This is a genomic window from Geodermatophilus marinus (assembly GCF_003428645.1).
Lineage (GTDB): Bacteria > Actinomycetota > Actinomycetes > Mycobacteriales > Geodermatophilaceae > Geodermatophilus.
On the sequence record NZ_QVQH01000033.1, the window covers coordinates 1 to 43,163 of the forward strand.

A 43,163-nucleotide genomic window follows, 5' to 3' on the forward strand; every position below is an offset into this window, starting at 1 on the left:
GCGACAGCTACCGACTCAAGGACCGCGACCTCGGCCGCCCACACGCGGCCGCCACCGAAGACGCATGACCACGAGGGGGTCAACTTTCAGCCGTCGCTAGGGGGTCAACTTTGGGCCGTCGTTGACAGGGAGATCGTCCCCGACCTCCCGACGGTGGAGATGTGGCTGGAACGGCAGCTCACTGATCGCGGCGCGAGGCGTGTGCGGAAGTAGCGAGTCGCTCCTCGGACACCAGCGAACGCACACCGGACGGGATGTCCCGCGCTAGGCGATTCCTCGCGGGAGGACCCACCGGTGCTCGAAGTCGAGCACCTCGGCAGCGAGCTCGAAGTCGCTGTCGTAGTGCACGATCACCAGGCGGTGCTCGGCCGCGAGTACGGCAGTCAACAGATCCGCGATGCCCACCGCTCGGTGCCGCCCGGTAGCGGCCAACGAGCGTTGCGCGCCGAACGCCCGCTGCCAGTGGTCATCATCGGTCGGTAGGTACTCGTAGGCCTCCCGGCGGTCGGCCCGCACCTGCTCGTACTCCGCCGGGCTGCGAGCGCTGTACAGGGCCTCGGCATCGAGGGTGGCGCAGGTGGCCACCAAGCCGCCGGTGATGAGTGGCTCCAACCGGTCAGCGACGGGAGCCAGCCTCATCCGGGCTGCCGCGCTGGTGTCGATGAGAAACCGGGCGATCACCGCCACACGTCGGCCCGCTGACCCGGTTCTGCCAGCGTCTCCACGCCACCCTCGCGCAGCCAAGCCACCTGCCGTGCGCGCGCGGCGGCGCTCGCCGCCTGCTGCAGGGCGGTGCGCACCGTGTCCGACACCCCGCTCGTGTTCAGCTCCTTCTGCGCTCGGGCCAGCAGATCATCGTCGAGATCGATCAGGCGCTTGGTCACCGGTCACTCCAGCACATGAGATATACGGATGCGGCACTGAGTATATAGAGCCGCGTCTCCAGCGGCGCCGGTGCGGCAACTTCTCCCTCCGCGTGGGTGGTACCGCTGCGCCGGCCGCCGGTGGGCGCGGAGGTCGCAACCCTTCGGAGTCGTGCGACCTCCCCCACGTCTGCGGATCAGGGCGTTCTGCCGTTCATCGACCTGGGCCACGAGCTGTCGGCCCTGCGTGACGAGGTCGCCCGGCTGCGGGCGGGGAACGCCCGGCTCCCCCGACCGCTGGAACTGACGCCGCGACAGGCGCGCCCGCCCGGCCCCGTCCAGACCGGCGCCTTCGACGGCGGGCCGGGACCGGTCCACGCCGGCTCCCCGCCCGCGGCGTCCTCGCCTCATCGCTCACGAAACGTGCACCGGGCTCCATCAGCCTGGGCTTCCCCGACCCCCGGCGGCTCGGTCGAGGGCGACGTCGGGCATGGGTGCGGGCCGACTCCGCGCGGCGCAGTGATCCCGTGCGGCGTCACGGCTCCTCCCGCTGTCGCGCGTCCGGCCCGTTCAGGAGCGGCGCTGCCGGGGGATCACCGGTGCCGGCTCGGCCGGGCCGGCCGGCTCGGTCGGGAGCGGCCGAGCCCTCCGCTGCCGGCGGAGCCGGAGGAGCTTGTCCGCGGCGACGACCGCGGGGGCGACGAGGGAGAGGGCGAGCACGACCACCCACTGCCGGCCGCTGAGCGAGGTCGTGTCGAGCAGCCGCTGGAGCATGCCGAGCTCCACGGCGGCCCAGGTCATGAACCAGCCCAGGAGGATCCACCCGAGGTAGGGGAACACCGGGGAGGACCAGGGCGCCTGCCGCTCGCGGCGCATCACCAGGCCGATGGTGACCGCGGACAGCGAGACGATGGCGAAGGCCATGGTCATGCTGGCCGAGGGCTGCGTGGTGCTCGGCTCGTCGGGTCCCCAGGCGAGGACCGACAGGGCGGTGGCGGCCACGGCGAACCCGAAGACGAACCAGCGGGCCACCCACGGCCGGGTGACGATCCTCGTGCCGGGCTCGCGCGGCGGCCGCTGCATCACCCCGGGGTCGGGGACGTCCACGATGAACCCGATCACCACGGTGATGACCACGAAGAACTTGCAGAACAGCAGCTGGAGCGGGAACAGCGCGACGCCGCTGTTGATGTCCAGGACGGTGGCGTACACCATCAGCTGCAGGACCGACGCCAGGACGGTCAGCTGCATCCGGATGTAGGTGGAGATCCGCCGGTAGATGTCGCGGCCCAGCTCCACGGCACGGACCAGCGTGGCGAAGTTGTCGTCGGTCAGCACGATCTTCGCCGCCTGCTTGGACACCTCCGAGCCGCTGCCCATGGCGACGCCGATGTCGGCCTGCTTGAGCGCGGCCGCGTCGTTGACGGCGTCCCCGGTCATCGCGACCACCTGGCCGTCCCGCTGCATGAGCCTGGCCAGGCGCAGCTTGTCCTCGGGCGCCACTCGTCCGAACACGTGCAGCCGAGGCAGTTGCCGCAGCACCTCGTCATCGGCGAGGTGCTGCAGTTCCGTGCCGGTGACCACACCCGGCCCGAGACCGAGTTCGTCGGCGATCGCGCGGGCGGTGACGGTGTGGTCCCCGGTGATCATCCGCACGTCGATCCCGGCCCCCAGGGCGACGTGCACCGCGTCCTTCGCCTCGCTGCGCAGCGGATCCATGATCCCGACCAGCGCGACGAAGACCAGATCGGTGACCGCGGCCATGGGGTCGCCCACCGCCGCGGCCATCGCGGCGTCGTCCAGGTCGCGGGCGGCGAAGGCGAGCACGCGCAGCCCGCGTTCCGACAGCTGCCGGTTGGCGGCGAGGATCTCCTCGCGCACGGTGGCGACCGGGACGACCTCCCCGTGCCACAGGGCGGAGGCGCAGCGCTGCAGCACCACGTCGGGCGCGCCCTTCACGCTGGCGATGTGCGGGTGCACGAGGATCCCGCCGGCCAGGTCGTCCGGGCGGTCGTGGAACGTGGCCATGAACTTGTACTCGGAGTCGAACGGCACCTCCGCCCGGCGGGGCAGGGCCTCGCGGGTCCGTTCGGCGTCGACACCCATCTTCGCGGCGAGCACCACGAACGCCGCCTCGGTCGGGTCTCCGATGACCGAGCCGTCGTCGCCCACCGTGGCGTCTGTGCACAGGACCAGACCGAGAGCCAGGCGGTGGAAGTCGGGGGGCTTGCCGCCGGCCACGCCCAGGATGGCGCCGGACTTCTGGTAGCCGGGGCCGTCGATCTTGTACCAGTCGCCGCCGGCCAGCATCGTGGTCGCGGTCATCGCGTTCATCGTCAGCGTGCCGGTCTTGTCGGAGTTGATGGCCGTGGTGCCGCCCAGGGTCTCCACGTCCGACAGCGACGTGACCACGGCCTTCTCCTCGGCCAGCCGGCGCGCTCCGGACGACAGCATGGCCTGGACGAACGTGGGCAGGCCGGTCGGGATGGACGCGAGCGCGGTCGAGATGCACAGGAGCACCAGCGTCGTGCTGTCCATCCCCCGCACCAGGCCGAAGACGGCGATGACGGCCACCGCCAGGAAGGCGAGGGCGCCGAACACCTTCGTCATGCCGTCCAGTTCGCGCTGGAGAGGTGACTTGGAGCGTGTCGTGGCGTTGACCATGCCGGCGATCTGCCCCATCTGGGTCGCCACGCCGGTGGCGGTCACCACGAACACCGTCGTCCCGCGGGTGACCTGGGTGTTCTGGAACACCAGGTTGGTCCGGTCGCCCAGCGCCACCTCGCCCTCGGGCAGGGTCGTGGCGTCCTTGGCCACCGGCGCGCTCTCCCCCGTCAGCGCCGCCTCCTGCACCTCGAGCGTCGCCGAGGAGATGATCCGCCCGTCGGCCGGGACCACGTCCCCGGCCTCCAGCAGGACGATGTCGCCCGGTACCAGCCTGGTCGACTCGATCTGCTCGACCTGGCCGGCGCGGCGCACCCGGGCGCGGGGCACCTGGAGCTGGGCCAGCGCCGCCACGCTGGCGCGGGCCTTCAGCTCCTGGTTCGTGCCCATCACCACGTTGAACAGCACCAGCCCGAGCACCACCAGCGCGGTGGCGATCTGCAGGATCACGAAGCTGGCCGCCACCACCAGCAGGAGCATGATGTTCATCGGGTTGGCCAGCTGGCCCCGGGCCACCGCCCACGTGCTCGGCGGGGGCTCGCTGGGCAGCTCGTTGGGTCCGTACCGGGCCAGCCGTCGGTCCGCTTCCTCGGTGGTCAGCCCCTGGTCCGCGGCGACGTGCATCCGCGCCGTCACATCCAGCGCCGGCAGCGCGTACGGGGCGAAATCCTCGACGGGATGGTGCGCGACGGTCATCTCGACTCCCAGGTCTTCGCCGGTCCCCCGCGACGCGGGCGGCTCGTGGGCGGGCTGTGCGTGCTTCGGCGCCTGCGGGTCCGGCGCGGTTCAGAACGGCGTGGGGATGTACCGCAGCCGGAGATCCGGCTCCACGTAGCCCTCGGCCCGCTGCCGTCGGGGCAGTGCGACCTCGCGGTGTTCGAGCGGCTTGTACGGCACCAGGCTCAGCAGGTGGCTGATGACGTTGAGCCGACCGCGTCGCTTGACGTCGGTCCCAGCGACGTACCACGGCGCCCAGGCGGTGTCGGTGGCGTCGAACATGGCGTCACGAGCCCGGGAGTAGTCGTACCAGCGGCTGTAGGACTTCAGGTCCACGTCCGAGAGCTTCCAGACCTTGCGAGGGTCGTCGATGCGGTTCTCCAACCGTCGCGTCTGCTCCTCGGGGCTGACCTCCAGCCAGTACTTCACCAGCAGGATGCCCGAGTCCACGATCGCCTTCTCGAACGACGGGACCAGTTCGAGGAACCGCTCGGTCTCCTCCGGGGTGCAGAAGCCCATCACCCGCTCGACGCCGGCACGGTTGTACCAGCTGCGGTCGAAGATCACGATCTCCCCGGCGGCCGGGAGGTGCGGGACGTAGCGCTGCATGTACATCTGGGACTTCTCGCGTTCGGTGGGGGCGGGCAGGGCGACCACCCGGAACACCCGCGGGCTCACCCGCTCGGTGATCCTCTTGATCGTGCCGCCCTTGCCTGCGGTGTCCCGCCCTTCGAAGACGATGCAGATCTTGGTGCCTGTCGCCCTGACCCATTCCTGCATGGCGACGAGCTCGCCGTGCAGCCGCCGCATCTCCGCCTCGTAGTCCTTGCGTGTGATCTTCCGAGGGGTGCCGGCCGCCACCTCGCGGGACGGAGCCGACGAGGCCGGCGCGTCCGTCGGCCGTTGCGAGTTCTTCTTCTCGGGCACGTCTGTGACCCCCACTGGCCGGGTCGGGTCCGGCGGCGAGCCGGTGGACACCGGACGGTCGGCTCCGGGCGGGTCCACGGCGGTACCCGTCCTCGTCGATCATGGAGCGCCTGCACGCGCCGGCATCATCTGAGGAGGATGATCTGCTCCGCAGCGCCGCTGCTCCGACGGCCCACGGCCGGGAGTCGCGGCTCGTCCCGGGTGCCGGAGCGGTACGGCCGGCGTGCCGGCACGGCGGGCCCGGGTGACCGGGGCGGGTCATCCTCGACGGATGGTGCGTCCTGCCGGCGGGTGACCGACGATCCGAAGCCCCGCGGGTTCGTCGCGGGGCCGTCGGGACGAGATCGGGGTCACACCCATGGGCTTGTCGCGGTCCTCGCGCACCCCACTCCCGTGCGGTCGGTCCCGGACGACCGCCGGTCGTCGCTCCAGCGTGTCCACGCCGGCCCGGGGGCGGATCGGCACCATCTCGGCAGATCGGGTGCGGGACGGCGTCATCGCCGATGATGACGACTCCGGTGTCGGAGACGAGGAATGCCATGGTTCGGATCCGGGAGTACTACCGCGAGGAGAACACGCCCAGGGCGCAGGACGTCCTGCCGGCCGCATTCGGCGCGGTCCGTGACGGTGCCGGGCGGCTCCTGCTCGTCCGTCGGATCGACGACGGGAACTGGGAGTTGCCCGGAGGCCGCATCGAGGTCGGCGAATCCGCCGTGGAGGCACTCGCCCGTGAAGTCGCCGAGGAGTCCGGTATCACCCTCGAGGTCACCGGGATCGCCGGCGTCTACAGCGATCCGACCCACGTCCTGGAGGACCCGGGCGGCATCGTCCACCAGCAACTCGCCCTCTGCTTCCACGCCGCACCCACGGCGTCCGCCGACGGCGGGCAGCCGCGGCCGGACGGGATCGAGACCGACGCCGCAGCCTGGTTCGCCCCCGACGAGCTGGCCGATCTGAGGATCCACCCGGCGATGCGGCTGCGCATCGACCACGCCCTTCGCGTGCCGCGGCGTCCCTTCGTCGAGGGAGCGGCGCCGGAGACGGGCGGGGAACCACCGCCCCTGGCCGTGGAGCCCGGCGGCGTCCTCGAGCAGCGGCAGTCCGCGACGACGTGAGCCCCGCCGCCCTCGAGGAGGGGCACGGGTCGACCGCAGGCCTTCGAGCCGAGGTCACGTCCACCGTCCCGGACCGCGTCCGCGACGCGATGCACGACGTCGACTCCGACGGCTTCGACCCGCTGCATCCCCGCTGTGCCGGTGGTCGACCACCGCGGTTCGACCGCAGGCAGCGGAAGGCGGTCGGTGACCCGATCCCGCCGCCGCACGGCGCAGGTCGTCGGCGTCCGCGTCGCCCAGCGCGTGCGCCCGGTCGAGCGGGTGGTCGACGAACGGCCCCCTTGATCCGGCTCAGCAGCACGGGTGTCGAGCGAGGACTGCACGCGCCCGTGCGGTCTCACGGCCTGTCGTCACGTCCGCCCGGGCCTCTGCTCTGCCCGCTGGGCCCCTTGCCGAACTGCGTCAACGCCCACGCCCCGCCCGAGAGCAGGATGAACACCACGCCGAGGGTCGACTGCCCGAGGACGAACAGGACGACGGCCACGACACCGAGCACGGTGGCCGCGATGCTCAGCTGTCGCACGGTCATCGGGGCACCTCGTCAGCTGCTCCGGACCCGTCCCACCCCGACCCGGCGTCCGTGCTCACGCACCCGCCAAGCCGAGCACGAGGCCCACCAGGGCGGCGACCAGCAGGAGCGCGGCCAGGACCGCGACGGCTGCCAGGGCCCACACCCTGGTCGGGACCGCCCCGGGGGACGGGGCAGCGCCGCCTCCGGCCCCCGGCGCGGTGGACGTCGGCGCGGGGACGAAGGGGATGCCGGCGACGATGTCCTGGTACTCCTCCGCGCCGCTCTTGACGGAGAGCCCGCCGTACTCGAGACGGGTCCGGAGCCCTTCCAGCATCACGCCCGCCGCCTCCGCGGCACCGATCCGGGCGCTGAGGTCGTTGGCCCTGTTGAGCTGCGCGGACACCGCCGCGGTGATCGACACCACGACCGCGCCCAGGCACAGGACCTGCCACACCCGCGACGGCTGCGGGAGCGAGAGCCCCTGCTGGACCGTGTCGGCGAACCGCGTGCCACCGAAGGCCGGTCCCGCCGTCAGGGCGGCAGCGATCGCGCTGCTGACGATGCTGACGGTCGACAGGCGGTTGCTGGCCGGCCGCTGCTCCCGCACGTAGGCGTCGATGGCGCCGCGCCGGGCGCGGATCGTCTCGACGAGTCCGGCCCGCGAGTCGCGCGACCCGGCCTGGCTCTCCACGGCCGGCACCTCATCGGACGGCATGTCCCCCCCATCCCCGTGACGTCACCCCGGCGGGCGGCCAACCGGGCGCCCGCACCGCCGCGGCGGTGCGGGCGGTCCCGGCCGGTGGCGGCTCACGGACGACGGCGAGGACTCCGCTGCCCCCCGCGACGTCCGGCACGACGAGTGTGGTGCGCGGGGCGTCACCGGGGTGTCACACCGGTCCGGCCCTCAGCCGCCGGCGGCCAGGAGCCGGCCCATCTGCTCGTGCACGGCCTGGATGCCCTGCAGGGGCCGCACCATGACGCGGAACTCGACGATCCGGCCCGCCCCGTCGCACCGGATGATGTCGACACCGTTCACGTACCTGCCCGCCACGCTGGTCTCGAACTCGAGCACCGCCGTGTCCTCGGAGAGGACCTGCTTGGTGTACCGGAAGCCCCCTCCGGCCAGCGTCCGGGCGGCCGCCTCGAGGTACTGCGTCGTGACGGCCCTCCCGCGCTGCGGCGTGTGGACCACCGGCGAGTAGAAGACGACGTCGTCGGCGAGCAGCTCGTCGAGCCCGCCGGGGAGCTCCCCTGCCAGGTACCGGTGCCAGCGGGCTGTCGCGTCGTCGATCACGGGGCCTCCTCGTCGTCCCTGCGGTGCGCGGTCGCGCCCCGGCACGGATCCTGCCCCGGGCCCGCCCGGTCTCCCGCGCGTGGCCCCGGGCCGACCGTCGCGGAGGCCCGTGGGGACCGCGGGCGCGTCACCCGGTTCTCACCAGCCCTCGCCGCAGCTCGTCCAGCGCCTGCACGAGACCCACCCGTGGCTCCCAGCCCCAGCCGCGCGCCCGGCCGGTGCGCAGCTGCCCGGTCCAGACCGGCTCGTCGGTCCACTCGGGCGCGACCCCCAGCGCGTCGGTCACCGTGCCCAGGTAGTCCCGCCACGTCGCGGGCTCGCCCGCGACGATGACCGGGGTCGTGCCGCCGCCCACCGGACCCCGCTCCGGGTCGTCGGCGGTCGCGACGGCGCCCGTGGCGACGTCCGCGATGAAGGCCGCCAGGTCGTCGACGTGCACCCAGGCCCAGGTCTTGGCGGGGTTCACCGGGGGCGCGCCGTCCCGGAACTCGCGGGGTCGCAGCGTGTTCCAGATCGACGTCTCGCCGGCGCCCAGGATCGCCGGCGGGCGGACCAGCACGGTGGTGAGCCCGCCGACCTGCGCGAGCGCGGCATCGGTGGCGTTCTTGGTGTCCGGGTAGTCCCCGCTGCCCTCGGGCAGGAGGGCGCCGTCCTCGGCGACGTCCCCGATGCCGGCCGACCGGTCGTAGACCCCGGCGGTGGACACGTGCACGAGCCGGGCGACGCCTGCCTCCCGCGCGGCCCGGGCGAGGGCCGGTGTGCCCTCGACGCCCACCCGGTGCTGCACCTCCCGCGGCGCGCCCATCGGGTGGACCGTCGTGACCACCGCGTCGGCGCCCCAGGTCACCTCGTGGGCGAGGCCCGCGTCGGCGAAGTCGCCCACGTGCTCGGTGAGCCCGTCGAGGGCAGGCGCGCTGCCGGCGCGCCGGACGACGGCGCGCACCCGCGCCGACCGCTCGACCAGCGCCCGGCACACCGCGGCGCCCACCAGCCCGTTCGCACCGGTGACCACGACGACGGGAGCGGAGGACGCCATGCCGACCACCCTGCCAGGGGCAGCACGACGCCGCCCGCGGCGACGTGCGAGGTCGACCGGGTGCCCGCCTCCCCGCGCCCCGACCCGCCCGTCGAGCCCCCCGGTGACGGCTGCGGCGACGCGGGCGAAGCTGCGGTCGTCGTCGTCGGCCAGCCGGCGCAGGACCTCCGCTGCGGCCTCCCCCGGCAGCTCGACGAGCGCCTGGGTCAGCCGGATCCGCGCCGCAGGGGCCGCGGTGGGCGCGGCGAGCTCGTCGACCAGCGCGGCCAGGATCCGGTCCGCGCAGCCGCGGTCCCGGGACAGCTCCCCCAGCACCTCCGCCGCCTCGATGTCGGAGGTGCCCTCGACGACCATGGCGACGAGCGCGGGTACGGCCGCGGTCGCGCCGAGCCGGCCCGCCGCCGGCGCGGCGTGCCTGCGCACCGTCGCATCCGGGTCCGCGAGCGCGCCCTCGAGCAGCGCGGCCGCGCCGGGCGCCTCGGGCATGCCGGCGAGCGCCCGCACCGCGCGCCGGCGGACGTCGACGTCCTCCGCCCGCGCGCCGGCGGCCAGCGTCGGCACGCCCTCGCCGCCGGACCGGGCCAGCGCCCAGCACAGGGCACCGGCGACGTGGGGGTCGGTCTCGGCCAGCAGCGCCTCGGCGAGCAGCGCGGCCGGGAGCGACCCGCCCCCCGGCCGGGCCAGGGCGGCCTGCTGCCGGCGCGCGGCGCTGGTCGAGCCGAGGCCCTGCATGAGCTCGACCAGACGCAGCACGTCCGGCCAACCGGTGGGCGCCGACGCGTCGACCGCGCGCAGCCGCCCGAGCAGCTCCCGCTCCCGCTCCAGGCGCTCCTCGGTCCACCGGACGAGCTCGCCGACCAGCCCGGACGGCGTGAAGGCCGGGTCGGCCAGCGCCCGGCCGATCTGCCGGAGCGAGAGCCCGAGGGACCGCAGGCTCTCCACGTGGAAGAGCCTGCGGACGTCCTCCGTGGAGTACTCGCGGTAGCCGCCGACCGTGCGGCCGGTCGGTCGAACCAGCCCGAGCGCGTCGTAGTGCCGGAGCATCCGGGCACTCACGCCGGAGCGGCGCGCCACCTCGCCGATCAGCACCGCGCGCCCGCCCCGTCAGCCGCGGCCGCGGCCCGTTCCGGGCCGAGCGCGACGAGCCGCTTCGCCTCGTCGACGGCCGCGTCGAAGGCGATCTCCGGGTTCCGCAGCAGCAACGCCGTGGCCCGCGCGTGCGCGGCCACCGCCGGGTCGGGGGCGACGGCGGCCTCCTCCAGAGCGGGCCGGACCGGCTCGCCGAGGTCGACGAGGGCCCGGCTCAGGCCGAGCTGCACCCCGGGACCTCCGCGGCCGAGCTGCCCGACCAGTTCGTCGGCCAGCCGCGCCCTCGTCGCCTCGTCCTCGGGCACGAGGGCGACCGCGACGCGCCACGCCGTCCGCGCGACCTCGTCGTCGGGGTCGCGGAGCAGGTCCGCGGTGATCCAGGCCCACGCGCGCCCGTTCCCGATCTTGGAGAGCGTGTGCAGGGCCTGGCCGCGGGCCCGAGCACGCAGGGAGCCGAGCTCCCGGCGGACGCGGGGCAGCGTGACCCCCGGGGGGAGGCGGGTCAGCGCCCAGGAGAGCATGTCCCGCACGAAGAAGTCCGGTTCGACCGCGCACCGCTGGACGAGCGGCTCCAGGAGCGCGGGGTCGGGGCTCGAGCCGGCCGCCAGGGCCGCGCGGAGCCGGACCGACGGGCTCGCGGCGCTCAGCGCATCGACCAGCCGGGTGCCGGGCCGGGTCTCGTCCGTCGTGTCCATCGACGTCACCTCCGGCCACCCAGTGAGCACCCTGCCACCGTGTCACGGTCAAGTCGTGGGGTCGCCCGCGTGCCGGCGGTCGCCGGGTCCGGGGGTGAGCACCCAGGGGGTGCTCAGGCGCCGGTCGATGCGAGGAAGCGGACCACCGGCTGCAGCCAGCCGCCGAGCCCCTGGTCGGTCTCCACCGCGCTCGGGCCCACCCGGATCCAGCCCTCCCCCATGGAGCGTCCCGCCCCCATCTCGGCCCGGTGGGCGTGCGGGCGCTCGAGCAGTGCGGCGTCCTCGGCCGGGTCGACCCGGACGAGCAGGCTGCCGTCGCGGTGCACGGCGACGACCATCACGTCGTCCGCCATCACCGCGGTGACGCCGAACATGCGTACCTCGCGCAGCCGCTCGTGCGGGAAGGCCCGTCCGACCCGGTCGAGCAGCCGACGCGCGGGGTCCGCGGGCGGCTCGGCCCGTGGGCGGGTGACGGCCCCGGTGGTCGCGGGCGGCTGGTCGGACGGGGGACCTGCGGTGTCGGCCGGCATGGCGCCCAAGCTCCCAGCGCTCCCGCGCCCGGGCAAGCAGGTGCGGCGTCGGCCGTGCCGGCGGGACGTCGCCCGGCGTCGGGTGGACGCGCCGGAGACCCTGGCGCGGCCGGGCCGGGAGCGGTAAGGAGGGAGCTCTTCCGGCCCTCGACGAGGGAGGCCTCCCGTGGCCGACAAGTCCCCCCACGACAACCACTCCACGAAGAAGTCGGGCAAGGCCGTCAAGGCCAAGCGCAGCGAGCGCAAGGAGAAGCAGCGGGCCGCCACGGAGATGGAGAAGCTGATGCACCCCCGGCGGGCCAAGAGCTGACCGCCTGCGCCGGCCCGACACCGACCGGGAGGACGTCGCGGAGCGAGCGCCGCCGTGGAGTCCGCTGTCCCTCGACCGGCCCCCTCAGCCTGCGCACGTCCCGGGCGGTCCAGCAGGGACCAGGGTCGTGGGCCTGCAGGCACCAAAGGGGGTGGGCGGTCCCGACGGCCGCGTCCCGGCTACCCGGCCTCGGGGAACCGGTCGGCCGGCGGCTTCCCGCGCGCCGCGGCGAGGGCCGCGCGCCGCACCTTGCCGGCGTCGTCCCTGAGCGGCTCGCTGACGCGTTCGAACGAGCGGGGGATCTTGTACGGCGCGAGGCGCTCGGCGAGGTGCGCGTGCAGCTCCTCGTCGCTCACCTCGCCCTCCAGCTCCAGCAGCGCATGGGGCACGTGGCCGAGGTCGTCGTGGGGCAGCGCGACGACCACCGCGGTCCGGACGGCCGGGTGCTCCATCAGGGCGCCCTCGACCTCGGCCGGGTAGACGTTGGCCCCGCCCACGATCAGCATGTCGCTCATGCGGTCGGCGAGGTGGACGTACCCGTCGACGTCGATGGAGCCCAGGTCCCCGACCGACTCCCACCCGTCGCCCGTGGTCCGGGCGTCGGCGCCGATGTAGCGGTACGGGGGCGGTTCGCCCGGGCCCCGGCGCATCCAGATCTCGCCGACCTCCCCCGGGGGGAGCGGCGCCCCCGCCGGGTCACGCACCTGCATCTCCCCCACGACGGGCCGCCCCACCGAGCCGGGGTGGGACAGCCACTCGGACCCGGTGAGGATCGTCACCGCCTGCACCTCGGTCGCCGCGTACAGCTCCCACACCCGCTCCGGGCCGAGCCAGTCGATCCAGGCCCGCTTCAGCCAGGGCGGGCACGGCGCCGCCATGTGCATGACGACCCGCAACGACAACACGTCGTACCCCAGGCGCTGCTCCTCGGGCAGCCGCCAGATCCGACCCATCATCGTCGGGACGGCGTACATCCAGTCGACGGCGTGCTCCTGCACGAGCCGCAGCGCGGACCCCGCGTCGAAGCGCGGCATCAGCACCACGTGGCCGCCGAGCACCAGGGTGCAGGCCGACAGCAGGAACGGTGCGTTGTGGTACAGCGGACCGGTGATCAGGACGGTGTCGCCGTCGGTCATCCCCATCAGGCGGGCGAACGGCTCGACCGACCCGACGACGGCGGGCTGGGTGGAGACGATCAGCTTCGGCCGCCCGGTGCTGCCGCCCGAGGTCGGGGCCTTCCAGGAGGCGGCGGCGACCTCGCCCAGCGGCGCGTCCGACAACCCCGGCTCGGGTGCGTACCCGGCCGGGATCGCCGCGTGCCCGGCGGCTTCCTCGGGCGCCACACCGACGACGAGACCCGGTGCTGCCAGCTCGATGATCGCCCGCCGCTCACGGGCGGGCAGGCGGGAGGACACCGGCTGCGGGGTCGCCCCGCACTTCCAGGCGGCGATGGCGGCCTCGAGGAACTCGATGGTGTTCGGCAGCCCGATCGTCACGAACGAGTCGGGCGTCACGCCGAGCTGCCGGTAGGCCCGGGCCAGCCGGTTGGTCCGTTGCTCGAGCTGCCGCCGCGTCACGCTCGCACCGGCGCAGCTGATCGCGGGCGACCCCGGGTCCGCCTCGGCCAGGGCGGCGAGGTGCGCGGCCAGGGTCGTGCTCTCGGCCATCCGGTCTCCTCGTGGCACGGCGGTGGTGGGGGGAGCACCGGAGGCTATCGGCCGTCGGCCAGGGGCGGCAGGTGGTGCGGGCCGCGGTCGCCCGCACGGCCTCGCCCCCCACGCGCCGCACGCGGGTCGCTGTCCACCGCGGCCGGTCCGGTGCAGGATCGCTGCCGTGGACGGGACGGACGCGGACCCCGCCCCGGCCGAGGCACGGGCGGCGGAGGAGCTCCTCGACGTCGCACGGCGCTGGGCCGAGGCGATCGTGGCCGACGACGCGGCGCGCATCGCCGGCTTCGTCGCCGACGACTGGGTGATGGTCGACGCCTCGGGCGTCTCGCCCAGGAGGCGGTTCCTCGAGCTGGTCGGTGCCGGGGAGCTGACCCACTCGGCCATGGACCCGGTCGGCCCGCTCCGGGTCCGCGTCTACGGCGACACCGCGGTGGTGACCGGGCGGGTGACGAACACCGCTCACCACCGCGGCCACCGGTACGACGCCGACGAGTGGACCACGGACGTCTTCGTCCGGCAGGGCGGCCGCTGGGCGTGCGTGCTCACCCACGTGACCGACGCCGCGCCCTGACGCCGGCGGGCGCCCCCGGCGAGCCCGGCCGGACCGGTGGCGCGGAGCGGGGGCGGTCACGGGTCCCCGTCCGCCGGCGGGGCACCGGGCTGTGCCTCGTACTCCTCGCGGGTGGCCCAGCGCTGGACCCGGGCCAGCCCCCGCCGTTCCAGGTCCGCGAGCACGCCCTCGGGGGCCGCCACGACGAGGGCGTCGGGATGGCGCTCCCACACGTCCAGGCCCAGTGGCAGGTCGAGCAGCGCCGTCACGGTCCCGTCCGCGGGCGGGGTCAGGCGGGCGATCCAGGTGCGTCCGGCTCCGGCCATCTGCGCTCCTCCGGCTGCGACGGCGTCCCCGGTGATCCTCGCCGACGCCCCGGCCCGTCGGCGCCGGTCAGCTCTCCCCCGGCTCCAGGACGCGCCGGACGAACTCGAACGCCGCGGGCCGGTTCTCCTCCCAGCAGGGCTCGATCTGCTCGGCGGGCAGGATGAACCCCCCGTCCAGGGCGGACGCGGGCCGCAGCTCGACCGTGATCGACGGGACGGCGTACTCGCCGTAGGTCCAGTCGGTGGTGTCCCCCGCGGTGGGGTACAGCTGTGACGACTGCTGCGGGGTGTACGAGTTGCCGTGCACGCCCTTGACCAGCCGCGCCATCTCCTCGGCCAGATCGCGCACGGCGTGCAGGTCGGCCTCGTCCCGGACGGGTCTCGAGATGTAGCCCCACGGGTACAGGACGAGCTGCGAGTAGCTGTGGTAGGTGAGGACGCCGCCGAAGAGCCGGCGCGCCACCAGGTCGCGCACCGCACGCGTCTCGGGCTCGGAGAAGGCCCGCGGGCCCACGTAGGTCTGGTCGGAGGGGACGTGGCTGGAGGTGCTGATGTCCAGCGTCCCCCACATGTAGCCGTAGTTCCGGTTGGGGTCCACGCCGACGCTGCCGTCCCGGTTGCGCCGCCGGTTCTTGCGCCAGAGCCGGTTGCCGGGGGTCCGGGTGTGCTCGTGCCCGTCCGGGTTGACCATCGGGACCACCCAGATCTCGCCCTGCTGCAGCCACCGCTGCACCGGGTCGGCCGAGGAGTGCTCGAGCAGGTGCTCGGCCAACCGGTAGGGCACCTCGACGGAGATCCACTCCCGGGCGTGGTGGCAGCCCAGGAACGCGACCGTGCGGTCGCTGCCCCGGCGCTCCCCGATCCGCAACGCCCACAGCGGTCGTCCCTCGACGCTGCGCCCGATCCCGTGCAGCTCGGCGATGTCCGGGTGCGCCTCGGCGAGGCGTCGCAGGTCCTGCTCGAGCGTCGCCGCCGTGTGGTACCCGGACTCCGCGGTACCGGTGGCGAAGGTCGACAGGTAGGCCTCGGTCATCCGCAGCTGCTCGACGCCGTACCCCATCGCCTCCAGGCGGCCGGCCTGCGCCTCCTCGACCTGCAGCACCACGTGGTCGGGCGTCACCTCCCAGACGTCGAGGCCGAGCGGCGCGGTGAGCAGCCGGGCGAGCGGCGCCTCGGGGGTCGTGGACGTGACTCTCGCGATCAGAGCGGCCACCGGGTCCTCCGTCCGTTCGGGGTGGGGCGACGGTCCGGGCCGCGGCGGGGCCGGGCCAGCGACGGGGTCCCGGTCACGGGATCGGCGCGACGGTGCCCGCAGTGCGCCGGCCCCCGGGGACGCCGCCGGCCGGCCGGTCGGTCACCGGGCGCGCCCGCCCGCCGGTTCTCCCGGGCGGCCAGGTGAGGGGCACCTCGGTGATCCGCGGCGCCCCGCGGAGGTAGCCGACCAGCTCCCGCGGCGCGTACCGCTGCCCGGGGTCCTCGCGCCGCACGACCGCGCTGCGCGCCGCCGCCTCGGTCGCGGCGTCCGTCGCGCCGATCGGCCGGTGGTACGGCCGCAGCACGCGGAAGACCCACCGCCGGGAGTCGTGCAGCCGGCCGCGCGGATCGGGGTCCACCGGGAAGGTGCGGCCGTCGAACCGCGTCGGTGCTCCGCCGCCCGGCCGCCGGAAGGCGTCCTCCCGGAAGGCGAGGCCGCAGGACTCCGCGCGCTGGACCATCCACAGCAGCGCGATGTCGGCCAGGGCGGAGTCGCGGTGCCCTCCGCCGACGTCGCAGTGGTCCCCGCTGAACCAGACCTGCTCGACGCGCTGGTCCTCGGCACCGGGGTCGCGCTGCCACAGGGTGGGTGCGAACGGGCGTCGCAGCTCGTCGACCGCCAGCGCCTGGCAGGCGGCCTCGACCGTCGTGCTCAGCCGGGTGTCGTGGAACCCCCAGCGGCGGTTCACCAGCGCGGCCAGCCCCAGGCCGACCGACGGGATGCCGACGGAGCCCACCGTGTCCCACACCCCGACGAAGCCCACCCGCGGACCGTGGGCGTAGGAGCGCCGGAACAGCCGCGCCTCGAGGTGGGAGGGGCGGACGGCGCGTGACCGGTACAGCGCGTAGGCCTGGTCGAGCCGGCCGGCGTGCCGCCGTTGCAGGACCCCGCACTTGTGGATCAGGCCGACCGTGCTGCGCGCGGTGTACGCGCCCCGGCTGAACCCGAAGAAGAACAGCTCGTCCCCCGGGTCGTAGTTCTCCACGACGAACCGGTAGGCGTCCTTGACGTTGCGGGACAGCCCCACGCCCACCGCTCCCCCGCGCAGGCGCTCACCCGGCCTCGTGCCCAGACCGGGCTGGTAGCAGACGCGCTGCTCGACGCCCTCGCCGTCCTCGTCGGCGATGCCGAGGGCGACCTTCGTGACGTTGGTGGGGCACGGCCGGCCGTCGCGCTCCTGGTCGGCGGTGTTCCACGTGCCGTCGCAGCACAGCACCAGGCGCTTGGGCATGACCCCTCCTCGGGGACGGTTCCTCCGGCGGAGGTGCGCGACGCTACGACCGAGCCCGTCACGGGTCCGTCACCGCCGCGTCGTCCCCCGGCGGGTGGCCGACGTCAGGGCAGGTCGCGGATCTGGGCGGCGGTCCCGACGGTGAGCTCCGGGGCGCCGCGGAACTCGTGCAGGCGCCCGCTGACGTAGGCGTAGCTGCGTCGCGGGTGGGTGTCGTCGGCCGTCAGGTAGCGGTCGTCGAGCAGGGACAGGACCGCGCGCCCGTGCTCGGACTCGATGTCGGGGACGAGCAGCGCGAACGGCTGGGCGCGGGACCCGATGCCCACGACGGCCCGGTGCCGGCCCACCCGGGTGTAGCCGGCCAGTTCGGTGAAGACCGTGACCTCCGCTCGCTCCGCGGCCAGCCGCTGCAGCTCCTCGTAGTCCAGCCGCGTGTCCAGCAGCCGCGGGTCGACCGCCCGCCGCCTGCGGTAGTCGTCGACCAGCGCGGCGCGCAGCGCCCACCACGTGCCGAGCAGCGCGTAGTTGCGCATCTCCGAGCCGTTGACGGTGACCTGGTCCCAGACGCCGGTGTGCGCGGCCTGCGCCGCCCGCTCGGCCGTGACGTACCGGTCCCGGTGGTCGTCGAACTCCGCGTGGCCGTACTTGGCGAAGTACGGGCTGAAGCCGGTTCGGATCATGTGCTCCTGGAAGTCCGTGTCGCCGCGGTGGGCGAACACCAGGAGCCGGCCGAAGTTGTCGCGGTAGCGCCGCAGGCAGACGTCGAGGTCCTCGGTGCCGGGGAACTCCAGGGTCACCGGCTCCCCGGCGGGGAAGAACCGCTCGGCCTCCTCCTTGGCCCTCCGGCCCCACGGGGTGATCGGCTTGTCGCTGCCCGGGTTGGACTCCTCGGTGTCGAGGCACAGCAGCCGCAGGCGCTCCTCCCGGTCACCCAGCGGGACGACGAGCGTGTCCCCGTCCACGACCCGGGTGACCCGCGTGTCCACGGTCGTGCCCTTGGGCTGGCTCATGTCGCCCTCCGCTCCGGGGTCGGTCGGCGGCCCGGGGCTGCCGGCCCCCCGGCGGCCGGTCCGCCACCCCGGCGCGGGACGGCCGGGCGTCCGGTTCGACGGCGAGCACCTCGCGGTGCCGCCACCGCGCCCCCTCCTCCACTGCGCCGCAGACCCTAGGGAGCAGCCGTCACGGGAGCGTCACCGGAGCCGTTCGGCTCCACCCACCCGTCGGTCACCGGTCGGCGGCCCGGCGGGGAGGCGTCACCCGGCACCCGCGGGACGCGCACGCCGGCCCGCGAGAGGGGCGGCCGGCCCGGTGTTCGGGGACGCCGCGGACCTCTCGCTCGGCAGCCGCACCGACGTGCGTTCCCGGCGTCCCGCCCGGTCACGGCTCGGTGACGCCTCCGTGACGGCCGGCTCGGACGATGGCCGGCACCCGCTGCCGGTGGACCCTCGGCCCCGACCGGAGAGGGGGCACGGCTCGTCGGACCACGTCCACGACAGCGCCCTCCTGCGCCCGCCGCGCCGAGGCACGCGCGGCGCGGGGCGCCGCAGTCGGTCGAGAGGAGCAGATGGTGGCCACCCGCGCACCAGCACCGCCGCCGGAGTACGTGCCGCCCGCTGTCGACATCCCTCCGGTCGGCGGTCCCGTGTGGGTGGCGTGGCGGGAAGGCACGCTCACCCGAGCCGCGGAACTCGAGGCCCTCTGCTCGTGGGTGCTGGCGCAGGCCCCCTGCCAGGACGGTCGGGTCCTGGCGACGGCGATCCGGCGCCACCTCGAGGCGGCCAGGGAGGCGGCTCGCGTCGTCAAGCTCAACCCCCGCCGGCGGTTCCGCATGTTCCGCAACGGTCCGCTCATCGAACGGGCGGTGAGCAACATCGATGCTGCCGAGGCCCACCTCCTGAACCTCGCCCCGCCGGCCTACCTCGTCGGCCAGATGCCGTGCCTGCTCAGGCACGTGCAGTGCCACCTCTCACCGACCGACCCGCGACGCCAGGAGTTCGATGCGATCGCCGGCAGGCTCGGGATCAGGGACCCGGACCACCCCGGGCTCGGCGAACCGCACGCCCCCGATCGGGCCGAGCGGGAGGAGGTCGTCCACGAGGAGCGCCGCACGATCGTGAACATCGTGCGAGGGGCGAGCTCGGCAGCGCTGCGGGAACACGTCCGGTTGCGCAGCTTCCGGAACGTCGTGGTGGCCACCACCGCGTTCATGAGCCTCTTGGCGATCGGCGTGGCCCTCACGGGCATCCTCGGTCCGACCTGATCCCGTTGTGCTTCGCGCCGCAGGAGGCCGGCGTGGCGATGGTCGTGTGCCCCACCGCGCAGTCCGGCCCCTTCGTCCCTCTCGGCGCGGGAGCCACCGCCCCGTCGGGCGGGACACCGCAGTCCGCCGTCCCCGAACGCGACATCGACGACGTCCTCCGTGAGACCGCCACCCGGCTGGACCTGATCGTGGTCGAGCTCGTGGGGCTGACCGCCGCTGCCATATCGAGCGCCGCGGCCATCCGTCGCCTGAAGGGGTCGGCCGAGCGGTACGGCCTGCCCGTGGCCCTCGCTGCCCTGAAGCTGCCGACGGGAGCGATCACCGCGTTCCTCGGCCTGCTCCTCGTCCGGGGCCAGTTCGTGCCCGGCCTGAGCGCGCTGGACACGTCCGCGCAGATCCTGGCCTGGGCGCTGGTGTTCGGGTACGCCCAGCAGCTGTTCACCCGCCTCGTCGACCAGCAGGGGCAGACCGTGCTGGACAGCGTGCGCACCTCCGAGAAACCCGCCGCCGGCCTCACGCCGGCGTGACGTCCGGGGCCCGCGTCCCGTCGTGTTGACAACTTTTCCTGTCAGGATGATGCTGGAGGGGTGCAGGACCTCGACGTCATCGCCGACCCGGCGGCCGCGGCCGCGGCCCTCGACCCCGTGCGCGCGCGGCTGCTGGCCGAGCTGCGCACGCCGGCCTCCGCGGCCGGCCTGGCCGAGCGCGTCGGCCTGAGCCGGCAGAAGGTCAACTACCACCTCCGCAAGCTGGAGGAGCACGGGCTCGTCGAGCCCTCCGGCACCCGGCGCTGGGGCGGTCTCACCGAGCGGCTCCTGTCGGCCACGGCGGCCGGCTACCTCGTCTCCCCGGAGGCGTTGGGCACCGCGGCCGCCGACCGGCCGGCCACCCGGGACCGCCTCTCCGCGGCCTACCTGCTCGCGCTCGCCGGGCGGGTCGTGCGCGAGGTCGGCGGCATGGCCGCGCGGGCCCGCCGCACCGGCACGGCGCTCCCGGTCCTCGCCCTGGATGCCGACGTCCGCTTCGCCACGCCGGCCGACCGCGCGGCGTTCGCCGAGCAGCTGGCGGAGTCGGTGACCCGGCTCGTCGCCCGCTACCACGACGAGGACGCCGCCGAGGGCCGGTGGCAGCGCGTCGTCCTCGCCGTCCACCCCGTCCCCGCCGACGCCGCCGTCGGCCCGCCCCGCGAGGAGGAGCCGTGACCCGCTACGACCCCGACGACCCGAGCGCCCGCGTCTCCGCCCACGTCACGGAGGTCCCGGGCGAGCCCGAGGAGGTGTGGCGCGCGATCGCCACCGGGCCCGGCATCTCGACCTGGTTCGTCCCGGCCGAGGTCGAGGAGCGCGAGGGCGGGCGGATCGTGACCCACCACGGCCCCTTCGGCACCTCCGCGGGGGTGGTCACCGCCTGGGAGCCCCCGCACCGCTTCGCCTACGAGGAGCGCGACTGGGACCCCGACGCACCCGACGCCCCGCCGTGGGCGACCGAGCTGCTCGTCGAGTCGCGCGGTGGCGGCACGTGCGTCGTCCGGCTGGTGAGCGGCTTCTTCACCGGCGGGGAGGGCTGGGAGGAGCAGCTGGAGGGCACCGACGAGGGGTGGCGCGGCGCCCTGCGCACGCTGCGGCTGGCGCTGACCCACTTCCCGGGGCTGCCGGTGGCGTCGATGGAGGTCTTCGGGTCGCTGACCGGCCGGTCGGCCGACGACGCCGCCGGCGAGCTGCTGCCCGCCCTGGGGCTCGCCGGCGCCTCCCCCGGCGACCGGGTCGACCTCGACGGCGGCGCGCCACCGACGACGGGGACGGTGGTCGATGCCGGGCCCCGCGGCGTCACCCTCCACGTCGAGCGGCCGCACCCGGGCGTCCTCGAGGTGGCCGCGTTCTCCCACGGCGGCACCACCGTCGCCGTGCGGGCACACCTGTTCGGTGCGGGCGGGACGGAAGCCGCGGCCCGGGAGGCACCGCGCTGGACGGCGTGGCTCGGCGAGCACCTGCCCGGCTTCTCCCCGCTGACCTGACGCGCCGGCACGGCGGGCGGCTCGGGGCACCCGACGCCGGAGCGGCGGTCGGTCACGGGGGTCCGGGTCGGACGGTGTCGGCGAATTGCCGGTTGCGGACGGCGGCGGCACGATCTCCTCGGGGCAGCAGAGCCCGGCCCCCGAGCGGAGTCGGGTGGTGACGCGTGGCTCGCGACGAGGATCCCGGCCCCGGTGGGGGGGTCGGCGACTGGGCGGACGCCGAGCGGCTGCTGCGCGCCCTGGGTCACGCGGTCATCGCCACCGACCTCGAGGGCCGCATCGTCCGGTGGAACGACGCCGCCGAGCGGCTGTACGGCTGGACCGCCGAGGAGATCCTGGGCCGCGACATCGCGGAGGTGACGGTCCCCGAGGCGGGGCAGGAGCACGGCGACGAGATCATGCGGGCGCTGCGCGGGGGCCGGCCCTGGTCCGGCGGCTTCACCGTCGTCCGCAAGGACGGGTCGACGTTCTCCGCGCTCGTGACCGACGTCGGCGTGCGCGACGACGACGGTCGCCTGGTCGGCATCGTCGGGGTGTCCACCGACCTCGGCCACGCGCTGCGGCCGCTGCTGGCGCGCTCGTCGGACGCCGTCCTGGTGACGTCCCGGGACGGGGCCGTCTCCTACGCCAGCCCGGCCTTCACCCGGCTGTTCGGGTGGTCGCCGGAGAGCGTCCACGGGGTGCGCGTGCAGGACCTCGTGCACCCCGACGACCGGGCGGTCGCACTGGGGCCGCCCGCCCCGGACCGGCACGGCGGACCCTCCGCGCCCGAGTGCCGGCTGCGCTGCCCCGACGGCTCCTGGCGCCGGGTCGAGATGGTCGTCACCGACCTGCTCGACGACCCCGCGGTCGCGGGCCGGATCTGCAACGTCCGGGACGTCACCGAGCGGCAGGAGGCGCAGGACCGGCTGGCCGAGCTCAACGAGCAGCTGGAGACCGCACTGGCGTCCCGGGTCGTCATCGAGCAGGCCAAGGGCGTGCTGGCCGAGCGCCGCGGGATCTCCGTCGACGAGGCGTTCCGGGTCCTGCGCAAGCACGCGCGGGACCGCAACGCGTCGCTGAAGGACGTCGCGACCGCGGTCGTCACCCTCGGGCTGGCGCCCTGAGCCGCGCCCGGCGGCGCGGCGGTCCCGTGGCCCCGCGGGGTCGGGGCGACTAACGTGGAACCCGGCCGCCCCGCGGCCCTCCGCCCCGGTCCCCGGCGGAACCCGGTCGTTCCGGTCCACGGCGACGCCCCCCGGCAGGTGCGAAGTGGAACGCCGATGACCGATCCCGCCTTCTTCCCGACCGTCCTCGTCGACCCGCGGGCACCCGCGGCGGCCCGCCCCCGTCCCACACCGCTCCCGGTCGCCCGGGTGAACGCCGAGGGGGCTGCGGGCCGCCTCCACCTCGTCGACGGGGACGGCGCCTCGTTGTGCGAGCTGATCCCGGCACGGCAGCTCGAGCGGCTGCCCCTGCCCTGGTGCGACGTCGTCACCACCGCCCGGTGCCGGGTCTGCGCGGCGCTCGCCTCCTGACCGGCACGGCCGGGGCCGCGCCCGACGGGCGGGCGACCGGGCCGGCGGCGAGCAGCACCGTCCCCGCGGCGAGAAGGAGGGCGGCCGGGAGCCCGGCGAGGTCGGCCAGCCCGCCCAGGGCCACGGCACCGAGGGCCTGGCCGGCGGTGAGCCCCACGAAGAGGAAGGCCGCGGCGCCGGCCGCGCCGTCCGGCCTCGCCCGGGCCCCCCAGGCGATCAGCACACCGCTGAGCGCGACGAAGGAGCCGCCGAAGGCCCCCAGGGCGACCCCGGCGAGCCACGGGACGCCGGGCCGCAGGGCGAGCAGCGTGGTCGCCGCGGCCGCCACCAGCAGGCTGCCGCACCAGGCGCGGCGCACCCCGTGCCGCTCGACCAGGGCGCCGCTGACCCCGCCGGCCAGCCCCGCCGCGCCGAGCACGCACCACAGCGCACCGCTGACCGCAGGGGCCAGGCCGCCGTCCGCGGTCAGCAGGTCGCGCCCGAAGGTCCAGGTGCCGGCGCACCCCGCGCCGGCGAGGACGGCGGCGGCCGTCGCCCGGCCCAGCCCGTCCCACGGCCGACCGGCGGGGTGGGGGCCGCCGGTCGCGGCGGGCCACCGGGCGGACCGGTCGGCCACCCGGGTGACCACCAGCGCCAGGACGGCGAACCCCAGCCAGGCCGGCCGCCAGGCCCCGGGGACGGCGAGCACCAGCAGGCCGCCGGCCACCACGCCCGCGCCGGTGCCGCTGTTGACCACCCCCTGCGCGCGGGCCACGCCCGCCGGGCGGACCGTGGCGGCGACCGCGGCCACGAGCGCGGGCGTGGCCGCCCCGGCCCCGCTGCCGGCGACGAGCACACCGACCGCGAGCACCGCGGTCCCGGGCGCGGTCGCCACCACCACCGACCCGAGCGCGGCGCTGCCCCCGGCGACCCACAGCGCGGCCCGCGCCCGCCCCCGCGCCACCAGGAGCGGGGCCAGGAGGGCCGCGGCGCAGTAGGCCAGGTACCCCCCGGCCGCGAGCCCGCCGGCCGTGCCGGCGGAGATGCCGAACTCGGCCCGGAACTGCGGCAGGTAGAGGCCGAACCCGTACCGGGCCAGCCCGTAGGTGACCGCGATGACGGAGAGCCCGGCACCCACGAGCACCGCCGGCCGACCGGCGACCGGCCCGGCGACCTGCTGTAACGATCGTTCTGCCATAACGGGCGTTACAGTAAGCCGTGCCGCCCACCGCCGCGACCCGGCCCGCGCGCGAGCGCCTGCTCGCGGCGGCCGCCGAGCTGTTCTACGAGTCGGGCATCGCCGCGACCGGGGTGGACGCCGTCCTCCGGCGGGCGGGCGTCTCCCCCGCCACCATGTACGCGCACTTCGCCGGCAAGGATGCGCTCGTGGCCGCCTACCTGGAGCGGCGGCACGACCAGTGGCGCGCGGTGTGGGACGAGATCCTGGCCGAGCGCAGCGACCCCCGCGACCGCCTCCTGTCGGTCTTCGACGCGGTGGCGCGGTTCCGGGCGCGGTCGGACAGCCGCCGGGGGTGCGGCTTCCTGGCCGCCGCCGCGGAGCTGCCGCCCGCCCACCCCGGCCGGCACTGGCTGGCGGCCGACACGGCGCTGCTCACCGGGCGGCTCGCCGACCTCGCCCGGGACGCCGGCGCCCCCCGCCCGGCCGACCTGGCCGCGGAGCTGCTGCTGCTCTACGACGGGGCGCTCGCCGGCCAGGCGCGCAACGCGACCGTCCCGGGGTCGGCCGGCCCCGACCCCCTCGGCCGGGCCCGCGCCGCCGCGCGCGCACTGCTCACCTCCCGCCTCGGCGGCCGGTGAGCGCGGAGCACCCGGCCGGGCCCGGTCCCGGCGCGCGCAGCGGCCCGCGGCTGCCTACCCTCGGTCGGACCTGCGCCCGACCGGATGCGAGCCCCATGCCTGCCGTCTCCCGCCTCTCCGTGACCCCCGTCAAGGGCACCGCCCTCCACTCCCCGACCGGCCTGACGCTCACCCGCAACGGCGTTGAGGAGGAACGGCGCTTCCACCTCGTCGACGCCCGGCACCGGCTGGTCAACGGCAAGCAGCACGGGCCGCTGGTCACGATCACCGCGCGGTGGGACGTCGGGCGGCACCGGCTGTCCCTGGACATCCCCGGCCGCGGCCCCGTGGAGGGGACGACGGCCGAGCTGGGCGAGCCGGTCACCACCGACTTCTACGGGCGCCCGGTGGCCGGGCACCTGGTGGAGGGCCCCTGGTCGGCCGCCCTCACCGAGTTCGTCGGCGAGCCCGTCCACCTGGTCGCCGTCGACACCCCCGGCGACGCGGTCGACGTGCACCCGGTGACGCTCGTCTCCTCGGCCACCGTGGAGCACCTGCGCGGCGTCACGCCGGGCGGCGAACGGCTGGACCACCGGCGCTTCCGCATGCTCGTCGAGGTGGACGGGTGCGCGCCGCACGAGGAGGACACCTGGGTGGGCCGGCGGGTCCGGCTGGGCGGGGCCACGGTGCGGGTGGTCGGCCCGGTCCCCCGCTGCGTGGTCACCAACGAGAGCCCCGACACCGGCCTCGTGGACTTCAGCACCCTGAAGGCCGTCGCCCGCTCCCGCGGTGAGCGGACCGGGGACCTCACCACCCCGGTCGCCCACCTCCCGGACAACGGAGCGGTCGTCCTCGGCGTGTACGCCACCGTCGAGGAGCCGGGTCCGATCGGGATCGGTGACCGCGTCGAACCGCTCGCCACCGAGGCGGCCGTCGACCCCTGACCGGCCGGCGGCCGGGCGTCGGCCCCGCCCGGCACGCGCCCGGTCCTCAGCTGCGGTCCGCGTCGCCGTCCGCAGCGGGACGGCGGAGGGCCGCCAGCCGCTCGAGGGCGTAGCGGGCCGCGGGGTAGGTCACCCACTCGACGGCGGACGGCGCGCGGTCGCCCCCGGCCGAGGGTGCCCGGTCGTCGTCGTCGGCCGGTCGGCGCGGAGCGGGGACCGCCGGGCGGCGGTCCCCGTCGGTGCGCGCGGGGGTGGCCGCGGGATCCGTGCTGGTCGTCATGGTCGACTCCTGTTCACCGGTGTGCTGCCCGAGGGACCTCGGACGTGCCGTCGCGCCGGCGGCCCCGCTCGGCGCGGGCGCTCGCCAGGGCCTCGCGGAAGCCGTGCGCGTACCAGAGGGGGGCGTTGAGCCGGACCCCGGCGGGGGCGGCCCCCGCTCCCCCGCCCCAGACCAGCCGGGCCAGGTCGTCAGGGCTCAGCCCGTGGCACCACGAACCCACCCCGGCCGGACCCCCGGCCGGTTCCCCGACCGGCTCGACCTCGACCGCGAGCCGCCCGTCGGACCGGCCCAGCTCGCGCGCCGCGTCGAGGGCGCGCCGCAGCGGCGACGGCGGTGCCTGCTCTGTCGCGTCCACTGCCCGCCTCCGGGACCTCTCGTCGGGATCGCGGTACCCCCTCCCCGGGCCGCCCGGCGGGGGACGGGGTGGTGCACGACAGAGGGGACCGCGGGCCCCGGTGATACGTCGCGGGGCCGCACCGGCTCCCCGGTGGCGGCGACCGCGGCCGCCCGCCCGGGACCGCCGGGGTGGGCCGCCCGGCCGTGCCGCCCCGCCCGGGAGGTGCGCCGACGGGGCGGGCGTGGTCACCTGGGACCTGGTCGCCGTCCGCGTTCGCCGGTCCGGCGGCCGGGGGGAGGCGCCGTGCGACGGGTCCACCTGCTGGCGACGGGCGGCACGATCGCCAGCCGGCGCACCGCGGACGGCCTGTCGGCGGCCGTGCCCGCCGCCGGGCTGCTCGCCGCGGCGGGCGCGCCCGAGGGCGTCGACGTCACCGCCGGCGACCTCACGACCATCGCCAGCTTCGCCCTGACTCTGCCGGACGTGCGGCGCCTCGTCGCCGACGTGCGCGCCCGCCTCACGGCGGGCGTCGACGGGGTCGTCGTCACGCACGGCACCGACACGATGGAGGAGTCGGCGTTCCTCGCCGACCTGGTGCACGACGACGACCGCCCGGTGGTGTTCACCGGGGCCCAGCGCCCCTTCGACGCGCCGTCCCCGGACGGCCCGGGCAACCTCGCCGCCGCGCTCCGGGTGGCGGCCTCCCCGCTGGCCCGCGGGCTCGGGGTGCTGCTCTGCTTCGACGGCCTCGCCTTCGCCGCCCGCGGGGTGCGCAAGGTGGACACCCTCCGCAGCGCCGCCTTCGCCGCGCCGGGCCGGGGCCCGCTGCTGCGGCTGGCCGAGGGGTCGGTCCTCCCGCTGGCCCGGCCGGTTCGGCCGGCCGCCCTCCCCCTGGACCTCGACGCGGAGCTGCCGCGGGTCGACGTCGTCCCCTGCTACCTGGGGGCGGACGACGCCCTGCTGCACGCCGCGGTGGCCGCCGGGGCGGCGGGCGTCGTGCTCGAGGCGCTCGGCGCCGGCAACGTCCCCCCGGCGATCGCCGCGGCGACCGGCGACCTGGTGGCCCGGGGCATCCCCGTCCTCGTGTGCTCGCGGGTGCCGGCCGGCCCCGTCGCGCCCCTCTACGCCGGCGGTGGGGCGGCCCTGGCCAGGGCCGGGGCCCGCTTCGCCGGGGACCTGGGCCCCTGGCAGGCCCGGCTCCTGCTGGCCGCCGCCCTGGCCGTGGACCCCGGGGACCCGCAGCGGGTCCTCACCGACCGGCTCGGCCCCTGAGCAGGTCGCCCGCACCGGACCGGCCGCGCGCGGCCCTCCCGGAAGGAGCAGGCACGGATGAGCAAGGAGATCTTCGTGGCCTTCGGCGTCGACGTCGACGCCGTGGCCGGGTGGCTGGGTTCCTACGGTGGGGAGGACTCCCCCGCCGACATCTCCCGCGGCCTGTTCGCCGGGGAGGTCGGGGTGCCCCGCATCGTGGAGCTGTTCCGGCGCACCGGGCTGACCCAGACCTTCTTCTGGCCGGGGCACTCCGTCGAGACCTTCCCCGAGCAGTTCGACGCCTGCGTCGGCGCCGGGCACGAGATCGGCGTGCACGGCTACAGCCACGAGAACCCGATCGCGATGACCCGGCAGCAGGAGGCGGCCGTGCTCGACCGCTGCATCGAGCTGATCGAGCGGCGGGCCGGGCGCCGGCCCACCGGCTACGTGGCGCCCTGGTGGGAGTTCAGCCCGGTGACCAACGAGCTGCTGCTCGAGCGCGGCATCACCTACGACCACTCGCTGATGCACCGGGACTTCGAGCCCTACTACGTCCGGGTCGGCGACAGCTGGACGAAGATCGACTACTCGGCGCCGGCCGACACCTGGATGAAGCCCCTCGTGCGCGGCCGGGAGACCGACCTCGTGGAGATCCCGGCGAACTGGTACCTCGACGACCTGCCGCCGATGATGTTCGTCAAGAGCAGCCCCAACAGCCACGGCTTCGTCAACCCGCGCGACCTCGAGCAGATGTGGCGGGACCAGTTCGACTGGGTGTACCGCGAGCAGGACTACGCGGTCTGCACGATGACCATCCACCCCGACGTCGCCGGCCGGCCCCAGGTCCTGCTGGCCCTCGAGCGGCTCATCGAGCACGTCAACGGCCACGACGGCGTGCGCTGGGCGACCTTCGACCAGATCGCCGAGGACTTCCTGCGCCGCTCCCCGCGGGAGGCCGGCCCGGCGTGACCGCCCGGCGCCGCGGCCCCGGGCGCGCCGGGCACGCCTTGTGCGCGCCCGGTGCCCTTCCTAGCCTCCTGCCATCCCGCGCCCTCGGCACGGCGCAGGCCGACGTCAGGAGCCCCGGTGCAGAAGCTCGTCAACGACCCCGCGGACGTCGTCGCCGAGGCGCTGCGGGGCCTCGCCGCGGCCCACCCCGACCTGCGCGTCGACCACGGCGAGCGCGTCGTGTTCCGGGGCGACGCCCCCGTGCGCGGCAAGGTCGGCCTGGTGTCCGGCGGCGGCTCGGGCCACGAGCCGATGCACGCCGGGTTCGTCGGCGCGGGGATGCTCGACGCGGCGTGCGCCGGCGAGGTGTTCACCTCGCCCGTGCCCGACCAGGTCGTGGCCGCGACCCGGGGCGTCGACGGCGGCGCCGGGGTGCTGCACATCGTGAAGAACTACACCGGTGACGTCATGAACTTCGAGATGGCGGCCGAGCTGGTGGCCGCCGGGTCCGACACCGAGGTCGTCGCGGTGGTCACCGACGACGACGTCGCCGTCCAGGACAGCCTCTACACCGCCGGTCGGCGGGGCGTCGGCGTCACCGTCCTCGTCGAGAAGCTCGCCGGCGCCGCGGCCGAGGAGGGCCGGCCGCTCGCCGAGGTCGCCGACGTCGCCCGGCGGGCCGCCGCCAGCGGCCGCAGCATGGGCATGGCGTTGACCTCCTGCACGGTGCCCGCCGCCGGCCGGCCCACCTTCGACCTGCCCGAGGGCGAGATGGAGATCGGCATCGGGATCCACGGCGAGCCGGGCCGCCGCCGCGTCCCGCTGGCGCCGGCGCGGGAGGTCGCCGAGATGCTCGTCGAGCCGGTGCTCGGCGACCTGGACATGACCGGTGGCGACGAGGTGATCGCCTTGGTCAACGGCATGGGCGGCACCCCGCTGATCGAGCTCTACCTCATGTACGCCGAGGTGGTCGCCGTCCTCGAGCGGGCCGGGGTGCGCGTCGCGCGCAACCTGGTCGGCTCGTACATGACCAGCCTCGACATGGCCGGCTGCTCGGTGACCCTGCTCGAGGCCGACGACGAGCTGCTGCGGCTGTGGGACGCCCCCGTGCGCACCCCGTCCCTGCGCTGGGGCGCATGAGCGCCGTCGACGCCGCCGCGGTGGCCGCCTGGGTCCGGGAGTTCACCCGGCTGGTGCACGAGCAGCGCGACGAGCTCACCCGGCTCGACGCGGCGATCGGCGACGCCGACCACGGCACCAACCTCGACCGGGGCACGGCCGCGGCCGTCGCCGCCCTGGGGGCCCGGCCCGCGGACGACGCCGCCGCCGTCCTCACGACGGTCGCGATGACGCTGATCAAGACGGTCGGCGGCGCCAGCGGCCCGCTCTACGGCACCTTCTTCCTCCGCGCGGCGGGCGCCCTGGACGGGGACGACGGCCGGGCGGTCGCCGCCGCGGTGCGGGCCGGGTACGACGGCGTCGTCGCGCGGGGCCGGGCCGAGCGCGGGGACAAGACGATGCTCGACGCGCTCGGCCCGGCGTGCGACGCGCTCGACGGGGCGGTGGCCGCGGGCCGGTCGCTGGAGGAGGCCCTCGGCGCCGCCGCGGAGGCGGCCGCCGCCGGGCGGGACGCCACCGCGCCGCTGGTCGCCCGCAAGGGCCGGGCCAGCTACCTCGGCGAGCGCAGCGCCGGCCACGTGGACCCCGGGGCGGCCTCCGCCGCGCTGCTGGTGCAGGCCGCCGCCACCGCGCTGGCCGGCAGGGGCTGAGCCGTGCCGGTCGGCCTCGTGGTGGTGTCGCACAGCCGGGCGCTGGCCGACGCCGCGGTCGAGCTCGCCCGCGGCGTGCTGCCCGGCCGGGACCTGGCCGTCGAGGTGGCCGCCGGCGACGTCGACGGCGGCCCCGGCACCGACGCCACGGCGATCGCGGCGGCGGTGACCGCCGCGGACGGCGGGGACGGCGTCGTCGTCCTCATGGACCTCGGCAGCGCCGTCCTGGCGGCGGAGACGGCGCTGGAGCTGGTCGGGGCCGACGTCCGCGAGCGGGTGGTCCTCTCCCCCGCCCCGCTGGTCGAGGGTCTGGTCGGGGCGGCGGTGGTCGCGGCCGCGGGGGCGGCCCGGGCGCAGGTGGCGGCCGAGGCGCTGCGCGGGCTGGCCGCCAAGCAGCAGCACCTGTCCGGCGGACCGGCCGCCGACGGCGGCTGACGGTCGTGGCCTCGGCCCCACTGCGCGGGCCGGCCGGCCCGGTAGCGTCCCCGCGACGTCGTCCCGGAGGAGCCGCCGACCATGACCGCCGACCGCGAGCCCCTGCTGCGCTCGCTCTACGCCGCGTTCGACGCGCGCGACATCGACACGGTGCTGGCGGCCATGGCGCCCGACGTCGACTGGCCCGACGGCTGGCACGGCGGGCGGGTCGTCGGGCACGACGCCGTGCGGCGCTACTGGGAGGCCCAGTGGGCCGAGATCCGCCCCTCGGTCCGGCCGACCGCGGTCGCGCAGCGGGACGACGGCACCGTGGAGGTCGCCGTCCACCAGGTGGTCCGCGACCGCACCGGCACCCTCCTCGACGTCAGCGACGTCCGTCACGTCTACGCGTTCGACGGCGACCTGGTGCGTCGCATGGACGTCGAGCGGTAGCCGAGGGCGCGGGTCAGCCCCCGGCGACCAGCTGCCGCAGCCGTTCGGTGTCCGCGTCGGTCCAGCCCGGCGGCTGGGCCACCTCCGCCCACGCGTCGGCGTAGTCGGCCTCGTACCGGTGGCCGTGCCCGTCCGGCACGCCGGTGGAGAACACCAGGTCGGCCGTCACCTGCCAGAAGGTGACCACCGGCAGCCAGACCATCTCCGGGGACACGTCCGGCCCCCGCTCCCCCTCCAGCCAGTCGGGCCGGCTCAGCAGCAGCCGCGGTGACCACCACACGATCGGGTCGGAGGCGTTCTGCAGGTAGACGACCCGGGGCCGGTCCCACGGGCCGGGGGGCTCGGCGAGGTCCGGGGCCTCGTCGGCGAACCGCACGGTGCGGCCGTCCTCGACGACCGGCAGCCACTCCGGCGTACCGGCGTCCCGGTCGGCCACGAGCTCCCGCCACAGCTCGTTGAAGTTCGGCGGGCCGGCCCACACCACGCCGTCGGTGCGGTTGGCGATGTCGGCCAGCCCGCTGAAGGCGGCCTCCCCGCCGAAGGTCCCGAGGCTCTCGCCGAAGACGAGCAGCCGCGGCCGGTCCTCCGGCGGCAGCTGAGCCCACGCACCGTAGACGGCGTCGAACAGCGCCCGGCCGGCCTCGCGTGCCTTCGCCTGGTCGACCAGGAAGGACAACCAGCTGGGCAGGTAGGAGTACTGCATCGCCACCATGGCGGTGTCGCCGTTGAACGCGTACTCCAGCGTGGTGCTCGCCGCCGGGTCCACCCACCCGGTCCCCGTGGTGGTGACCACGGCCAGCACGGCCCGGTCCAGGCCCCCGGCACGCTGGAGGTCGCGGACGGCGACCGCCGCCCGGTCGGCGGCGTCCTCGGCGGTGGCGAGCCCGGCGTAGGCGCGCACGGGCTGGAGCGCCGGGCGGCCGGAGAACGCGGCCAGCTCCTCCGGCGTGGGGCCGGTGCCGACGAAGTTGCGGCCCTGCAGGCCCAGCGAGTCCCACGCCACCAGGGAGCCCGGGCCGCCGGACCGCTCGGGGACGGTGGGCTGCACCGCCCCCGCCTCGGTGCCGTCGTCGCGGACGCCGAACGCCGAGTTCGCCGCCTCGACCAGCCCCCCGAAGAGGACGCCGTTGAGCAGGAAGACCACCAGCGCGCCGGCCAGGACCACGCCCAGCGGCCGCGCGATGCGGCCGGGGAGCACCCGGCCCAGCGTCCGGACCAGCCACCGGCCCGTCCACCGGACGCCGCGGGCGACGGCGACCAGCCCCGCGAACACCAGCACCGCCACGACGACGACGCCGACGGCGGACCACCCCTCCGGCGGGTCGAGGCCCACCAGCCGGTGGATCTGCCGCTGCCAGCGCACCCCGAGCCACAGCGCGACCACGACGAGCACCGGACCGGCGACGGCCACCACCTGCCAGGCGCGGTGGCGGGCGGCGGCGGACAGCCGCCGGTCGGCGACCTCGGCGACGAACCAGGCGATCGCCACGCCCACGCCGTAGCCGATCGCCGCCGTGATGCCGGCGACCAGGCCCTGCAGCAGCCAGCCCCGGGGCAGCAGCGAGGGCGTGAGGGAGGCGCAGCCGAACACGAGGGCGCCGACGGTGCCGCTCCACGGGTACCGCGGCAGCCACCGGGTCCACGGGCGCCGGGGGCGCGGCTCGGCCCCGCCCGCCGACGACCGGGCGGGGACCTCCGGGCCGGGGTCCGGCGTCCGGGTGGCGGGTTCGGTGTCCATGTCGCGCTCCGCTCGCGGGAGCGCCGACGATAGCGACGCCGCGACCGGCCGGACTCCCACGCGGAGGATGAGACGGGCGGCCCGGGCGCGGGCGCACGACCACGGCCGGTGGCGGGCGCGCTCAGACGCGGGGTCGGCGGTACGCGGAGCGGGCCCACAGCCAGCCGAGGACGGTCAGGGCCAGGCACCAGGCGACGGCGGTCCACGTGGTCGACGCCTCGAGGGGACCGCCGCCGAGGAGTCCGCGGACGGTCTCGATCACCGGGGTGAACGGCTGGTGCTCGGCGACCACCCGGACAGCGGTGGGCATGGTGTCCACGGGGACGAAGCCGCTGCCCAGGAACGGCAGCAGCAGCAGGACCATCGGAGTGTTCGACGCGGACTCGACGGAACGGGCGGCCGCGCCCATCGCCACCGACAGCCAGGCCAGCATGAGCGCGAACAGGGCCGAGAAGGCCGCGAGCCCCAGCCAGTCCGGCCCCCGCGCCCCGGGCCGGTAGCCCAGCAGCACGGCCACGCCCAGCACGCCGGCGGTGGCCAGCAGCGTCTGCACCACGGCGCCGACGACGTGCCCGCCCAGCACGGACACGGGCGCGACGGGCATGGTGCGCAGCCGGGTGGTGATGCCGCCGGTCATGTCCATCGCCACGCTGATCGCCGTGGACTGCGCGACGCTGGCCGCCGTGATCACCAGCACCGCCGGGAGGATGTAGGCCAGGTACGCCGCGCGTCCCGCCGCCCCCGGCGAGACGCCCGGGGCGACACCGGCGCCGAACGCCCCGCCGAACACGTAGACGAACAGCAGCAGCAGGACCACCGGCGTGCCGACGATGAGCACGGTCAGCGAGGGGTAGCGGACCATCCGCAGCAGGCTGCGCCGGGACATCGTCGCCAGGTCCCCGGCCGCGCGGGCCGGGCCGGAGGGACCCGCGGGCAGGGGGGCCGGGGCGGGTGCGGCCGCGGTCATCACGCCACCTCCGCCGCATCGCCGGGGGCGGTCAGGGCGAGGAAGACGTCGTCGAGCGAGCCGGTGTCGTGCGCGGCCTTGAGGCCGGCGGGGGTGTCGTGGGCGACCAGGCGGCCGCCGTGCAGGACGGCGACGGAGTCGGCGAGCTGGTCGGCCTCCTCCAGGTGCTGCGTGGTCAGCAGGACGCTGACGCCGCCGGCCACCAAGGCGCGCACCTGGTCCCACAGGTCGTGCCGGGCGCGCGGGTCCAGACCCGTGGTGGGCTCGTCCAGGAACACGACCTGCGGGCCGCCGACGAGCGTCATGGCCAGGTCGAGCTTGCGGCGCATGCCGCCGGACAGCTGCTGGCCGGGCGTGCGCACGGCGTCCGCCAGGCCGAGGCGCTCGACCAGCTCGGCCGTGCGGCGGCGCCCCTCCGCCCGGGGCAGGTGGAACAGGTCGGCCATGAGGCGCAGGTTCTCGGCCACGGTCAGCAGCGGGTCGACGGCCGACAGCTGACCGGTCACCCCGATCAGCCGCCGCACCGCCTGCGGCCGGCGGGCGACATCGTGGCCCAGCACGCGCGCGGTGCCGCCATCGGCGGGCAGCAGCGTGGCCAGGATCGAGACGGTGGTGGTCTTGCCGGCGCCGTTGGCACCCAGCAGGGCGGTCACGGTGCCGGTGGGCACCGTGAGGTCCAGGCCGGCGAGCACGGTGCGGTCGCCGTACCGCTTGGCGAGGCCGACGATGTCGATCGCCGGGGTCGGATCGGTGGGCAAGGTCGCTCCTCCTGGCCGTACCGGGGGTCCCCCGGCGGCGCCGGGGGCGTCAGATGTCGAGGTCCTCGACCTCGGGCTCGGTGGCGTGGGCCTCCACCAGGGCGGCCAGCTCGGCCGGCACCGCCGCCCGCAACTCCTCGAACGTCGCGAAGACCTCGAGGACGGCCGTGGCGGGGGTCTGGCCCCACTGCTGGTCGGCGCTGACGTGCTTGCGCCAGCCGGTCAGCCGGCCCTCCGTGCCGGCGGTCCACACGAACCCCTCGGGGCGGGCGGTGTGCACGGCGAACTTCCCGGTGCGGGTGCGGTAGACGCGGTAGTGCTCGACGCTCTCACCGGTCGACCGGTTCCAGTCGGCCAGCAGCACGCCCTGGAAACGCTGCAGCCTCCCCGGTGCCACGCCGACCCGGACGGTGACCTCCTCGAAACCCGCGAGGCGCCCCTCCTCGACCTCGACGAGCCGGCGCAGGGCCCGGGAGATGGCCGCCGAGAGGTTGCCCCCGGTGAGCTCCTGCGCGCGCTGGAAGACGGGCAGATCCGCGTCGGAGACGTAGATCGTCTTGTTCGGCACGGACCGATCGTAGCCATGTCGGAAGTATACGTACACGTCTACGTATAGCAAGGGGCGTGCGCGCGGCCGCGCGGGTCGCTGCGCGCGTACGGGCGGGTACCGCGACCGGCCTCCGCCGCGTCAGACCTCCGCGCGGTTCCGGAGCGCGTCGGTGAGCAGGGCGACCAGCGCCTCGAGCTGCACGTCGGCCGAGGAGGCGACCTCCTCGTCGGACCCGTCCAGCGCCCGGGCGGCGAGGCCCGCCTTGCTGTCGATCAGCTCGGCGATCCGGGCGTCGATGGTCTGGGCCGCGATGATCCGCCACGCGGTGACCGGCTCGGTCTGCCCGATGCGGTGGCTGCGGTCGATCGCCTGGGTCTGCTCCGCGTCGGTCCAGGACAGCTCGGCCAGCACGATGTTCGACGCGACCTGCAGGTTCAGCCCCACACCGGCCGCCGTCAGCGAGCAGACGGCGACCGCGACACCGGGGTCGCCCACGAACGCGTCGATCTGCCGCTGCCGGGCCGACGGCGTCTGGTCCCCGCGGATCGAGGAGTACCGGACCCCGAGCCGGTCGAAGGTCTCCTCGGCGGCGTCCATCACGTCGACGTGCTTGGCGAAGAAGACGACCTTGCCGGCGCTGCGGGCGAGCTGGGCCGCGTAGTCCGCGGCCAGGCCGGCCTTGGCCCGGCCGATGCGGCGCATCATGCCGAACACGTTCTCGCCGGCGTCGGTGCCGGTCGCGTCCTTGAGCTCCCACCCGGCCACGGTTCGGACGAGGGCGTGGTCGATGCCCTCGACCTCCGTCGCGCCCGAGCGGGCGGCCAGCGCCGACTCGTAGCGGGCCACCAGCCGGCGGGCGAGGTCGCGCTCGGCCGCGCGGATCGACCGGCCGGCCGCCCCGTCGAGCTCGACGGGCAGGTCGGCGACGCGGCGGGCGGGGATGTCGGCGGCCACGTCGACCTTGCGGCGCCGGACGATGCCGCGGTCGATGACGGCCTGCCGCGCCGCGGGGTAGAAGCCGGGGTCCGCGGGGGTCAGGCCGGCCTCCTCCAGGGCGTCCATGAGCTCGCCGATCGGCTGGGACTCGTCGATCCAGCCGAGGAACTGCCAGATGGACCGGAAGTCCTCGATGTCGTTGATCAGCGGGGTCCCGGTGAGCGCCATCAGCAGCGGCCGCGCCGTGCGCGACCGGATGCGGTCGGACAGCGCCAGGACGTGCTGCGAGCGCTGGGCGGTCTTGTTCTTGATGAAGTGCGCCTCGTCCACGACCATCCCGCGGAAGCCGAAGGCCCCCAGCCAGCCCACGTGGCGGTCGAGCACCTCGTAGTTGACGACGACGACGTCGGCGAAGCCGTCGACGGTCTCGCCGTCGCCCTGCACCACGGTCGCCGAGCGGTGCGGGATCCAGCGGGCGGCCTCGCGCGCCCAGTTGGTCTTGACGACGTTCGGGACGACGACCAGCAGGGGGTAGGCATCGGCGGCCTCGGCGGCGAGCAGCGACTGGGCCGTCTTCCCCAGCCCCGGCTCGTCGGCGAGCAGGAAGGTCCGGTGGCCGGCCGCGGCCGCGGCGACGAGCCGGCCCTGGTGCGGCATCGGCTCGAGCTCCGCCGGGGCGAACCGGTCGGTCGGCTCGGGCAGCTCCAGGCACGCCGGCGCGCCGCCGCCGGCGCGCTCGAAGGAGTTCAGCAGCGGGCCGAGCAGTTCCCACCCGGCCAGGCGACGGGGCCGGGACGGGCGCTGCGGGACGGCGGAGAAGTCGGGTGCGAGGAAGGGGTTGGCCAGCTGCCGGGAGACCACCGACTGCGGCACCACGCGCCGCTCCTCGCCGGCCGGGGGCTCGGCGGGCGGCACCGGCGCGACGTCCTCGGGTACGGGCTCGATGCCGGCGTCGCGCAGCAGGTCGGCCTTGACCTCGCGGGCCCGGTCGGAGACGACGGCGTCGTCGGCGAGCAGTGCGAGCAGCCTGGAGTCCCGGACGGCCGTCGTCGCGAGGACGGTCGCGATGCCGTCCAGCCGCTTGAGCCGCTCGGCCCGCTGGCCGTCGCTGCCGCCGGCCTCCAGGACGCGGGCGCGCTCGTCCCGCAGCAGGAGGGCGACGGCCTGGAAGGTCGCGCGCACGGTGGGCGTCACGCGACCGCGCCGGGTGGCCGCCTCGACCTCGCGGGCGGTCCGGGCGAGCAGCGCGACGACGTCGCCGCGCTGGCGGACCGGTCGCTGCTTCCGCGGGGCGGCGGGACGGCGAGCGCCCCTCTGGCGCTGGCCTGCTCGAGCCACGAACTCCTCCTCACGTGCCGGGCACGGTCGCCCCGGCAGCACGCTGCACCGCCCGACGGGCAGGCCGGGAACGCCCGGCGCGGCCCCGGCGCCCGGGGCGGTGGCCCCGGGACCCGCGCCGCGGGCCGCATCGGGCCCTGCCGGCCCGGTGGGCCCTGCGCGGCCTCGGCGGACCTCGCGGCTGTCGCTCAGCCGCCGCTCGGGTGAGCGGGTCACCACGGGACGCGGGGGCAGGGTGCGAGGACCGGGGCTCGGTCCTCGCGTCGGTACCTCTCGGTGTCAACGCATCGGAGAGTACGCAATTCCCGCTCGCCGCCCGCACCTCGTCCCGCCCGGACGGGTACCCGGGGGCGCGTGGGGCCGGTGGGGCCCGCTCCCCCCAGCGGGCCCGCACGCGGGTGGCGGGGGCCTGGACCCGGGCGCCGCCGGCCACCACGACCCCGACCGTCGTCCGGGCGGGCAGGCGCGCGGCGGACCGCTCCGACGACGCTGCGTGACCGCCGCCCGTGGGTCGGCGGGATGGCCCGGGCGCGGGGCCCCGCGCGGTTCCCGGGCGCGCCGGCGCGCGGGACCCTCGTCCCGTCAGCCGCGCCCGGCGGGGGCCCGGCGCCGGACGCTTCCGCAGGAGCCCACCGCGCACCTGCCCGGGCGCTGGGCACCCGGCCCCGGACCGCGCCCCCGTGACGAGGACCGAGGAGGACGGCATGGACGTCGGCGAGCTGACCCGCCTGCTCGGGGAGGCCGAGGAGCACCACAGCCGGTACGAGGCGACCGCCCCGCCGCACCACTGGTCGGGCTGGTACGCCGGCTACATCGTCGCGCGCCTGGACGGCAGGACCGAGGACGAGGCCGTCGCCGCGGCCACCCTCGGCACCGAGGGAGCACGGCGCTGACCCGGACCGCCGCGTCCACCCACCCACCGGAGGGAGCCGTGCCATGAGCACCGGACCGCAGGACCCCGGCAGCCGCGGTGGGCCCCGGACCCCGGGGGCGCAGAGCGCGGCGGATCGGCCCACCGACGCCCTCACCCAGGAGGACGCCGAGGCGCGGGCCGACATCGAGGAGGACCGGCGCCGGCAACGGGCGCTGGACGAGGCGGAGCTGGGCGGGGAGGCCTGAACCCCGCGCCGTCAGGCGCCCGCGCGCGGCCCGGGGGCGGTCCACCCCGGTCTCCCGGAGCCCGGTGACGGCCAGGGACGCGGCCGGTCGGGTACGGCTCGATCCCGGCGTCCTCGGTCGGGGCCGCCACCACCGGCCAGCCGACCGGCCCGAATGCGGACGATGCGCTCGGCCAGCTCCGTCCGGCGGGACGGGTCCTCCGGCTCCTGGACCGCGACCCGGCCCCGGTACAGGTGCCGGTCGTCGACGGTGATGTCCGTCGGACCGGGCTCGGCCACGGGCGGGTCCGGGTCGACCGCGGCGACGACGCGCCGCGCGCCGGGCCCGGTGACGCGGCACCGCCTCGGGCTCCGACGTGTCTAGACTCGGCCCCGGTCGCCGTCGTGCCTCTGCTTCGTTCTCGGACGTCCGCAGTCGTCTCTGCCTGACGTTCCTCTCGGTCCTGCCGGTCGGTGCGGCGACCCGGGACCGGCGGTCGTCGGCCCTGACACGACAGCACGGAGGAGAACGACATGGCCCAGGGCACTGTGAAGTGGTTCAACGCGGAGAAGGGCTTCGGCTTCATCGAGCAGGACGGCGGCGGCCCCGACGTCTTCTGCCACTTCTCGGCGATCTCCGGGACCGGCTACCGGTCGCTGGACGAGGCGCAGCGGGTCGAGTTCGACGTCACCCAGGGCCAGAAGGGCCCGCAGGCGGAGAACGTCCGCGCGCTCTGAGCGGACGACGGGAGGGGGCACGGCGACGCGTCGCCGTGCCCCCTCCTCGCGTCGGTGGCCGGGGTGCCCGCCGCGGACGAGACTGGGGGGACCCCCGGCGGAGGAGCTCGCGATGATGACCGTGGTGACGACGACCCGGCTGCGCCCGGGCGGGGAGTCCGAGTGGGACGCGGCCGTGCGTGCCCGGTTCGAGTCGGCGCACGACCGGTCGGGCTGGGTGTCGGGCCAGCTCCTCACCCCCGCGGACGACCCCCGCACGCGGGTCCTCGTCGGCACCTGGCAGAGCCGGGCCGACTGGGAGGCCTGGCACTCCGACCCCGCCTTCCTCGAGCAACGCTCGACGCTCGAGCGGCTCGAGGAGGAACCCAGCCGCACCGAGTGGTTCGAGGTGGTGGCCGACGCCCGCCGCGGCTGACCGGCCCGCCTCGTCCGGTCCGCCGCACGCCCCGGCCCGCGCCGCGGCACCCCCGGGCGGGTCCCGTGCTGGCTGAGCTGCTCCGCGCCCGCTCGACCGCCGTGCTGGACCGCGCCGGTGACCACCTGCTGCTGCGCACCGACGCGACCGGGGTCGACCGGCTGGCGGAGTGGCACGCCGGGGCGGTGCGCCCGCTCCCCGCCGGCGAGGAGCGGGTCACCGCGGCGCGCTACCGGCCCGGACGCCGGCAGGCCGTGGTCGAGGGCGACGCCGGTGGCGACGAGCGCAGCCGGGTGTGGCTGCTCGACCTCGACGGCCCGCTCCCGCGCGGCCGGCCGGTGCGGCGGGACCTCGCCTCCGACCCCGCCGCCGTGCACCGCCTCGCCGGGATCAGCGCGAACGGCCGGACGGTGGCGGTGCTCGCCAACCGCCGGGACCGGACCGTCTTCGACGTGTGGCTGCTCGACCCCGACACCGGCGAGGAGCGGCTCCTGCACCGCGGCGACGGCTGGTGGCAACCCGCCTCGGGTTTCTCCCCGGACGGCCGGTGGCTGTCGGTCCTGCGCCCGGGGCCCCGCCCGCTGGACACCGACCTGCTGCTCCTCGACGTCGCGACCGGTCGCGCGCGGGTGGTGCTGCCGCACCCCGACGTGGCGGCGCTCGTCGGGGCCCCCGCGTGGGTCGACGCGACCACCCTGGTCGTCAGCAGCGACCTGGGCCGGGACCGCTCCGCCCTCGTCCGGGTCGACCTCACCACCGACGCGGTCGACGTCGTGCTGGCGCCGCCCTGGGACGTCGCGGGGTGGACCAGCCCGGACGGGCGGACCCTGCTGGCGGTGACCGACGTCGACGGCAGCAGCGCCGCCGAGCTGCTCGACGCCCGGACCACGGCCTCGCGGGGCGCGCTCCGGCTCCCCGACCCGGACACGGTCATGGCCGGGAGCCACCTGCTGCCCGAGCCGTTGGTCGCCGACGACGGCAGCGTGCTGGCGACCTGCACCGCGCCGGGCCTGCCGCCCGGGGTCTGGCGGCTGCGCGCGGACGCGCCCCCGCAGCCGGTGGCCGGGGACCCCTCCCCGGTCGACCCGGCGCGGCTGCGGCGCCCGGAGCGGCACACGGCGACCAGCGCCGACGGGGTGGACGTGCCGCTGCTGGTGCACCGGCCCGACGCCCCGGCCGGCGGCCCGCCCCCGCCGGGCGTGGTGGTGCTGCACGGGGGACCCGAGGGCCGGTCGCTGACCGACTTCTCCCCCGTCGTGCAGGCGCTGGCCGCCCGCGGCTACCTCGTCGTCCTGCCCGACGTGCGGGGCTCCACCGGCCACGGCCGGCGCCACGCCGGCCTCGACGACACCACCCGGCGCCTGGACTGCCTGCACGACCTCGCCGCGGTGCACGGCTGGCTGGTCGGCGCGGGCGCGGACCCGGCCCGGGTGGCGCTGTGGGGCACCTCCTACGGCGGGTACCTGGTGCTCGCCGGCTGCGCGTTCCAGCCGCGGTTGTGGGCCGCCGGCGTCGACATCGTGGGCATCAGCGACCTGATCACCTTCCTGGAGCGGACGGCGGACCACCGGCGCGCCCACCGCGAGCGCGAGTACGGGTCGCTGCGCACCGACCGCGGCTTCCTCGCCGCCGCCTCGCCGCTGCGGCGGGCCGGGGACGTCCGCGCGCCGCTGTTCGTCGTCCACGGCGCCAACGACCCGCGGGTCCCCGTGGCCGAGGCCCGTCAGCTCGCGGCCGCCCTCGGCAGCCACGACGTGCCCTGCGAGCTGCTCGTCTACGACGACGAGGGGCACGGCCTGGCCCGGCTGGCCAACCGCCTCGACGCCCTGCCCCGGGCACTCGCGTTCCTGGACCGGGTCCTGGGGCACACCCCCGCGGAGGCCGGCCCGGGCACGGACGGCTCGGGCGGGTCCCGGCTCAGAACCGGTAGTGCAGGATGAGCGTCCCCTTCCGGGACCACCACGTGCTGTGCGCCTGCAGCCGGTAGTAGGTGCGCAGCGCCCTGGGGAACTGCGCGATCTCGGCTTGCCGGCTGATCAGCATCTCCTCGACCAGCTCCAGGGCGGGGTTCCAGCGTTCGGGTTCGCGCGGGTCGTCCATGCCGGGGAACCTCACCTGGTCGGCGACGGACCTCGTGCCGCGGGCGTGCCGGGCCACCCAGATGGTGAAGCGCGTGTAGCCGTTGAAGACCAGCTCCCCGCTCGGGAAGTGGTCGACCAGCCGGTCGACGAGCGCCTTCACGTCGTCCTCGGCGAGGAAACCCACCAGGCCGTCGGCGGTGACCACGGCGGGCCGGTCGGTGGGTAGGGCGGCCAGCCAGTCCGGGTCCGTCACGTCCGCACCGATGGTGTGCGCCCGCGCGCGATGGGGGACGACGCGCTCGCGGGCGGCCACCACCTGGGGGAGGTCGACGTCGTACCAGTCCACCGTGGACGGCGGTGCGATGCGGGCCGACCGGGTGTCGAGGCCCGCGCCCAGGTCGAGCCCGACCGCATCGGGGTGACGGGCGATGAACCGGGCCGCGACCTCGTCGATCTTCTTCGCCCGCAGCGCCACGTTGAGCACGAGGTCGGTGTTGGTGTGCAACCGCTCGTGGTCGTACTCGAGGGCGCGCACGATCTCGTCGGCGATCTCGTCGCCCAGGACGGGGTGCTGCGAGCGGTTGTCGAGCGCTCTGCAGCACAGCGTCAGGAACAGGCTGGCTTCGACCGGTGTCAGAGCCGGCAGGGTGATCGACATGGGTGCCGTCCTCTCGGTGCGGTGACGAGCGCGGTGCGAGCCACCCCGGCGCGACGGCCCGGGCGGTGCCCCCCGGGGGCCGGGCGAGGTGATCGGTGGCGCAGGCCGCCCGCACCGCTCTGGCGGGGCCGCTGAGCAGGATCCCGGCGGAGGCGTCCCGGAGACCCAGCGCGTCGTCACCGGGCCCCGGTGGCTGCGACCCCTCGTGCTCCCACCCGGCGTCGACCCAAGCGCATCGCGGACCCGGTGTCACGGGTCGGACGTCCCGCTCACGTTCCCGCGGGAACGTCCGCACCCGTACCCCGCGGCAGGCCGAGCTCGTCCACGGCCTGCTCGTAGCACTCGTGCAGCAGGACCAGCCGGTCGACCAGCCGGTCGACGTAGGCGGCCGAGGTGCGCACCGGCCAGGGCTCGGACATCAGGGCCCAGAACAGCCGGTCGACGTCGCGGCCGCCCGCGTACGAGGCCCAGGCCGACGGGGGCAGCTGCTGGCCGAGGACGGCGGTGAGGCGCCGGGAGACCGACCGCTGGAGCCGGGCGACGGCCGGGGCGGCCGCGGGGGGCGCGGGCACCCCCCGCGGCCGGCGGGGACGGCGCGGCGGGTGGCCCGCGGCCGGGGGCGGGACCCCCAGGCCGATGGCCCGCCCGAGCAGGGGCACCAGCCGCGGCCGGTCGGCGGCCGACAGCCGGTCGTTGGCGTGCCGCAGGACCGCCGCCAGCTCCCCGTCGACGCAGCCCGGTGCGTCGCTGAACGGCTCCCCCGCCAGCAGGGCGGTGTACTCCATGAAGCAGGCACCGCGGGCCGGGTTCCGGTGCCTGCCCCGGCTCAGGACCGGCATCGACGCGGGACCGTCGGACATCGTCCCCCCACAGCTCGGCGCGCGGACGCGGCGCCGGCGGGCCCCGGCCCGCGCCCCGGCCCGCGCCATGGCACCGGTGCCCCACCGGTCCTCCCAGCGTAGGCCCGCGCGGGGCTCAGGCGCGTTATGGGGGTTGACTTATGCAACCCCCAGGTCGGCGGCGTGAACCCGTAGCAGGGTGTGCGCGGCGATGGTGGCGGCGGTGCGGGTCAGCAGGCCCCAGAAGGTGTGGGCGCCGTGGCGGGCCAGTTCCATCCGGTCGGTGAGCTCGCCGAAGGTGA

Annotated in this window: 47 protein-coding genes; 22 read left to right on the top strand and 25 right to left on the bottom strand. The window is 76.1% G+C overall.

Annotated features, from left to right (window positions below; all coding sequences use genetic code 11):
- Window positions 1-264 precede the first annotated feature (264 nt).
- The 4 genes from D0Z06_RS22535 to ppk2 all read right to left on the bottom strand — a co-directional run bounded on the left by D0Z06_RS22535 (window position 265) and on the right by ppk2 (window position 5,171).
- Window positions 265-681, bottom strand: a complete 417-nt coding sequence (locus tag D0Z06_RS22535) for a PIN domain-containing protein (RefSeq protein ID WP_117379828.1) — start codon at window positions 679-681, stop codon at window positions 265-267.
- The gene (locus tag D0Z06_RS22540) at window positions 678-884 is read right to left on the bottom strand and encodes a DUF2191 domain-containing protein (RefSeq protein WP_117379791.1); all 207 of its coding nucleotides are present in this window, start codon (window positions 882-884) and stop codon (window positions 678-680) included. The genes D0Z06_RS22535 and D0Z06_RS22540 overlap by 4 nt, the downstream gene beginning before the upstream one ends.
- Before the next feature lie 549 nt (window positions 885-1,433).
- On the bottom strand, window positions 1,434-4,223 hold the full coding sequence (locus D0Z06_RS22550) for a cation-translocating P-type ATPase (protein WP_117379792.1): 2,790 nt from the start codon (window positions 4,221-4,223) through the stop codon (window positions 1,434-1,436).
- A 90-nt stretch (window positions 4,224-4,313) separates the two neighbouring features.
- Entirely contained in the window at window positions 4,314-5,171 is an 858-nt protein-coding gene (gene ppk2 / locus D0Z06_RS22555) for a polyphosphate kinase 2 (RefSeq protein ID WP_199522478.1), read from the bottom strand.
- Window positions 5,172-5,710: 539 nt separating this feature from the next.
- Here ppk2 and D0Z06_RS22560 point away from each other — a divergent pair.
- Window positions 5,711-6,286, top strand: a complete 576-nt coding sequence (locus D0Z06_RS22560) for an NUDIX hydrolase (RefSeq protein WP_117379830.1) — start codon at window positions 5,711-5,713, stop codon at window positions 6,284-6,286.
- Between the two features lie 337 nt (window positions 6,287-6,623).
- Here the strand turns inward: D0Z06_RS22560 and D0Z06_RS22565 are convergent, their stop codons facing one another.
- The 6 genes from D0Z06_RS22565 to D0Z06_RS22595 all read right to left on the bottom strand — a co-directional run bounded on the left by D0Z06_RS22565 (window position 6,624) and on the right by D0Z06_RS22595 (window position 11,441).
- Entirely contained in the window at window positions 6,624-6,815 is a 192-nt protein-coding gene (locus tag D0Z06_RS22565) for a hypothetical protein (RefSeq protein ID WP_117379793.1), read from the bottom strand.
- A gap of 55 nt (window positions 6,816-6,870) precedes the next feature.
- Complete coding sequence (locus D0Z06_RS22570; RefSeq protein ID WP_117379794.1) at window positions 6,871-7,512, bottom strand: hypothetical protein; 642 nt, start codon at window positions 7,510-7,512, stop codon at window positions 6,871-6,873.
- 189 nt (window positions 7,513-7,701) lie between these two features.
- A complete protein-coding gene (locus D0Z06_RS22575; protein WP_117379795.1) occupies window positions 7,702-8,091 on the bottom strand; it encodes a nuclear transport factor 2 family protein in 390 nt (129 codons plus the stop codon).
- 127 nt (window positions 8,092-8,218) lie between these two features.
- Complete coding sequence (locus tag D0Z06_RS26590; protein ID WP_233517902.1) at window positions 8,219-10,216, bottom strand: NAD(P)H-binding protein; 1,998 nt, start codon at window positions 10,214-10,216, stop codon at window positions 8,219-8,221.
- On the bottom strand, window positions 10,210-10,911 hold the full coding sequence (locus D0Z06_RS22590) for a HEAT repeat domain-containing protein (RefSeq protein WP_117379796.1): 702 nt from the start codon (window positions 10,909-10,911) through the stop codon (window positions 10,210-10,212). The genes D0Z06_RS26590 and D0Z06_RS22590 overlap by 7 nt, the downstream gene beginning before the upstream one ends.
- 113 nt (window positions 10,912-11,024) lie before the next feature.
- On the bottom strand, window positions 11,025-11,441 hold the full coding sequence (locus D0Z06_RS22595; protein WP_117379797.1) for a TfoX/Sxy family protein: 417 nt from the start codon (window positions 11,439-11,441) through the stop codon (window positions 11,025-11,027).
- Window positions 11,442-11,607: 166 nt separating this feature from the next.
- On the opposite strand from D0Z06_RS22595, the gene D0Z06_RS25955 reads away from it, so the two are divergent.
- On the top strand, window positions 11,608-11,751 hold the full coding sequence (locus tag D0Z06_RS25955) for a hypothetical protein (RefSeq protein ID WP_199522479.1): 144 nt from the start codon (window positions 11,608-11,610) through the stop codon (window positions 11,749-11,751).
- A gap of 179 nt (window positions 11,752-11,930) precedes the next feature.
- On the opposite strand, the gene D0Z06_RS22600 is transcribed toward D0Z06_RS25955, so the two are convergent.
- Window positions 11,931-13,418, bottom strand: coding sequence for an AMP-binding protein (locus D0Z06_RS22600; RefSeq protein WP_117379798.1), 1,488 nt, complete (start codon window positions 13,416-13,418; stop codon window positions 11,931-11,933).
- 166 nt (window positions 13,419-13,584) lie between these two features.
- Between D0Z06_RS22600 and D0Z06_RS22605 the strand changes: the two genes are divergently transcribed.
- On the top strand, window positions 13,585-13,992 hold the full coding sequence (locus D0Z06_RS22605; protein WP_199522480.1) for a nuclear transport factor 2 family protein: 408 nt from the start codon (window positions 13,585-13,587) through the stop codon (window positions 13,990-13,992).
- A gap of 56 nt (window positions 13,993-14,048) precedes the next feature.
- Here the strand turns inward: D0Z06_RS22605 and D0Z06_RS22610 are convergent, their stop codons facing one another.
- The 4 genes from D0Z06_RS22610 to D0Z06_RS22625 form a co-directional block, all read right to left on the bottom strand.
- Window positions 14,049-14,297 carry a hypothetical protein gene (locus D0Z06_RS22610; protein WP_117379799.1) on the bottom strand — a complete coding sequence of 83 codons (249 nt, stop codon included), beginning with the start codon at window positions 14,295-14,297 and terminating at the stop codon, window positions 14,049-14,051.
- Between the two features lie 67 nt (window positions 14,298-14,364).
- Window positions 14,365-15,510 carry a M14 family metallopeptidase gene (locus tag D0Z06_RS22615; protein ID WP_117379800.1) on the bottom strand — a complete coding sequence of 382 codons (1,146 nt, stop codon included), beginning with the start codon at window positions 15,508-15,510 and terminating at the stop codon, window positions 14,365-14,367.
- A 73-nt stretch (window positions 15,511-15,583) separates the two neighbouring features.
- Complete coding sequence (locus tag D0Z06_RS27000; protein WP_117379801.1) at window positions 15,584-16,783, bottom strand: DUF2235 domain-containing protein; 1,200 nt, start codon at window positions 16,781-16,783, stop codon at window positions 15,584-15,586.
- A 104-nt stretch (window positions 16,784-16,887) separates the two neighbouring features.
- Window positions 16,888-17,793 (bottom strand): thermonuclease family protein, encoded by a 906-nt coding sequence (locus tag D0Z06_RS22625; RefSeq protein ID WP_117379802.1) that lies wholly within the window; start codon window positions 17,791-17,793, stop codon window positions 16,888-16,890.
- A 554-nt stretch (window positions 17,794-18,347) separates the two neighbouring features.
- On the opposite strand from D0Z06_RS22625, the gene D0Z06_RS25960 reads away from it, so the two are divergent.
- The 6 genes from D0Z06_RS25960 to D0Z06_RS22650 all read left to right on the top strand — a co-directional run bounded on the left by D0Z06_RS25960 (window position 18,348) and on the right by D0Z06_RS22650 (window position 22,574).
- Complete coding sequence (locus tag D0Z06_RS25960) at window positions 18,348-19,043, top strand: hypothetical protein (protein ID WP_199522481.1); 696 nt, start codon at window positions 18,348-18,350, stop codon at window positions 19,041-19,043.
- Window positions 19,044-19,075: 32 nt separating this feature from the next.
- On the top strand, window positions 19,076-19,570 hold the full coding sequence (locus D0Z06_RS25965; RefSeq protein WP_199522482.1) for a hypothetical protein: 495 nt from the start codon (window positions 19,076-19,078) through the stop codon (window positions 19,568-19,570).
- A gap of 60 nt (window positions 19,571-19,630) precedes the next feature.
- The gene (locus D0Z06_RS22635; RefSeq protein ID WP_117379803.1) at window positions 19,631-20,245 is read left to right on the top strand and encodes an ArsR/SmtB family transcription factor; all 615 of its coding nucleotides are present in this window, start codon (window positions 19,631-19,633) and stop codon (window positions 20,243-20,245) included.
- Window positions 20,242-21,057: an SRPBCC family protein gene (locus tag D0Z06_RS22640; protein WP_158580062.1), complete on the top strand. Its 816-nt coding sequence runs from the start codon at window positions 20,242-20,244 to the stop codon at window positions 21,055-21,057. The genes D0Z06_RS22635 and D0Z06_RS22640 overlap by 4 nt, the downstream gene beginning before the upstream one ends.
- Before the next feature lie 164 nt (window positions 21,058-21,221).
- Window positions 21,222-22,163 (top strand): PAS domain S-box protein, encoded by a 942-nt coding sequence (locus D0Z06_RS22645; protein WP_117379805.1) that lies wholly within the window; start codon window positions 21,222-21,224, stop codon window positions 22,161-22,163.
- A gap of 156 nt (window positions 22,164-22,319) precedes the next feature.
- Window positions 22,320-22,574: a hypothetical protein gene (locus D0Z06_RS22650; RefSeq protein ID WP_117379806.1), complete on the top strand. Its 255-nt coding sequence runs from the start codon at window positions 22,320-22,322 to the stop codon at window positions 22,572-22,574.
- Here D0Z06_RS22650 and D0Z06_RS22655 read toward each other — a convergent pair.
- Window positions 22,531-23,751, bottom strand: a complete 1,221-nt coding sequence (locus D0Z06_RS22655) for a YbfB/YjiJ family MFS transporter (protein ID WP_117379807.1) — start codon at window positions 23,749-23,751, stop codon at window positions 22,531-22,533. The two genes, D0Z06_RS22650 and D0Z06_RS22655, sit on opposite strands and share 44 nt — an antisense overlap.
- 20 nt (window positions 23,752-23,771) lie before the next feature.
- Between D0Z06_RS22655 and D0Z06_RS22660 the strand changes: the two genes are divergently transcribed.
- Together D0Z06_RS22660 and D0Z06_RS22665 are read left to right on the top strand one after the other, a co-directional pair.
- Entirely contained in the window at window positions 23,772-24,371 is a 600-nt protein-coding gene (locus D0Z06_RS22660; RefSeq protein ID WP_117379808.1) for a TetR/AcrR family transcriptional regulator, read from the top strand.
- A gap of 95 nt (window positions 24,372-24,466) precedes the next feature.
- The gene (locus tag D0Z06_RS22665) at window positions 24,467-25,294 is read left to right on the top strand and encodes an MOSC domain-containing protein (protein WP_117379809.1); all 828 of its coding nucleotides are present in this window, start codon (window positions 24,467-24,469) and stop codon (window positions 25,292-25,294) included.
- Window positions 25,295-25,340: 46 nt separating this feature from the next.
- Here D0Z06_RS22665 and D0Z06_RS22670 read toward each other — a convergent pair whose 3' ends face one another.
- The gene (locus D0Z06_RS22670) at window positions 25,341-25,574 is read right to left on the bottom strand and encodes a hypothetical protein (protein ID WP_117379810.1); all 234 of its coding nucleotides are present in this window, start codon (window positions 25,572-25,574) and stop codon (window positions 25,341-25,343) included.
- A gap of 13 nt (window positions 25,575-25,587) precedes the next feature.
- Window positions 25,588-25,929, bottom strand: coding sequence for a hypothetical protein (locus D0Z06_RS25970; protein WP_199522483.1), 342 nt, complete (start codon window positions 25,927-25,929; stop codon window positions 25,588-25,590).
- A 285-nt stretch (window positions 25,930-26,214) separates the two neighbouring features.
- Here D0Z06_RS25970 and D0Z06_RS25975 point away from each other — a divergent pair, with 285 nt between their 5' ends.
- The 6 genes from D0Z06_RS25975 (at window position 26,215) to D0Z06_RS22700 (ending at window position 30,746) form a co-directional block, all read left to right on the top strand.
- A complete protein-coding gene (locus D0Z06_RS25975; RefSeq protein ID WP_199522484.1) occupies window positions 26,215-27,183 on the top strand; it encodes an asparaginase in 969 nt (322 codons plus the stop codon).
- 57 nt (window positions 27,184-27,240) lie between these two features.
- Window positions 27,241-28,131 (top strand): polysaccharide deacetylase family protein, encoded by an 891-nt coding sequence (locus D0Z06_RS22680; protein WP_117379811.1) that lies wholly within the window; start codon window positions 27,241-27,243, stop codon window positions 28,129-28,131.
- A 117-nt stretch (window positions 28,132-28,248) separates the two neighbouring features.
- Window positions 28,249-29,250: a dihydroxyacetone kinase subunit DhaK gene (gene dhaK, locus D0Z06_RS22685; RefSeq protein WP_117379812.1), complete on the top strand. Its 1,002-nt coding sequence runs from the start codon at window positions 28,249-28,251 to the stop codon at window positions 29,248-29,250.
- Complete coding sequence (gene dhaL, locus D0Z06_RS22690; RefSeq protein WP_117379834.1) at window positions 29,247-29,879, top strand: dihydroxyacetone kinase subunit DhaL; 633 nt, start codon at window positions 29,247-29,249, stop codon at window positions 29,877-29,879. The genes dhaK and dhaL overlap by 4 nt, the downstream gene beginning before the upstream one ends.
- Window positions 29,880-29,882: 3 nt before the next feature.
- On the top strand, window positions 29,883-30,314 hold the full coding sequence (dhaM, locus tag D0Z06_RS22695; protein ID WP_117379813.1) for a dihydroxyacetone kinase phosphoryl donor subunit DhaM: 432 nt from the start codon (window positions 29,883-29,885) through the stop codon (window positions 30,312-30,314).
- 81 nt (window positions 30,315-30,395) lie between these two features.
- The gene (locus D0Z06_RS22700) at window positions 30,396-30,746 is read left to right on the top strand and encodes a nuclear transport factor 2 family protein (protein WP_117379814.1); all 351 of its coding nucleotides are present in this window, start codon (window positions 30,396-30,398) and stop codon (window positions 30,744-30,746) included.
- 13 nt (window positions 30,747-30,759) lie between these two features.
- On the opposite strand, the gene D0Z06_RS22705 is transcribed toward D0Z06_RS22700, so the two are convergent.
- From D0Z06_RS22705 to D0Z06_RS22725, 5 genes are all read right to left on the bottom strand, one after another.
- Complete coding sequence (locus D0Z06_RS22705) at window positions 30,760-32,484, bottom strand: alpha/beta hydrolase (RefSeq protein ID WP_117379815.1); 1,725 nt, start codon at window positions 32,482-32,484, stop codon at window positions 30,760-30,762.
- Window positions 32,485-32,605: 121 nt separating this feature from the next.
- Window positions 32,606-33,451 carry an ABC transporter permease gene (locus D0Z06_RS22710; protein WP_117379816.1) on the bottom strand — a complete coding sequence of 282 codons (846 nt, stop codon included), beginning with the start codon at window positions 33,449-33,451 and terminating at the stop codon, window positions 32,606-32,608.
- A complete protein-coding gene (locus D0Z06_RS22715; RefSeq protein ID WP_117379817.1) occupies window positions 33,451-34,209 on the bottom strand; it encodes an ABC transporter ATP-binding protein in 759 nt (252 codons plus the stop codon). The genes D0Z06_RS22710 and D0Z06_RS22715 overlap by 1 nt, the downstream gene beginning before the upstream one ends.
- 49 nt (window positions 34,210-34,258) lie before the next feature.
- On the bottom strand, window positions 34,259-34,777 hold the full coding sequence (locus tag D0Z06_RS22720) for an EXLDI protein (protein ID WP_117379818.1): 519 nt from the start codon (window positions 34,775-34,777) through the stop codon (window positions 34,259-34,261).
- Between the two features lie 120 nt (window positions 34,778-34,897).
- Entirely contained in the window at window positions 34,898-37,033 is a 2,136-nt protein-coding gene (locus D0Z06_RS22725) for a DEAD/DEAH box helicase (RefSeq protein ID WP_117379819.1), read from the bottom strand.
- Between the two features lie 680 nt (window positions 37,034-37,713).
- On the opposite strand from D0Z06_RS22725, the gene D0Z06_RS22730 reads away from it, so the two are divergent.
- From D0Z06_RS22730 to D0Z06_RS22755, 5 genes are all read left to right on the top strand, one after another.
- Window positions 37,714-37,926, top strand: coding sequence for a hypothetical protein (locus D0Z06_RS22730; RefSeq protein ID WP_199522485.1), 213 nt, complete (start codon window positions 37,714-37,716; stop codon window positions 37,924-37,926).
- 43 nt (window positions 37,927-37,969) lie between these two features.
- Window positions 37,970-38,152 (top strand): hypothetical protein, encoded by a 183-nt coding sequence (locus D0Z06_RS22735; protein ID WP_117379821.1) that lies wholly within the window; start codon window positions 37,970-37,972, stop codon window positions 38,150-38,152.
- Window positions 38,153-38,664: 512 nt separating this feature from the next.
- On the top strand, window positions 38,665-38,868 hold the full coding sequence (locus D0Z06_RS22745; RefSeq protein ID WP_117379823.1) for a cold-shock protein: 204 nt from the start codon (window positions 38,665-38,667) through the stop codon (window positions 38,866-38,868).
- A gap of 112 nt (window positions 38,869-38,980) precedes the next feature.
- Window positions 38,981-39,283 carry an antibiotic biosynthesis monooxygenase family protein gene (locus D0Z06_RS22750; protein WP_117379824.1) on the top strand — a complete coding sequence of 101 codons (303 nt, stop codon included), beginning with the start codon at window positions 38,981-38,983 and terminating at the stop codon, window positions 39,281-39,283.
- A gap of 65 nt (window positions 39,284-39,348) precedes the next feature.
- Entirely contained in the window at window positions 39,349-41,223 is a 1,875-nt protein-coding gene (locus tag D0Z06_RS22755; protein ID WP_117379825.1) for a S9 family peptidase, read from the top strand.
- Here D0Z06_RS22755 and D0Z06_RS22760 read toward each other — a convergent pair.
- Both D0Z06_RS22760 and D0Z06_RS22765 read right to left on the bottom strand, forming a co-directional pair.
- Entirely contained in the window at window positions 41,201-42,022 is an 822-nt protein-coding gene (locus tag D0Z06_RS22760) for a class I SAM-dependent methyltransferase (RefSeq protein ID WP_117379826.1), read from the bottom strand. The two genes, D0Z06_RS22755 and D0Z06_RS22760, sit on opposite strands and share 23 nt — an antisense overlap.
- Window positions 42,023-42,291: 269 nt before the next feature.
- Window positions 42,292-42,807: a hypothetical protein gene (locus tag D0Z06_RS22765; RefSeq protein ID WP_147332113.1), complete on the bottom strand. Its 516-nt coding sequence runs from the start codon at window positions 42,805-42,807 to the stop codon at window positions 42,292-42,294.
- Window positions 42,808-43,163 lie beyond the last annotated feature (356 nt).

Excerpts from the sequence above, each read along its gene's own strand:
- D0Z06_RS22550 (WP_117379792.1), bottom strand. The coding sequence starts at position 4,223 with ATGACCGTCGCGCACCATCCCGTCGAGGATTTCGCCCCGTACGCGCTG.
- D0Z06_RS22560 (WP_117379830.1), top strand. The coding sequence starts at position 5,711 with ATGGTTCGGATCCGGGAGTACTACCGCGAGGAGAACACGCCCAGGGCG.
- D0Z06_RS22565 (WP_117379793.1), bottom strand. The coding sequence starts at position 6,815 with ATGACCGTGCGACAGCTGAGCATCGCGGCCACCGTGCTCGGTGTCGTG.
- D0Z06_RS22570 (WP_117379794.1), bottom strand. The coding sequence starts at position 7,512 with ATGCCGTCCGATGAGGTGCCGGCCGTGGAGAGCCAGGCCGGGTCGCGC.
- D0Z06_RS22590 (WP_117379796.1), bottom strand. The coding sequence starts at position 10,911 with ATGGACACGACGGACGAGACCCGGCCCGGCACCCGGCTGGTCGATGCG.
- D0Z06_RS22595 (WP_117379797.1), bottom strand. The coding sequence starts at position 11,441 with ATGCCGGCCGACACCGCAGGTCCCCCGTCCGACCAGCCGCCCGCGACC.
- D0Z06_RS22600 (WP_117379798.1), bottom strand. The coding sequence starts at position 13,418 with ATGGCCGAGAGCACGACCCTGGCCGCGCACCTCGCCGCCCTGGCCGAG.
- D0Z06_RS22610 (WP_117379799.1), bottom strand. The coding sequence starts at position 14,297 with ATGGCCGGAGCCGGACGCACCTGGATCGCCCGCCTGACCCCGCCCGCG.
- D0Z06_RS27000 (WP_117379801.1), bottom strand. The coding sequence starts at position 16,783 with ATGCCCAAGCGCCTGGTGCTGTGCTGCGACGGCACGTGGAACACCGCC.
- D0Z06_RS22625 (WP_117379802.1), bottom strand. The coding sequence starts at position 17,793 with ATGAGCCAGCCCAAGGGCACGACCGTGGACACGCGGGTCACCCGGGTC.
- D0Z06_RS25960 (WP_199522481.1), top strand. The coding sequence starts at position 18,348 with ATGGTGGCCACCCGCGCACCAGCACCGCCGCCGGAGTACGTGCCGCCC.
- D0Z06_RS22650 (WP_117379806.1), top strand. The coding sequence starts at position 22,320 with ATGACCGATCCCGCCTTCTTCCCGACCGTCCTCGTCGACCCGCGGGCA.
- D0Z06_RS22655 (WP_117379807.1), bottom strand. The coding sequence starts at position 23,751 with ATGGCAGAACGATCGTTACAGCAGGTCGCCGGGCCGGTCGCCGGTCGG.
- D0Z06_RS22665 (WP_117379809.1), top strand. The coding sequence starts at position 24,467 with ATGCCTGCCGTCTCCCGCCTCTCCGTGACCCCCGTCAAGGGCACCGCC.
- D0Z06_RS22670 (WP_117379810.1), bottom strand. The coding sequence starts at position 25,574 with ATGACGACCAGCACGGATCCCGCGGCCACCCCCGCGCGCACCGACGGG.
- D0Z06_RS22680 (WP_117379811.1), top strand. The coding sequence starts at position 27,241 with ATGAGCAAGGAGATCTTCGTGGCCTTCGGCGTCGACGTCGACGCCGTG.
- dhaL (WP_117379834.1), top strand. The coding sequence starts at position 29,247 with ATGAGCGCCGTCGACGCCGCCGCGGTGGCCGCCTGGGTCCGGGAGTTC.
- D0Z06_RS22700 (WP_117379814.1), top strand. The coding sequence starts at position 30,396 with ATGACCGCCGACCGCGAGCCCCTGCTGCGCTCGCTCTACGCCGCGTTC.
- D0Z06_RS22705 (WP_117379815.1), bottom strand. The coding sequence starts at position 32,484 with ATGGACACCGAACCCGCCACCCGGACGCCGGACCCCGGCCCGGAGGTC.
- D0Z06_RS22710 (WP_117379816.1), bottom strand. The coding sequence starts at position 33,451 with ATGACCGCGGCCGCACCCGCCCCGGCCCCCCTGCCCGCGGGTCCCTCC.
- D0Z06_RS22735 (WP_117379821.1), top strand. The coding sequence starts at position 37,970 with ATGAGCACCGGACCGCAGGACCCCGGCAGCCGCGGTGGGCCCCGGACC.
- D0Z06_RS22745 (WP_117379823.1), top strand. The coding sequence starts at position 38,665 with ATGGCCCAGGGCACTGTGAAGTGGTTCAACGCGGAGAAGGGCTTCGGC.
- D0Z06_RS22750 (WP_117379824.1), top strand. The coding sequence starts at position 38,981 with ATGATGACCGTGGTGACGACGACCCGGCTGCGCCCGGGCGGGGAGTCC.
- D0Z06_RS22760 (WP_117379826.1), bottom strand. The coding sequence starts at position 42,022 with ATGTCGATCACCCTGCCGGCTCTGACACCGGTCGAAGCCAGCCTGTTC.
- D0Z06_RS22765 (WP_147332113.1), bottom strand. The coding sequence starts at position 42,807 with ATGGAGTACACCGCCCTGCTGGCGGGGGAGCCGTTCAGCGACGCACCG.